Origin of the sequence: Curvibacter lanceolatus ATCC 14669, assembly GCF_000381265.1 — a bacterium.
Classification (GTDB): Bacteria; Pseudomonadota; Gammaproteobacteria; order Burkholderiales; family Burkholderiaceae_C; genus Curvibacter; species Curvibacter lanceolatus.
The window spans coordinates 1-47,802 of the sequence record NZ_KB906287.1 but is presented as its reverse complement, the minus strand read 5'-3'; the positions used below and the strand labels follow the sequence as shown (position 1 = coordinate 47,802).

General features: G+C 66.9%; 40 protein-coding genes and 1 pseudogene. 19 read left to right on the top strand and 22 right to left on the bottom strand.

What is annotated here, in order from left to right; genetic code table 11:
* Positions 1-153 precede the first annotated feature (153 nt).
* The 5 genes from flhD to F624_RS0130260 all read right to left on the bottom strand — a co-directional run bounded on the left by flhD (position 154) and on the right by F624_RS0130260 (position 5,732).
* Positions 154-483, bottom strand: a complete 330-nt coding sequence (flhD, locus tag F624_RS0130280; RefSeq protein WP_019574875.1) for a flagellar transcriptional regulator FlhD — start codon at positions 481-483, stop codon at positions 154-156.
* A gap of 276 nt (positions 484-759) precedes the next feature.
* Positions 760-1,617 (bottom strand): sulfurtransferase, encoded by an 858-nt coding sequence (locus F624_RS0130275; protein ID WP_019578129.1) that lies wholly within the window; start codon positions 1,615-1,617, stop codon positions 760-762.
* 71 nt (positions 1,618-1,688) lie between these two features.
* Positions 1,689-3,215, bottom strand: a complete 1,527-nt coding sequence (locus F624_RS33750; protein WP_019578128.1) for a leucine-rich repeat domain-containing protein — start codon at positions 3,213-3,215, stop codon at positions 1,689-1,691.
* Positions 3,216-3,559: 344 nt separating this feature from the next.
* Positions 3,560-4,471: a DMT family transporter gene (locus F624_RS0130265; protein WP_019578127.1), complete on the bottom strand. Its 912-nt coding sequence runs from the start codon at positions 4,469-4,471 to the stop codon at positions 3,560-3,562.
* Between the two features lie 124 nt (positions 4,472-4,595).
* A complete protein-coding gene (locus F624_RS0130260; RefSeq protein WP_031256790.1) occupies positions 4,596-5,732 on the bottom strand; it encodes an aromatic ring-hydroxylating oxygenase subunit alpha in 1,137 nt (378 codons plus the stop codon).
* Between the two features lie 476 nt (positions 5,733-6,208).
* On the opposite strand from F624_RS0130260, the gene F624_RS0130255 reads away from it, so the two are divergent.
* The 3 genes from F624_RS0130255 to F624_RS0130245 all read left to right on the top strand — a co-directional run bounded on the left by F624_RS0130255 (position 6,209) and on the right by F624_RS0130245 (position 10,331).
* Positions 6,209-7,096: a polyprenyl synthetase family protein gene (locus tag F624_RS0130255; RefSeq protein WP_019578125.1), complete on the top strand. Its 888-nt coding sequence runs from the start codon at positions 6,209-6,211 to the stop codon at positions 7,094-7,096.
* 72 nt (positions 7,097-7,168) lie between these two features.
* Positions 7,169-9,046 carry a 1-deoxy-D-xylulose-5-phosphate synthase gene (dxs, locus tag F624_RS0130250; protein ID WP_019578124.1) on the top strand — a complete coding sequence of 626 codons (1,878 nt, stop codon included), beginning with the start codon at positions 7,169-7,171 and terminating at the stop codon, positions 9,044-9,046.
* A 205-nt stretch (positions 9,047-9,251) separates the two neighbouring features.
* Complete coding sequence (locus F624_RS0130245) at positions 9,252-10,331, top strand: TRAP transporter substrate-binding protein (RefSeq protein WP_019578123.1); 1,080 nt, start codon at positions 9,252-9,254, stop codon at positions 10,329-10,331.
* Between the two features lie 83 nt (positions 10,332-10,414).
* On the opposite strand, the gene F624_RS0130240 is transcribed toward F624_RS0130245, so the two are convergent.
* From F624_RS0130240 to F624_RS0130230, 3 genes are read right to left on the bottom strand one after another with little or no spacing between them, the layout of a single operon-like run.
* A complete protein-coding gene (locus F624_RS0130240; RefSeq protein WP_019578122.1) occupies positions 10,415-10,948 on the bottom strand; it encodes a hypothetical protein in 534 nt (177 codons plus the stop codon).
* Positions 10,949-11,006: 58 nt separating this feature from the next.
* Positions 11,007-12,521: a TRAP transporter large permease gene (locus F624_RS0130235; RefSeq protein WP_019578121.1), complete on the bottom strand. Its 1,515-nt coding sequence runs from the start codon at positions 12,519-12,521 to the stop codon at positions 11,007-11,009.
* Between the two features lie 57 nt (positions 12,522-12,578).
* A complete protein-coding gene (locus F624_RS0130230) occupies positions 12,579-13,118 on the bottom strand; it encodes a TRAP transporter small permease subunit (RefSeq protein WP_031256788.1) in 540 nt (179 codons plus the stop codon).
* A 248-nt stretch (positions 13,119-13,366) separates the two neighbouring features.
* Between F624_RS0130230 and F624_RS0130225 the strand changes: the two genes are divergently transcribed.
* Together F624_RS0130225 and F624_RS0130220 are read left to right on the top strand one after the other, a co-directional pair.
* Entirely contained in the window at positions 13,367-14,605 is a 1,239-nt protein-coding gene (locus tag F624_RS0130225; RefSeq protein ID WP_019578119.1) for a putative Na+/H+ antiporter, read from the top strand.
* Between the two features lie 28 nt (positions 14,606-14,633).
* On the top strand, positions 14,634-15,887 hold the full coding sequence (locus F624_RS0130220) for an SUMF1/EgtB/PvdO family nonheme iron enzyme (protein WP_019578118.1): 1,254 nt from the start codon (positions 14,634-14,636) through the stop codon (positions 15,885-15,887).
* Positions 15,888-15,909: 22 nt separating this feature from the next.
* On the opposite strand, the gene F624_RS0130215 is transcribed toward F624_RS0130220, so the two are convergent.
* Together F624_RS0130215 and modB are read right to left on the bottom strand one after the other, a co-directional pair.
* A complete protein-coding gene (locus tag F624_RS0130215; protein WP_169426732.1) occupies positions 15,910-16,617 on the bottom strand; it encodes an ATP-binding cassette domain-containing protein in 708 nt (235 codons plus the stop codon).
* A 43-nt stretch (positions 16,618-16,660) separates the two neighbouring features.
* Positions 16,661-17,326 (bottom strand): molybdate ABC transporter permease subunit, encoded by a 666-nt coding sequence (gene modB, locus F624_RS0130210; RefSeq protein ID WP_019578116.1) that lies wholly within the window; start codon positions 17,324-17,326, stop codon positions 16,661-16,663.
* A gap of 122 nt (positions 17,327-17,448) precedes the next feature.
* Between modB and F624_RS0130205 the strand changes: the two genes are divergently transcribed.
* Positions 17,449-18,255, top strand: a complete 807-nt coding sequence (locus F624_RS0130205; protein WP_019578115.1) for a TOBE domain-containing protein — start codon at positions 17,449-17,451, stop codon at positions 18,253-18,255.
* 10 nt (positions 18,256-18,265) lie between these two features.
* Here the strand turns inward: F624_RS0130205 and F624_RS0130200 are convergent, their stop codons facing one another.
* Positions 18,266-19,447 carry a helix-turn-helix domain-containing protein gene (locus F624_RS0130200; protein WP_019578114.1) on the bottom strand — a complete coding sequence of 394 codons (1,182 nt, stop codon included), beginning with the start codon at positions 19,445-19,447 and terminating at the stop codon, positions 18,266-18,268.
* A gap of 236 nt (positions 19,448-19,683) precedes the next feature.
* Between F624_RS0130200 and F624_RS0130195 the strand changes: the two genes are divergently transcribed.
* The 7 genes from F624_RS0130195 to F624_RS0130165 all read left to right on the top strand — a co-directional run bounded on the left by F624_RS0130195 (position 19,684) and on the right by F624_RS0130165 (position 27,384).
* Positions 19,684-20,157 carry a (2Fe-2S)-binding protein gene (locus F624_RS0130195; RefSeq protein ID WP_019578113.1) on the top strand — a complete coding sequence of 158 codons (474 nt, stop codon included), beginning with the start codon at positions 19,684-19,686 and terminating at the stop codon, positions 20,155-20,157.
* 92 nt (positions 20,158-20,249) lie between these two features.
* The gene (locus F624_RS0130190) at positions 20,250-22,625 is read left to right on the top strand and encodes a xanthine dehydrogenase family protein molybdopterin-binding subunit (RefSeq protein WP_019578112.1); all 2,376 of its coding nucleotides are present in this window, start codon (positions 20,250-20,252) and stop codon (positions 22,623-22,625) included.
* 44 nt (positions 22,626-22,669) lie between these two features.
* A complete protein-coding gene (locus F624_RS0130185; protein WP_019578111.1) occupies positions 22,670-23,464 on the top strand; it encodes an FAD binding domain-containing protein in 795 nt (264 codons plus the stop codon).
* Between the two features lie 27 nt (positions 23,465-23,491).
* Complete coding sequence (locus F624_RS0130180) at positions 23,492-24,394, top strand: AAA family ATPase (RefSeq protein WP_019578110.1); 903 nt, start codon at positions 23,492-23,494, stop codon at positions 24,392-24,394.
* A 12-nt stretch (positions 24,395-24,406) separates the two neighbouring features.
* Positions 24,407-25,597 (top strand): vWA domain-containing protein, encoded by a 1,191-nt coding sequence (locus tag F624_RS0130175; protein WP_019578109.1) that lies wholly within the window; start codon positions 24,407-24,409, stop codon positions 25,595-25,597.
* Positions 25,598-25,646: 49 nt separating this feature from the next.
* Positions 25,647-26,240 (top strand): SRPBCC family protein, encoded by a 594-nt coding sequence (locus tag F624_RS0130170; protein ID WP_019578108.1) that lies wholly within the window; start codon positions 25,647-25,649, stop codon positions 26,238-26,240.
* 52 nt (positions 26,241-26,292) lie between these two features.
* A complete protein-coding gene (locus tag F624_RS0130165; RefSeq protein ID WP_019578107.1) occupies positions 26,293-27,384 on the top strand; it encodes an XdhC family protein in 1,092 nt (363 codons plus the stop codon).
* Positions 27,385-27,482: 98 nt separating this feature from the next.
* Here F624_RS0130165 and F624_RS0130160 read toward each other — a convergent pair whose 3' ends face one another.
* Entirely contained in the window at positions 27,483-27,707 is a 225-nt protein-coding gene (locus F624_RS0130160; protein WP_019578106.1) for a hypothetical protein, read from the bottom strand.
* A gap of 467 nt (positions 27,708-28,174) precedes the next feature.
* Between F624_RS0130160 and F624_RS0130150 the strand changes: the two genes are divergently transcribed.
* From F624_RS0130150 to F624_RS0130140, 3 genes are all read left to right on the top strand, one after another.
* On the top strand, positions 28,175-30,097 hold the full coding sequence (locus F624_RS0130150; RefSeq protein WP_019578104.1) for a PrkA family serine protein kinase: 1,923 nt from the start codon (positions 28,175-28,177) through the stop codon (positions 30,095-30,097).
* 78 nt (positions 30,098-30,175) lie between these two features.
* Entirely contained in the window at positions 30,176-31,450 is a 1,275-nt protein-coding gene (locus F624_RS0130145) for a YeaH/YhbH family protein (RefSeq protein WP_019578103.1), read from the top strand.
* Entirely contained in the window at positions 31,447-32,982 is a 1,536-nt protein-coding gene (locus F624_RS0130140; RefSeq protein ID WP_019578102.1) for a SpoVR family protein, read from the top strand. The genes F624_RS0130145 and F624_RS0130140 overlap by 4 nt, the downstream gene beginning before the upstream one ends.
* Positions 32,983-33,013: 31 nt before the next feature.
* On the opposite strand, the gene F624_RS0130135 is transcribed toward F624_RS0130140, so the two are convergent.
* The 5 genes from F624_RS0130135 to F624_RS0130115 form a co-directional block, all read right to left on the bottom strand.
* Positions 33,014-33,892, bottom strand: a complete 879-nt coding sequence (locus F624_RS0130135) for a LytR/AlgR family response regulator transcription factor (protein ID WP_019578101.1) — start codon at positions 33,890-33,892, stop codon at positions 33,014-33,016.
* Positions 33,885-35,003: a sensor histidine kinase gene (locus F624_RS0130130; RefSeq protein WP_019578100.1), complete on the bottom strand. Its 1,119-nt coding sequence runs from the start codon at positions 35,001-35,003 to the stop codon at positions 33,885-33,887. Before F624_RS0130130 ends, F624_RS0130135 begins: the two co-directional genes overlap by 8 nt.
* Positions 35,000-36,061: an alpha/beta hydrolase family protein gene (locus tag F624_RS0130125; protein WP_019578099.1), complete on the bottom strand. Its 1,062-nt coding sequence runs from the start codon at positions 36,059-36,061 to the stop codon at positions 35,000-35,002. Before F624_RS0130125 ends, F624_RS0130130 begins: the two co-directional genes overlap by 4 nt.
* Positions 36,062-36,074: 13 nt before the next feature.
* Positions 36,075-36,383, bottom strand: a complete 309-nt coding sequence (locus F624_RS0130120) for a 2TM domain-containing protein (protein ID WP_019578098.1) — start codon at positions 36,381-36,383, stop codon at positions 36,075-36,077.
* Positions 36,384-36,510: 127 nt separating this feature from the next.
* Positions 36,511-37,044, bottom strand: a complete 534-nt coding sequence (locus tag F624_RS0130115) for a DUF6622 family protein (RefSeq protein ID WP_019578097.1) — start codon at positions 37,042-37,044, stop codon at positions 36,511-36,513.
* A gap of 1,647 nt (positions 37,045-38,691) precedes the next feature.
* Here F624_RS0130115 and F624_RS0130100 point away from each other — a divergent pair.
* Both F624_RS0130100 and F624_RS34500 read left to right on the top strand, forming a co-directional pair.
* Positions 38,692-39,795 (top strand): hypothetical protein, encoded by a 1,104-nt coding sequence (locus tag F624_RS0130100; protein WP_157443703.1) that lies wholly within the window; start codon positions 38,692-38,694, stop codon positions 39,793-39,795.
* The gene (locus tag F624_RS34500; protein WP_169426730.1) at positions 39,755-40,606 is read left to right on the top strand and encodes an Ig-like domain-containing protein; all 852 of its coding nucleotides are present in this window, start codon (positions 39,755-39,757) and stop codon (positions 40,604-40,606) included. The genes F624_RS0130100 and F624_RS34500 overlap by 41 nt, the downstream gene beginning before the upstream one ends.
* Here F624_RS34500 and F624_RS0130090 read toward each other — a convergent pair.
* Positions 40,518-41,915, bottom strand: coding sequence for a diguanylate cyclase (locus tag F624_RS0130090; RefSeq protein ID WP_019578092.1), 1,398 nt, complete (start codon positions 41,913-41,915; stop codon positions 40,518-40,520). The genes F624_RS34500 and F624_RS0130090 overlap by 89 nt on opposite strands.
* A gap of 160 nt (positions 41,916-42,075) precedes the next feature.
* Here F624_RS0130090 and F624_RS0130085 point away from each other — a divergent pair, with 160 nt between their 5' ends.
* Positions 42,076-42,900 (top strand): undecaprenyl-diphosphate phosphatase, encoded by an 825-nt coding sequence (locus F624_RS0130085; protein WP_031256779.1) that lies wholly within the window; start codon positions 42,076-42,078, stop codon positions 42,898-42,900.
* A gap of 373 nt (positions 42,901-43,273) precedes the next feature.
* Here F624_RS0130085 and F624_RS0130080 read toward each other — a convergent pair whose 3' ends face one another.
* From F624_RS0130080 to F624_RS0130065, 4 genes and pseudogenes are all read right to left on the bottom strand, one after another.
* Positions 43,274-44,110, bottom strand: coding sequence for an alpha/beta hydrolase (locus F624_RS0130080; RefSeq protein WP_019578090.1), 837 nt, complete (start codon positions 44,108-44,110; stop codon positions 43,274-43,276).
* A gap of 29 nt (positions 44,111-44,139) precedes the next feature.
* Entirely contained in the window at positions 44,140-44,967 is an 828-nt protein-coding gene (locus F624_RS0130075) for a proteasome-type protease (RefSeq protein WP_019578089.1), read from the bottom strand.
* Positions 44,964-46,496: pseudogene (gene mutS, locus F624_RS0130070) on the bottom strand (DNA mismatch repair protein MutS); the annotation flags it as partial. The pseudogene mutS and the gene F624_RS0130075, both read right to left, overlap by 4 nt.
* Positions 46,497-46,534: 38 nt before the next feature.
* Positions 46,535-47,721, bottom strand: a protein-coding gene (locus F624_RS0130065; RefSeq protein WP_425387338.1) for an IS3 family transposase whose coding sequence is annotated in 2 segments (ribosomal slippage) — positions 46,535-47,466 and positions 47,466-47,721 — 1,188 coding nt in all. Because the reading frame shifts where the segments join, the coding sequence is not laid out codon by codon here.
* Between the last annotated feature and the right edge of the window lie 81 nt (positions 47,722-47,802).

Below are 47,802 nucleotides of genomic sequence, written 5' to 3'. Positions count from 1 at the left end.
GCGCTCGATCTGGCGGGACTCGTTGAGCACGCTCTTGGCGGGGGCCTTGGCGGCAGCGGCAGGGGCAGCGGCGGTGCTGGGCTCGGCGGCGGTGGCGAAAGAGGTGCTCATGAGGGTCTCCGGGGGCAAGGTCGGTCGGAAGCTGCAGGCTGCTTACAGGATTTCTGCGAGGCGGCCAGCCATGAGGATGTTGGCGTGCAGCTTGTTGGTGGCTTCGTTGCCGACCTTTTGCTGGGTGTTGTGGTTGGTGAGCAGGCTCCAGACGAGTTCGTCGTCGACGCGGAAGCGTGCCAGCAAGGTGTTGCGCGAGGCGAGCTTCATGACCTGGGAGGGGGAGAGTGCGGAGAGGATGTCGGCGGACTCTTCGTTGAGGCCGAGGCGGAAGATGGCTTCGGCCTTGTCCAGGCGGATGAGGGACTGGGCCAGCATCAGGTAGGTGAGGTTGGCTTCGCGGATCTCGGCAAGCATTTGTTCGCTGGTCATGGTCAAACTCCTTTGTACGGAGCCGCTGTCGCTGCCTCATGCAGGGTTTCGCGATCCGTTGAAATGGATTGTGAAGATCCCGTAAAAGAAAATTAAGTCAGGTAACGGATGTGTGCTTTGTCTGGTTTTTTACCGGGCTTGTCAGGTTTTTTCTGACATGGCATGCAGGGACAGCGGGCCCCGCCATTGGAGCGGACCTGCTGCGAGGCGATGCCAAAAAAAACCGGCCACAAGGGCCGGTTTTCCAAGGATTGCCAAAAATAAATCGATCTTTTTTCAGCCTTTGGCCATGGGGCGTTGCAAATCGCTGCACCACTCGCTCCAGCTGCCGGCAAAAAGGCCGGTGGAGCCCAGGCCCGCGACCTCCATGGCCAGCAGGTTGGGCAGGGCGGTGACGCCGCTGCCGCAGTGGTGCACCACGGTGGCCGGGGCGCGCCCGGCCAGCAGGCCTTCGAAGGCCGTGCGCAACTCGGCGGCCGGCTTGAAGCGCCCTTCGGGCGTGAGGTTGTCGGTGAAGGGGCGGTTCAGGGCGCCCGGGATGTGGCCCGCCACCGGGTCCAGGGGCTCGACCTCGCCCTTGAAGCGCGGTGTGGCGCGAGCGTCGATCAAGGTCTGCTCGGGGTGCCCCAGGGCCTGCAGCACCTCGGCGGCGGTGACCAGGCGGCGCAGGGGCGCGCGCAGCACGAAGTTGCCAGCAGGCAGGGCTGCAGCCGGGCCTGCCTCGACGGCGCCGCCCTGGGCCTGCCAGGCCGCCAGACCGCCATCGAGCACGGCCACGGCGCCGTGGCCGGCCCATTGAAGCATCCACCACAGGCGGGCGGCGTAGCTGTTGTTGCTGCGGTCGTACACGACCACCTGCATGTTCTGGTTCAGGCCCACCCCGGCCAGCCAGGCGGCAAAGTGCTCGCGCGTGGGCAGGGGGTGGCGCCCACCCGACGCGGTGGGGCTGGCATCGTGCACGCTCAGGTGCAGGTCCAGGTCGGCGTGCAGCGCACCCGGGATGTGGGCCTGGGCGAATTGGGCCCGGCCGGCCTCGGGCTGGGCCAAGTCAAAACTGCAATCGAACACCAGCAGGGGCTGGCCTTGGGCTTGCAACTGTTGGAGCTGTGCGGCGGAAATGAGGGTGGAGTGCATGGCAGCTGAGGCGGACCTGGAACGCAATGAGGCTGTGATCGTATAGCGAAAAGCCTTGCGTCACAGACGCTTCAGGCCGGAGGCCAGCTGGGTCGCGGGCGGAAGCGGCGTGTGTTTTCGCTGGGTGGCGGCGCCTGGCTGTTGAGCCAGCTGTCCTGTGCGCTGGGCGGGCCCTCCGCGCTGTCCTCGGTGTCGGGCGCGGGGCGCTCCTGGCTGAGCCAGCTCAGGCGCCAGATCAGGCCCATGGTGACCAGGGCCAGCAGGGCGCTGAGGGCCATGATCCATTCGCTCCAGGGTGGCAGCACGCTGGGCTCGGACCAGGGCTTGCTGGTGGCGCCTCCACGGCGTGGCGCCTGGGTGGCCGGGCAGTCTGTGCGTGGATGGAGTGGCTGGGTCTGATCGGTCAGGGGGGCGGGCTTGCAGCGCGTGTCGGCCTTGAGAGCGGCTGCGGTCGTGCGACCGGGGGCCGAGCTGCGTCGCAGTTTGCCGGGTTCGGTCCCTGTCGCGCTGGCGGGCGCCGTGGACCCGGCGGCGGGCTCGTCGCAGCCGCGCCAGTCGGGTTCGGGTTCGGGTTCGATGGACTCGGCGGCTTTGTCTGCCTGGTTGGCGTCCTGCAGGTGGTTGGGACAGAGGCTGGCCTGGACCAACTGGCCTGGGCGTTCGGGCAGCGGGCCGCTGAGTTGGTTGCCCTCGACCTGCAGGCGTTTGAGTTGGTGCAGCGCAGACAGGTCGGGCAGGGGGCCTGTGAAGAGGTTGTAGGCCAGGTTCAGTTGGCTCAGCTGGGGCAGGTCCAGCACCCGTGGCAAGGGCCCCGACAACTGGTTGTGGTTGAGGGCCAGCACCGACAAGGCCGGCAGGTTGCGCAAAGGCGGTAGCGGGCCCGAGAGTTGATTGCCGGTGGCGCTCAGGGTGTGGAGCTGGAGCAGCCCGGATGGGTTGGGCAGCGGGCCCTGGAAGCGATTCCAGTCGGCCAGGAAGGTGGTGAGCTGGCTCAGCGGACTCAGCTCGGGCAGGGGGCCGTTGAACTGGTTGAAGCTGAGGTCAAGCGCCTGCAGGGCGCCGAGCGGGCTCAGGGCCGGCAGCGAGCCGCTGAGCTGGTTGTGATTGAGGCGCAGGTTCTGCAACGCAGGCAGGCCCGACAGGTCGGACAAAGGGCCTGTCAGCAGGTTGTTGCTCAGCACCAGGCTTTGCAGTCTGGGCAGGCGCAAAGGGCTGGGCAATTGGCCGCTGAACTGGTTGAAGCTCAGGTTCAGTTGGGTCAGGGCCGGCAGGGCGTTGAGGGGCGGCAAGCGCCCGCTCAGGCCCAGGTTGCCGCGCAGGTCCAGGGACTCCAGGGTGTCGAGGGCGGTGAAGGAGTCGGGCAGGGCCCCTTGCAGCCGGTTGCCCGGCAGGTGCAGGCCGATCACCGCCTGGCCGTCTGCGCTGCAGCTCACGCCCTGCCAGCGCTGCTGGCAGGGGTCGCCTTGCAACCAGTGGGCAGCCTGGCGCCAGAGTGGCCCCTGGGTCGCCTGGTAGAGATCGATCAATGCCTGCTTCTGCTGCACAGGCAGTGTGGCCTGGGCGGCGCTGCAGCCCCAGACCAGCAGGCCATATACCATCTGGCGCGCTGGGCGCCGTGACGGCTGTGCTGGCCTGTGCTGTGTGGGGAGGGGCGTGGCGGGGGCGCGATGTCCGGCCTCCGGCGTCAGGCCGGCCAGGCCTCTGCGCAGGGAGGGGGTCGGGTCTGGCGCGCCGCTGGCAGTGCGGCAGGTCTTGGGCCTTGGGTTCATGTCCGAGAGGTATGCGGCTTGGAGGCCTTCTGGGCATCGGGGGTGAACAAGGTAGCGCCAAAAATCGACTTTTTAGATGTAAGTGCTGTAAGTGGTTTGTGTGCCGTGAAAGTTAGGTACGGATTTGTTGTTACCCCGGCCCATGAGCTGGGGCGGGGCACCGGCCATCGGGTTCAGTGTTCTTCTGCGGGTGCGTTCGGAGCGGCTTTGCCGCGCAGCACGGTGGCGCCGATGCCGCTGCCCACGATGAGCGCCATGCCGGCCCAGGCCACCAGGGGCAGGTGGTCGCCAAACAGCAGCACGCTGTAGATGCCGGCGAACACGATGCCGGAGTACTGCAGGTTGGCCACCACCAGCGTGCCGCGCTGGTTGCGTGCCGTGGCGTAGGCGCGGGTCATGCACAGCTGGCCCAGCGAGGCCAGCACCCCGATGGGCAGCAGCCACAGCGCGCTCGGAAAGCTCAGGGGCGAGGCCCCGGCCACGCCCATGCCCAGGCCGCCGGCCAGCGCCGAGCCGACGGCGAAATAGAACACGGTGCGGGTTTCGGGCTCGCCGATGCGCGACAGCGCCATGACCTGCATGTAGGCAAAGGCGGCACACATGCCCGACAGCAGGCCGATCAGGGCGGCAAACATCTGGTCACCCTGCAGCGAGGGCCGCAGCATCATGACCACGCCGGCAAAGCCGGCCAGCACGGTGAGCACCAGAGGGCCTTGCAGCATGGGGCGCGATTCAGTGGCTGATGGGCGCCAGGACATCAAGGCACCACCGACCAGAAAGGCCGCCACCCAGACGCTGCTCATGTAGTTGAGGGTCATGGCCGTGGCCAGGGGCAGGTGCCCGATGGCATAGAACCAGGCCCCCAGCGAGGTCACGCCGACCAGGCTGCGCCAGGCGTGCATCAAGGGGTAGCGGGTGCGCAGGCTGATGCCGCTGTAGCGGGCCAGGGCCCACATGAAGAAGATGCCCAGCAGACCCCGGTAGAACACCAGTTCGGCGGCGTTGAACTGACTGGATGCGATCTTGACGCACACCCCCATGGAGGCAAAAAAGAAGGCCGCCACCACCATCCACATCGCCTGCATCGGGTTCACTTTCGAGAGTTGTCTGGGCGCGGGCCCGGTGGGCCATTGCTCAAAACGCACGATGTTACGAAAAAAAAGCGACCCGTGGGTCGCTTGTGTGTCAATGCAGGGCCTGGGCACTGCGTCAGTAGCGTGCACCTTGTGCGCCCATGGTCTTGCGATACCACTCGTGGAAGTGCTGCATGCCGTCTTCCATCGGGCTTTGATAAGGGCCGACTTCGTTGTCGCCACGGGCCAGCAGGGCACTGCGGCCGGCGTCCATGCGCTCGCCGATCTCGTCGTCCTCGATGCAGGTCTCCATGTAGGCGGCCTGCTGGGCCTCGACGAAATCGCGCTCGAAGGCGGTGATCTCTTCGGGGTAGTAGAACTCCACCATGTTGAGCGTCTTCTGCGGGCTCACGGGGTGCAGGGTGGACACGGTCAGCACGTGCGGATACCACTCGACCATGATGTGCGGGTAGTAGGTCAGCCAGATGGCGCCACGCTCGGGCAGCTTGCCTTCGCGGTACTTCAGCAGCACCTCGTGCCAGCGTTGGTACACGCTGGAGCCGGGGCGGTTGAAGCCGCCCGACACGCCCACGGTCTGCACCGAGTAATGCTCCTTGAACTCCCACTGCAGGTCGTCGCAGGTGACGAACTGGCCCAGGCCCGGGTGGAAGGGGCCGACGTGGTAGTCCTCGAGGTAGACCTCGATGAAGGTCTTCCAGTTGTAGTTGCACTCGTGCAGTTCGACGCGGTCGAGCGCGAAGCCCGTGAAGTCGAGCTCGGCGCGGGGACCCATGTGGGCCAGATCGGCCTCGATGTCGCGGCCGTTGTCTTCAAACAGCAGGCCGTTCCACTCGCGCAACTTGTAGTTGTTGAGGTTCAGGCAGGGATCGTGCGCAAAGTGGGGGGCGCCCAGCAGTTCGCCGCTGGCCTTGTAGGTCCATCGGTGCAGCGGGCACACGATGTTGCCGCCGCCACTGCCCGGGGCGGTGTCGTGCAGCGAGCCGCGGTCCTTGAGCATGATGGCCTGGCGGTGCCGGCACACGTTGGAGACCAGCTCGATGCCGGTCGGGGTGTGCACCAGCGCACGGCCGCCCTTCTCTTGCGGCAGGGCATGGTAGTCGCCCACATTGGGCACGCTCAGACGGTGCCCCACATAACGGGGCCCGCGCTGGAAGATGATGTCCATCTCGCGCTGGAACAGCGCATCGTCAAAATAGCTTGAAACTGGTAGTTGGCTTGCGGCCTGCTGCAGTTGAAGACTTAAATCAGACATGGGTGACCTGACCTAAAGACTCCCCACAGGGAGGTAAAAGCGCGCCGGGGCATTTGGCCAGGGGCCAGGCCACGGGCTGAAGCGCGGTGGTGGGAACCGGCGTTGCCGGCGAGGGGAACCGCGGATTGTACCCTGGGGGTGCTTGATTCGCCAATGCCGCCCCTGCGGCGTTCCGCTTTCCTGACCCAGCGCAAAAGCGGGTACCCTGATTGACCCATTCACCGCTGTGACGCGGCCTGCACCGCCATGGCGTGCACCCGCGGTCCTGTCGGTCCGGACACCGCCTAGAATTCAGGGTTTGCCTGTTAATGCTCTCTGACATGCCTCCAGCCTTTCTACAGACGGTCCTGCCTGTGTTGCCTTTGCATCGTTCGTCGGCGTTCGTGGGCGTGCGGCCTTGGTTTGAACAAGGCCAGGGCCAGAGCGGCGATGAATACAAACCGGGGGGGGCAGGCATGACTGCTGCGATATCGACGATGGAATGGGATGTTCGGGCCTGGAGCCAGGCACATCTGGCGCGGGTTGAACAGGCCTTGAGCGATTGGGTGGGGCAGGATGCGCCGGCCAATCTGGGCGATGCCATGCGCTATGCCGTGCTCGATGGTGGCAAGCGCCTGCGGCCCTTGCTGGTGCTGGCCGCCCAGGAGGCCGTGCAAGGCTTGCCGGCCGCCGGTCTGCGGGCCGCGTGTTCGGTGGAACTGATCCACGCCTATTCATTGGTGCACGACGACATGCCGTGCATGGACAACGATGTGCTGCGCCGCGGCAAGCCCACGGTCCACGTTCAGTACGGCGAGGCCGGTGCCTTGTTGGCGGGTGATGCCCTGCAGGCGCTGGCCTTTGAATTGCTGACCCCGGACGACGGCAGCGTGCCCGATGCCATGCAGGCCGTGTTGTGCCGTTTGCTCGCCCGGGCGGCGGGCAGCGAGGGCATGGCCGGCGGGCAGGCGATTGACCTGGCCAGCGTGGGCAAAGCCCTGGACGAGGCCAGCCTGCGCCGCATGCATCGCCTCAAGACCGGGGCTTTGCTGCAGGGCAGTGTGCTGATGGGGGCCGCATGCGGCCCTTGTCCGAAGCCTGCACTGCAGGCCTTGCATCGCTATGGTGCGGCCATGGGGCTGGCGTTCCAGGTGGTGGACGACATCCTCGATGTGGTGGCCGATTCGGCCACGCTGGGCAAGACGGCCGGCAAGGACGCGGCGCAGGACAAGCCCACCTATGTCTCGCTGCTGGGCCTGGAGCGTTCGCGTGCCTACGCGGCCGAGTTGCTGCACGATGCGCTGGACGCCCTGGCAGACAGCGGTCTGCCCGATACGCAGGCGCTGGCGGCGCTGGCCAACATGGTGGTGAACCGTTCCAACTGAATCAACACGAGCTGCCCCATCGGCCCTGATGATGGACGCCCGGGCAACTCGACCAACAAATAGCAATCCGCGATGCAATCCACGAGCTACCCCCTGCTGCAGAAGGTGAACGATCCGGCCGATCTCCGGCGGCTGACGCGCAGCGAGCTCAAGCAGCTCAGCGATGAGCTGCGGGCCTATGTGATCGACAGCGTGTCCAAGACGGGCGGGCACCTCAGCTCCAACCTGGGCACGGTCGAACTCACGGTGGCCTTGCACGCGGTGTTCAACACCCCGCAAGACCGGCTGGTGTGGGATGTGGGCCATCAGACCTACCCGCACAAGATCCTGACCGGGCGCCGTGATCGCATGGCCTCGCTGCGCCAACTGGGGGGCTTGTCGGGCTTTCCGCAGCGCGCCGAGAGCGAGTACGACACCTTTGGCACGGCGCACTCGTCGACCAGCATCTCGGCGGCGCTGGGCATGGCGATTGCCGCTCGGCAAAAGGGCGAGGACCGGCATGCCGTGGCCATCATCGGTGATGGTGCCATGAGTGCGGGCATGGCCTTTGAGGCCCTGAACAACGCCGGTGTGCAGCACGACTGCAAGCTGCTGGTGATCCTGAACGACAACGACATGTCGATCAGCCCGCCCGTGGGGGCCCTCAACCGCTACCTGGCCCAGCTCATGAGCGGGCAGTTCTATGCGGCCGCCAAAGAGGTGGGCAAATCGGTGCTCAAGCCGCTGCCCCCCTTGTTCGAACTGGCCAAGCGCCTCGAAGAACAGGCCAAGGGCATGGTGGTGCCCGCCACCCTGTTCGAGAAGTTCGGCTTCAACTACGTGGGCCCCATCGATGGCCACGACCTGGACTCGCTGATCCCCACGCTGGAGAACCTGCGTCACCTGCGCGGCCCGCAGTTCCTGCACGTGGTCACCAAGAAGGGGCAGGGCTACAAGCTGGCTGAGGCCGACCCGGTGGCCTACCATGGCCCAGGCAAGTTCGACCCGGCCGTGGGCCTGCAAAAGCCCAGCACGCCCGGCAAGACGACCTTCACCCAGGTCTTCGGCCAGTGGCTGTGCGACATGGCCGCGGCCGACACCCGCCTGGTGGGCATCACGCCCGCCATGCGCGAGGGCTCGGGCATGGTCGAGTTCGAGAAGCGCTTCCCGGGCCGTTACCACGACGTGGGCATTGCCGAGCAGCATGCCGTCACCTTCGCCGCCGGTCTGGCCTGCGAGGGCCTGAAGCCTGTGGTGGCGATCTACTCCACCTTTTTGCAGCGGGCCTATGACCAGTTGATCCACGACGTGGCCCTGCAGAACCTGCCCGTGGTGTTCGCGCTGGACCGCGCGGGCCTGGTCGGGGCCGATGGGGCCACCCATGCGGGGGCGTACGACATCCCCTTCCTGCGCTGCGTTCCCCAGGTCAGCGTGGCCTGCCCAGCCGACGAGGCCGAGTGCCGTCAACTGCTGACCACGGCCTATCAACAGAACCACCCGGTGGCGGTGCGCTACCCGCGTGGCGCCGGCGTGGGCACGGTGCCCGCCAGTGATCTGCAGCCGCTGCCTTTCGGCAAGGGCGAGCTGCGCCGTCAGGGGCAGCGCATCGCCATCCTGGCCTTTGGCACCATGCTCTACCCCGCGCTCGAAGCGGCCGAAGCCCTGGATGCCACCGTGGTCAACATGCGCTGGGCCAAGCCCCTGGACATCGAGTTGCTGCTGCAGGTGGCGCACAGCCACGAGGCCCTGGTGACCGTGGAAGAAGGGGCCGTCATGGGCGGGGCCGGTTCGGCCGTGCTGGAGGCGCTGCAGGCGGCCGGCGTGGTGCGTCCGGTGTTGCAATTGGGCTTGCGCGATGAGTTCATCGAGCACGGCGACCCGGCCAAGCTGCTCAGCCTGCAGGGGCTGGACGCGGCGGGCATCCGACAGGCCATTGAGCGTCGCTACGTGCTGCCGCCCGATCAGAACTGATCCGATCGCCTGCAGGGTGGGGGTGCGGTGTCTCACAAATCCTTGCAAAACCCTGAAGCCTTGCGCAAGCGGGCGCCGATCGCAGGGTAAACCCGTGCCAGGGGGGCGTGGGCGCTTTCTACAATCCAGACTCCTCATTGCAGGACCGACTGTCGCTTGCGGCAGTGGCCTGCGGGTTTTTCACACAGTTCGGAGTCAAAACCAAATGGATCGTCGTTCAATCCTCAAAAACGCAGGCATCGCAGGCGTTCTGGCCGCTGGTGCCGCCCCCGCCGTGCATGCCCAGGCGGCCGTGCGCTGGCGCCTGGCCTCCAGCTTCCCCAAGTCGCTGGACACGATCTATGGCGCCGCCGAAGTGTTCGCCAAGAAGGTCAAGGAACTGTCGGGTGGCAAGTTCGAGATCTCGGTGCATGCCGGTGGTGAGCTGATGCCCCCGCTGGGCGTGGTCGATGGCGTGCAGCAGGGTTCGGTCGAGATGTGCCACACCGTGCCGTACTACTACTTCGGCAAGAACGAAGCCTTCGCGATCGGTGCCGCCATCCCCTTCGGCATGAACTCGCGTCAAATGACCTCGTGGATGATGCACGGCAACGGCCGCAAGCTCATGAACGAGTTCTACGCCAAGTACAACATCGTGAGCTTCGCTGGCGGCAACACCGGTGCCCAGATGGGCGGCTGGTTCCGCAAGGAGATCAAGACCCCCGCCGACATCAAGGGCCTGAAGTTCCGCATCGGTGGCTTTGCCGGCCGTGTGATCGAACGCATGGGTGGCGTGCCCCAGAACATCCCTGGCGGTGAGATCTACCAGGCCCTCGAAAAAGGCACCATCGACGCCGCCGAGTGGGTGGGCCCGTACGATGACCAGAAGCTGGGCTTCAACAAGGTGGCCCCTTATTACTACTACCCCGGCTGGTGGGAAGGCGGCCCCGAGGTCGATTTCTTCATCAACAACAAGGCCCTGGACACCCTGTCGGCCGAAAACAAGGCCATCATCGAAGCCGCCTCGGCCTATGCCCACGTCGACATGCAGGCCAAGTACGACGCCCTGAACCCGACCGCGCTCAAGCAGCTGGTGGGGGCCAAGACCAAGGTCGTGTCCTTCCCCAAGGAAGTGCTGCAGGCCTCGTTCGACACCTCGATGGCCATCTACGCCGAACTCGAGGCCAAGAACCCCGACTGGAAGAAGATCTACTCCGACTACCGTGCTTTCCAGAAGGACCAGATCCTCTGGTTCCGCTTCGCCGAAGCGCGCTTCGACAGCTTCATGCAGACCGCCAAGCTGTAAGGCGCCAGGGGCCGGCCCAGCCGGCACCCTGCTTGCAGAACGCACCCTTCAGGTGCGTTTTTTTTTGAGGCTCACATGGAGGCTCACATGCGGCGGAACTCGGCCAATTCACGCAGCAGGCGTTCGAACTCGGTGCGCAGCTCAGGCGAGGCTGCGTAGAACACCGCAAACTTGCCACCCAGCGTGCGCACATAGAGCCGGGGGGCGATCAGCCACTCCAGCCCGCGCACGCGGATCAGCTTGCCATAGGCCAGGTCGGCCAGCGGCATCACCTTGTCGCCCACCCAGCGCTGGCGCAACTCGGTGCTGTCGAGCCGGGTGCGGCTGACCACGATGAACCAGGCCGTGCAGCTGATCATGGCCTGGGCCGCCAGAAACCACAGGCCAGCCGAACGGCTGTGCAGCACCGGCTGGTCCTGCCACCACAGCTGGGCCAGCCAGAGCCCGCAACCCACGGTGACCAACAAGGCCAGGGCCTTGACCAGACGCGGGAAGGCCGGCCCCTCGACCGAGCCTCCTGCGGGTTCGAAACAAAAGGGCGGGGGCCCCATGCGGGGCAGCTCGGGCGGCGTGTCTGTGGCGGGCAGGGGCTGGGATTGAGGCGTCAGATCGCTCATGCGTCGGTCCAAGAAAAAGCCCCTGACGGGCAGGGGCTGTGGTGAGAGGCGTCGGAGCTTACTTGCTTTCGGCCGGCTTGTCGGTCGAGGGCTTGAACAGCTCCTCAAGCTTCTTCTGCTCGGCATCGGCATCTTCGGCCGAGGGGTCTTCGGCCTCGGGCGGCGGGGCGTCGATCTGCACCTTGTTGACGTCGATCACGGCCTCTTTGGGGATGAACATCGTGACGGTCTGCGGCACGAAGATCACCACGGCCACCAGGATCAGCTGCATCACCACCCAGGGGATCGAGCCCATGTAGATGTCGGCCGACTTGATGGGCGCCTTGATGCGACCTTCCTTGAACAGCGTGTCGGCAATGCCGCGCAGGTAGAACAGCGCAAAGCCGAAGGGCGGGTGCATGAAGCTGGTCTGCATGTTCACGCACAGCAGCACGCCAAACCACACCAGGTCGATGCCGAGCTTGTCGGCCACCGGGCCCAGCATGGGCAGGATGATGAAGGCGATCTCAAAGAAGTCGAGGAAGAAGGCCAGGAAGAAGATGAACACGTTCACGGCAATCAGGAAGCCGGTCTGGCCGCCGGGCAGGCCGCTGAGCATGTGCTCGACCCACTTGGCGCCGTCCACGCCCTGGAACACCATCGAGAAGACGCGTGCGCCGATCAGGATGAACACCACCATGGCCGTGAGGCGCATGGTGCCTTGCATGGCCTCCCAGATCAGGCCACGGCTCAGGCGCTTGTGCATGGCGGCCAGCACCATGGCCCCCACCACGCCCATGGCGCCGGCTTCGGTCGGTGTGGCGATGGCGGTGTCGATGCCGGGCAGGCCGCCCATCGAACCCAGCACGGCGAAGATCAGCACGGCCGAGGGGATGATGCCGCGCAGGCACTTGGCCCACAGCGCCCAGCCCACCAGGGTGCGAGCCGACTTGGGCACGCCCGGAATGTGCGAAGGCTTGATCACGCCCAGCGCAAAGGTGTAGCCGGCAAAGATCAGCACCTGCAGGATGGAGGGGCCCCAGGCGCCCTTGTACATGTCGCCCACCGAGCGGCCGAGCTGGTCGGCCATCACGATCAGCACCAGCGACGGCGGCACCAACTGGGTGATGGTGCCCGAGGCGGCCAGCACCCCGGTGGCGTAGCGCATGTTGTAGCCATAGCGGATCATCACCGGCAGCGAGATCAGCGCCATGGCGATCACCTGGCCGGCCACGGTGCCGGTGATGGCACCCAGGATGAAGCCGACGATGATCACCGAGTAGCCCAGCCCGCCCTTGACGGGGCCGAACAGCTGGCCCATCGAGTCGAGCATGTCTTCGGCCAGGCCGCACTTCTCGAGCAACGCGCCCATGAAGGTGAAGAAGGGAATCGCCAGCAAGAGGTCGTTCGACAGGATGCCGAACATGTTGAGCGGCAGGTTCGACAGGTAGCTGGCCGGGAACCAACCCTGGCTGATCGCGAAGAAGCCTGAGGCCAGGCCCAGAGCGGCCAGTGAGAACGCGACCGGGAACCCGATCAGCATCACCAGCACCAGCCCTCCGAACATGAAGGGCGCGAAGTTTTCCATCTGCATTTTTATGAGTCCTGAAATCCGGTGGTTGAGGGTGGGGGTGTCAGCACGGGGCTGGCATCACTGCACCGGCTTTTCGTAACGGGTGTCGAGTTCGAGGTGGCCGGTCAGGTAGGCCACACGCTTGATCACCTCGGACAGGCCCTGCAGAAACATCAGGCCGAAACCTGTGGGCAGCAGCAGCATGGCGGGCCAGCGGATCAGGCCCCCCGCGTTGCCCGACACCTCGCCCGTCAGGTACATCTTCATGAACAGCGGCCAGCTCAGGTAGGCCAGCAGGCCCATCACCGGCAGCAGGAACACCACCAGGCCGAACAGGTCGACCACCACCGGGCCCTTGCCGCGCAGCTTGCCGTACAGGATGTCGACACGCACGTGTTCGTTGAACTTGAGCACGGCGGGCGCGCCCAGCATCACGGTGGCGGCAAACAGGTACCACTGGATTTCGAGCCAGCCGTTCGAGCTGATGTCAAAACCATAGCGGATGAAGGCATTGCCGGCCGAGATCATGGCGGCGGACAACACGGTCCAGGCGGCCACCTGCGACATGCGCACGCTGATCCAGTCCACCAGCGCAGAGAGTTTGAGTAAGATTGACACGCGGTGTCTCCAGTGATTTTTTGAGCTGTATACCCCAGCACCCGGTGGGGCGGGTGCACCAAGTCTGCAACCTTGGCGGGTGGGCAATGGTAGCGCCAGCTCACTGAAAAAACCCTGACTACCTGAGGCCGGGTTTCCCCCAGGATCGACGGGGCCTGCCTCGGCCTGTGCCCGCACCCATCACCGCCCCGACTGCCGTCAGGGGCCCGCAGCAAGGAGTATTTTTGTCGCCTGATCCCATTCACCTGATGGCCGCCGCGGTGTTCGCCATCGCGCTGGTCCATACCTTTGCTGCCAGCGCCATCGAGCACCTGGCCCACCGCTACCCGCGCCACGCCGGTTTGCTGCACCTGCTGGGCGAGGTCGAGGTGGTGTTCGGCTTCTGGGCCTTCGTGCTGTTGGGCTTGATGGCCTTGGTGCAGGGCCCGGCCAGCGCCGTGACCTATGCCGAGTCGCGCCAGTACACCGAGCCCCTGTTCGTGTTCGCGGTCATGGTGGTGGCCGCCTCGCGCCCGGTGCTGGAGGCGGTGACCTCGGTGCTGCAGGCCCTCTGTGGCGTGCTGCCGCTGCGCCGCCCGGTGGCCCAGGCCTGGCTGGTGCTGGCCGGGGTGCCCCTGCTGGGCTCCCTGATCACCGAGCCTGCGGCCATGACGATTGCGGCGCTCACCCTGGCCGGCACGGTGTTCCGCCCCGAGGTGCCGGTGCGGCACAAGTACGCGGCGCTGGGGGTGTTGTTCGTCAATGTCTCCATCGGCGGCACCCTTACCTCGTATGCGGCGCCTCCGGTGCTGATGGTGGCGGGCGCCTGGCAGTGGGATTCGGCCTTCATGCTGAGCCATTTTGGCTGGAAGGCCGCCGTGGCCGTGCTGATCAACGCCACGGTGCTGGTGGCTTTCATCAAGGGCTCGCTGCAGGAGCCCGAGGCGCCCCGCACGCCGCGCGACCTCAGCGTGCCCGTGCCCTGGGTGGTGACGGCGGTGCACCTGGGCTTTCTGGCCGCGGTGGTGTTGATGGCCCACCATCCCGTGATCTTCATGGGTTTGTTCATGATGTTCCTGGGCTACACCCAGGCCTACAGCCGCTTTCAGTCGCCCCTGATCATCAAGGAGGGCTTGCTGGTGGGCTTCTTCCTGGCCGGTCTGGTGGTGCTGGGGGGCTTGCAGCAATGGTGGTTGCAGCCCCTGGTCTCGGGCCTGTCGCCCACGGCGCTGTTTGTCGGCGCCACGGCCCTGACCGCCATCACCGACAACGCCGCACTCACCTACCTGGGCTCGCTGATCGAGGGCATTTCCGACAGCGCCAAGTACATGCTGGTGGCCGGTGCCGTCACCGGTGGCGGCCTCACCGTGATTGCCAATGCCCCCAATCCGGCGGGGGTGGCCTTGCTGCGCAGCGGCTTCCCCGATGGTGCCATCAGCGCCGGCGGCTTGCTGCTGGGGGCGCTGGCACCGACCTTGGTGGCGGCCCTGGCGTTCTTTTTCCTCTGAACCTGTGGCCTGAGCTGCCACCCCGGCCATGCCTCACCCCACTCTGAACCCTTCGGCCGCCATCGATTCGCCCCAGCTCTGGTCGGCCGGGCCTTCGCTGCTGTCACTGGCCCTGATGGATGCCCGCAACCACACGCTGGCCTTGCTGGCGCGTTTTGAAGAGGCCGAGGACAGTGGTCACTGGCGCTGGCAGCCCGGGCCGGGGCAGGAGCCCCCGCTGTGGCTGGCCGGGCATGTGGGCTGGTTTGCCGAATACTGGGTGGGGCGCAACACCCGGCGTGCCCTGGGGCCGACGTGTCCGCCCGATCCGCTGCGCCTGCCTTCGCTGGATCCGGCCGCCGACCGCTTGTGGGACCCGCGCTGGCGCAGCCCCGTGCAGCGGGCGGCCGAAGCCTTGCCCCAGCGCGCCACGGTGCGCGCCTGGCTGTTGAACACCCTGGAGGCGACGCTCGAACTGCTGGACCGGCTGCCTGAAGACGATGCCTCGCTGTACTTCTTTCGCCTGGCCCTGTTCCATGAAGACCTGATCGGCGAGCGCCTGATCCGCCTGGCCCAGGCCCAGGGCGTGCCGCTGGATCTGCCCGAACCCCCGGTGCTGGCGGCGCGCGACCCGCTGCTGATCCCGGCCACCCGCTGGACGCTGCCCCAGCGCAGCGGCGGCTTCCACCCCGAGGGCGAGCCCGGCCAGCTCAGCGTGGCCGTGCCCGAGTTCGAGATCGATGCCCAGGCGGTCAGCTGGGCTCAGTACATCGAATTTGTCGACGATGGCGGCTACGACCATGCTGAGCACTGGCAGCCCGAGGGCTGGTCCTGGCTGCAGGGGCAGGCGGGCCGCTCGGCCCCCCGCCATGTGGAGCACATGGGGGTGGCGCGTCAGGGCAGCAGTGGCGCGGTGTTGCAAAACCGCTTCGGTCGCCGGGTGCGGCTGGCCGCGGCCCACCCCGTGGTGCATGTGAGCTGGTGGGAGGCCGACGCCTGGTGCCGCTGGGCCGGCCGGCGCCTGCCCGACGAGGTCGAATGGGATCTGGCCGCCCACACGGCCGCCCGCCGTGGCTGGCGCTGGGGCGAGGTGCACGAGTGGACCGCCACCCGTCTGCGCCCCTGGCCGGGTGCCCAGCCGGGCCCCTGGAGCGACTACGCCTGGCCGCTGATGGAGCAGGCCCGGGTGCAGCGCGGGCATTCGCTGGCCAGCCGGGCCCGCCTGCGCGACCCGGGCTGGCGCTGGTGCGGCCTGCCGCATGAAGACGACGCTTTTGTAGGCTTTCGTTCCTGCGCGATCTGAGTGAGGTTGCTGGCGATCGGGTTCAGGCCAGGCGCACGGCGGCCGGCTGCTCGGCCACGCTTTCAGGCCGGGCCGCTTCACCGGGCCGCAGCCGGATCACGGTCTGGGCCAGCTGGGCCACATCTTGCGGGTCGTGCGTGACCAGCAGCACCGGGATGCGGATCTGCTCCAGCAGGCTTTGCAGCTCATCGCGCAGGCGCCCGCGCAGCTCGGTGTCCAGGGCCGACAGCGGCTCGTCCAGCAGCAGCAGGCGCGGCTGCGCCGCCAGGGCCCGGGCCAGGGCCACCCGCTGGCGTTGCCCGCCCGACAGGTGCCGGGGCCAGGCCTGGGCCAGCTCCTCCAGCTGAAAGCGGGCCAGCATCTCCTTGACCCGGTCTTCGGCCTGGGGGCTGCGCGGCTGGCCGGGCCGGCGCACGCCAAAGGCCACGTTCTGGCGCACCGTCATGTGCGGAAACAGCGCGTAGTCCTGGAACACATAGCCCACGCCGCGCTCGCGCGCGCTCAGGCGCAGCCCGCGCTGGCTGTCCTGCAGCACCTGGCCTTGCACCTGCACATGGCCCGGCGCCTCGATCAGCCCCGCCACGGCCTGCAGTGTCATCGACTTGCCCACGCCCGAGGGCCCGAGCAAGGCCGTGCGCAGGCTGGGCGATGAAAACGCCACCCCCAGCGAGAAGTGCCGGCCCGGGGCATGGGCCTGCAGATGCAGCTGGATGTCCAGCACGGGCGGCAGGGCAGGGGAGGTCTGGGGTGTCGGCATGGGGGGTGTCATGGGCTCAGTGCCGGGTCTGCAGCAGCCGACCGGAGCCGACCAGCACCAGCACGCAGACGGCGGAAATCACGCCTGTGAGCCACAGCGCCTGGGCGTCGTTGCCGGCCTGCACGGCGTCGTAGACCGCGATCGACAGGGTCTGGGTCTTGCCCGGCAGGTTGCCGGCGATCATCAGCGTGGCGCCAAACTCGCCCATGGCCCGGGCAAAGGTGAGCATCAGGCCGGCGGTGATGCCGCGCAGCGCCATGGGCAGGCTGATGCGCCAGAACACCTCCAGCTCGCCGGCGCCCAGGGTGCGGGCCGCCTGGGCCAGGCGTGGGTCGGTCTCCTCGAAGGCGGCGCGGGCGCCCTTGTAGATCAGGGGCAGTGACACCACCGCCGCGGCCAGCACGGCACCCTGCCAGGTGAACATCAGGTTGATGCCCAGCCATTGGTCCAGGTAGCGCCCCAGCAGCCCGTTGCGACCCACCAGCACGATCAGGTAGTAGCCCAGCACGGTGGGGGGCAGCACCATGGGCAGCATCAGCAGGGCGTCCAGCAGGGCATGGCCGACAAAGCGGCGCCTCGCCATCCACCAGGCCAGGCCCACGCCCAGCAGGCCACTGGCCAGCGTGGCCAGGCAGGCCACCTTCAGGGTCAGCCAGAGCGGGATCAGGGTCGATTCGGGCATGGGCAAAGTGGTTTGCGCTATTCCGCGCTTGAATAGCGCATTTCGTGCCAGTTTAGCGTCCGCCGTGGATGCTTGCCGAAGTGGTTAGAGTTCAGGGCATGGTCGCCAGCTCCGAGACACCGATGCCCCCGCCCTCAGTCCCCACCCCCGCCCCGGTCCTGCACTGGTCGGAGGCGCTGGGCCACAGCCCCAGTGACAAACGCCTGGAGATCCTGCGTGGCATTGCGGCCGGCGGCAGCATCTCGCAGGCCGCGCGCGATGCCGGTGTCAGCTACAAGGCGGCCTGGCAGGCGATCGACACCCTGAGCAACCTGGCCGGCGCCGAACTGGTGCAGCGGGCCGTGGGCGGCGCCGGCGGCGGTGGGGCCGTGATCACCCCGCAGGGCGCCTGGCTGCTGCGCGTGGCCGACGCCCTGGCCGTGGCCCGGCAGCAGGTGCTGGCCGATCTGGCCGGTGCGGGCGCGGCGGCGGGCATGGCCCCCACGGCGACGGCGTCGCCCGCGCTGGGCCTGCGCACCAGCATGCGCAACCAGTGGCCTGCCACCGTGACGGCGCTGCGGCGCCAGGGCGCGGTGGTGCTGGCGCAGTTGAGCCTGGCCGGGTCGGATCGGCTGCTGGCCTCGCTGACCCGCGAGAGTGCCGAGCTGCTGGGCCTGCGCCAGGGCTTGCCGGTGCTGGCGCTGTGCAAGGCCACGGCAGTGCGCATCCTGCCCTGGGGTCCTGGTGAGGATCTGCCCGAGTCGGTGTCGAGCGTGGCGGGCCGGGTGGCCCGCACCGCCCGCGCGGGCGAGCTGCAGGAGGTGGTGCTGACCACGGAGGGCGGGCTGCAATGGGTGGGCCTGACCCCCCCGGGCGGGGCGCTGCGCCGCGGTGCCCCGGCCCGCGCCGTGGTCGACCCGGCTGCCGTGGTGCTGGGTTCGGTGGACTGAGCGAGCTCGGTCAGTCGCCGGCCGGTCGGGTTTTCTGGCCCAGCTTGCGGTACACGGTGGCCCGGCTGATGCCCAGGCGCTGGGCGGCTTCGGCCACATTGCCGCGGGCTTCGTCCACGGCCTGCCGGATCAGGGCGGTTTCCAGATCGCGCAGCGGTCGGGCTGGCGCTGTGTTGCCCTCGTGGCGGGCTGGGGGGGCTGCACGGGGCGTGACGCTGCGCAGCCGGGCCAGGGCCTGCAGGCGCAGCCCGGACCACAGCGGCACATCCAGCGGCGGCGCCTGGCGCCGCGCGTGGTCCACCAGCATGCCCCAGGGCAGGGCAAACAGGTCGTCGGCGTGCAGGCGCGAGCCGGGCCGCAGCAGCGGGCGCGGCAGCATCTGGCGGCCGGACGGGTTGCAGGCCAGCACCGTGCCTTCGGCGTCCAGGCACAACAGGCCTTCGGCATCCGCCGCCGGGCCCTCGGGCATCGGGGCACCGGGCCAGTTCAGGCGCAGCAGGATGTACCAGGGCGACTGCAGCACCAGGGCGTTTTCGATGTGGCGTGCCGCCCGCGTGACCAGGTGGCGCAGTTCGGGGCGCTCGGGCACCTCCACCCCGGTCAGGTCCAGCATGCCCACGCATTGGCCCTCGGGGCCGATCAGGGGGGCGCCGGCGCAGCTGTACACCGCATTCTGGTCAAAGAAGTGCTCCCCCTGGTGCAGCCACACGGGTTGCAACTCATTGAGTGCCGCACCGATGGCCGTGGTGCCCACATGGCGCTCGGACAGGTCCACCCCCACGCGGGCAATCGTGGTGGCCGCCGGTTGCTGGGGGTCGATGGGGCCATGCACGTCCACCACCACGCCCTGGGCATTGGTCAGCAGGCTGAAATAGCGGGTGCCGGCGATGGCGCGCGACAGTTGGGCCAGTACCGGGCGAGCGGCCTGGATCAGGACTCGGTTGCCCTCGGCCAACTGGCGCTGCGTGCCGGCGCTGACCGGGCCGAACTCCACGCTGTGGTGCGGCCGCAGGCCGTCTGCCAGGCAACGCTGCCAGGAGCGCGTGATCCAGGGCTCGATGGGGGCGTGCCCCAGGCTCTGGCGCGGGCTCGCGTCGCCATCCAGCCAGACCTGGCGGGCCTGCCGGATCAGGGCCTGGCGGTCGTGGGAGGGGGGGGCCGCACGCAGGGTCGGGGTGTCAGTCGCTGGCATGGGCCTTGGGGCGGTGGCTGGGTGACTGGGGTGGGTGGGCTCGGCGATTGGCCCCCGTTTCTGCGGAGGCAAGTGGGCGAGCGGTGATTTTTAGACATCCAACGGTCATGTCTGTCTCAAATTGAGAATATCCGACTCGTGCCGTCGGCATCCTAGGGTTTTGCCTAGACAGCCTGGCCCGAGGGCGCGAAAAGATGCCTGCTGTTCCAAGCCTCTACTTTTCAAGGAGATGGTCCATGCAGGTTGAACTCAAGGTGAATGGCCGTGCGGCCCGGGCGGATGTGGCGCCCAATACCCTGTTGGTGCAGTTGCTGCGCGAGCAACTCACCCTCACCGGCACCCACGTCGGGTGCGACACCAGCCAGTGCGGTGCCTGCACCGTGCTGCTCGACGGCCGGGCCGTCAAGTCGTGCACCGTGCTGGCCGCCCAGGCCCAGGGCGCCGAAGTCACCACCATCGAAGGCCTGGCCCAGGCCGACGGCACGCTGCACCCGATGCAGGCCGCATTCAAAGAGTGCCATGGGCTGCAGTGCGGCTTCTGCACCCCGGGCATGGTGATGAGCGCGGTCGACCTCTGCCAGCACCACCCGAAGGCCGGTGAAAGCGAGATCCGCGAGTTGCTGGAAGGCAATCTGTGTCGCTGCACCGGCTACCAGAACATCGTCAAGGCCGTGGTGCAGGGCCGCGAGGCCATGGCGGCCGGCGGCTGAGGCTTCCTGGCGAGCCGGTACAGCGCAGCAATCCTCTGCCCGCGCCGGGTGGCGACGGGCGCTTCGATTTCCGAACAGCAGGAGACAAAGACATGGGTGCCTCAGACTTTGCCAACCTTCCGCACATCGGCGCCTCGGTGCGCCGCAAGGAAGACTACCGTTTTCTGACCGGGGCCGGCCAATACACCGATGACGTGGTGCTGGCGGCCCAGTCCCACGCGGTGTTCGTGCGCTCGCCGCATGCGCACGCCCGCATCAATGCCATCGACATCGCGGCCGCCCAGGCCGCGCCGGGCGTGCTGGGCGTGTTCACCGGGGCCGATGTGGCGGCAGCGGGCATCAACGGCCTGCCCTGCGGCTGGCTCATCACCAGCACCGATGGCCAGCCCATGAAAGAGCCGCCGCACCCCATCCTGGCCCAGGGCAAGGTGCGGTATGTGGGCGACCACGTGGCCATGGTGGTGGCCGAGACCCTGCAGCAGGCACGCGATGCCGCCGAGCTGGTGAATGTCGATTACGAGGTGCTGGACGCGGTGGTGCAGGTGGCTGACGCGGCCAAGGGCCCGGCGCTGCACGACAATGCGCCCGACAACCACTGCTTCAAGTGGGCCATCGGCGACAAGGCCGCGGTGGACGCCGCCTTTGCCGGTGCCGCCCACGTGACCCGGCTGGACCTGGTGAACAACCGCCTGGTGCCCAACGCCATGGAACCCCGCGCCGCCATCGGCTCGTACAGCCGGGCCAACGACGAGTACACCCTGTACGTGTCCAACCAGAACCCGCACGTCGAGCGCCTGCTCATGACCGCCTTCGTGATGGGGCTGCCCGAGCACAAGGTGCGGGTGATCGCCCCCGATGTGGGCGGCGGCTTCGGCTCCAAGATCTACCTGTACGCCGAAGATGTGTGCCTGACCTGGGCGTCCAAGAAGCTCAACCGCAACATCAAGTGGGTGGCCGACCGCAGCGAGGCCTTTTTGTCGGATGCCCATGGCCGCGACCACGTGAGCCATGCCGAGATGGCGATGGACGCCAACGGCCGCTTTCTGGCCATGCGCGTGCACACCGACGCCAACCTGGGCGCCTACCTGAGCACCTTTGCCAGCGCCGTGCCCACCATCCTCTATGCCACCTTGCTGGCGGGGCAGTACACCACGCCGCAGGTCCATGTGGAGGTGGACGCCTGGTTCACCAACACAGCGCCGGTCGATGCCTACCGGGGGGCCGGTCGGCCCGAGGCCACCTACCTGCTGGAGCGCCTGGTCACCCGCTGCGCCTGGGAGCTGGGCCTGAGCCAGGCCGAGATCCGGCGGCGCAACTTCATCACCAGCTTCCCGTATCAAACCCCGGTGGCGCTGCAGTACGACATCGGCGACTACCCGGCCTGCCTGGCCCAGGCCGAGCAACTGGCCGACGCCGCCGGCTTCGAGGCCCGCAAGACGGCCAGCGCCGCCAAGGGCCTGCTGCGCGGCATCGGCTACAGCAGCTACATCGAGGCCTGCGGCATTGCCCCGTCCAACATCGCCGGGGCGCTGGGGGCGCGGGCCGGCCTGTTCGAGTGCGGCGAGGTGCGGGTGCACCCCACGGGCAGCGTCACCGTGTTCACCGGCTCGCACAGCCACGGCCAGGGCCACGAGACCACCTTTGCCCAGGTGGTGGCCGCCCGCCTGGGCCTCACGCCGGATCAGGTCGACGTGGTGCACGGCGACACCGGCCGCGTGCCCTTCGGCATGGGCACCTATGGCTCGCGCTCGATCTCGGTCGGCGGCGCGGCCATCATGAAGGCGCTGGACAAGATCGAGACCAAGGCCAAGAAGATCGCGGCCCACCTGCTGGAGGCCAGCGATGTCGACATCGACTTTGCCAACGGTGAGTTCACCGTGCGCGGCACCGACAAGAAGGTGACCTTCGGCCAGGTGGCGCTGACCGCCTACGTGCCGCACAACTACCCCTTGGACAAGCTGGAGCCCGGCCTCAACGAAACCGCCTTCTACGACCCCACCAACTTCACCTTCCCGGCCGGCACCTACATCTGCGAGGTCGAGGTGGACCCGGCCACCGGCAGCGTGCGGGTGGACCGCTTTGCGGCGGTGGACGATTTCGGCACCATCATCAATCCCATGATCGTCGAAGGCCAGGTGCATGGCGGCCTGGTGCAAGGCATCGGCCAGGCGCTGATCGAGAACTGCGTGTACGACCGCGAGACCGGGCAGTTGCTGACGGGCAGCTTCATGGACTACGCCATGCCGCGGGCCGATGACTTCCCCGAGTTCAAGCTCGGCCATGTCTGCACCCCCTGTACACACAACCCGCTGGGCACCAAGGGCTGCGGCGAGGCCGGCGCCATCGGCTCGCCGCCGGCCGTGATCAATGCCGTGCTCGATGCCCTCAAGCCGCTGGGCGTCCATGACATCGACATGCCGGCCTCACCGGCCCGGGTCTGGGCCGCCATCCAGGCCGCGCGCGCCTGAAGCCGGCCCCAGCAAAAGAATCGCCGAACAAGGAGAATCGCCCCATGTATGCCTTCACTTTTGAAGCCCCCGCCACCGTGGCCGACGCCGCGGCCCTGGCCCAGGCCGGTGGCAAGCTGCTGGCCGGTGGCCAGACCCTGCTGCCGTCGATGAAGCTGCGCCTGTCGGCGCCTGAGCAGGTGGTCGACCTGAACCGCATCCCCTCGCTGGCCGGCATCCGGCGCGAAGGCCAGGCCTTTGTGATCGGCGCCATGACGCGCCATGCCGATGTGGCGGCCAACGCCGAGCTGCAGGCCGCCATCCCCGCGCTGGCCAATCTGGCGGCCCACATCGGTGACCGCCAGGTGCGGGCCCGGGGCACGCTGGGCGGCTCGGTGGCCAACAACGACCCCGCGGCCTGCTACCCCAGTGCCCTGCTGGCGCTGGGCGCGACCGTGATCACCGACCGGCGCGAGATCGCCGCCGACGACTTCTTTCTGGGCATGTACACCACCGCCCTGGAAGACGGCGAGATCATCACGGGGGTGCGTTTCCCCATTCCTCAGCGTACCGCCTACCTGAAGTTCAAGCAGGCGGCGTCGCGCTTCTCGCTGGTCGGGGTGTTTGTGGCCCAGACCTCGGGCGGGGTGCGGGTGGCGGTGACGGGTGCGGCCAGCGCGGTGTTCCGCCATGCCGGCCTGGAGGCCGCGCTCAACCAGAGCTTCACCCCCGAGGCGGCCGCTCGAGTGGCCATTGCGGCCGACGAGCTCAACAGCGACATCCACGCCAGCGCGGCCTACCGGGCCAACCTGATCAGCGTGCAGACCCAGCGCGCCGTGGCCCAGGCCCTGGCGGCCTGAGCTTTTGACCCAAGGAGACCCCACCCGGTGCTGGCATCCATTGACGCGCTTCAACAAGCCCTGGCCGGGGTCGGCTACCTGGCCGACCGGCGCCTGGCCACGGCCGTTTTCCTGGCCCTGAAACTGCAGCGTCCCCTGTTGCTCGAGGGCGAGCCCGGGGTGGGCAAGACCGAACTGGCCAAAGCCTTGTCCCAGGTGCTGCAGCGGCAGCTGATCCGCCTGCAGTGCTACGACGGCCTGGAGCAGCGCGAGGCCCTGTACGAGTGGAACTACGCCGCGCAGTTGCTGCACCTGCGGGTGGCCGAGGGCCGCTCCCAGGGCCTGGGGGAGGGCGATGACGCCGAGCGCGAGGTCTACCAGGGCCGCTACCTGATCCGGCGCCCGCTGCTGCAGGCACTGCAGGCCCCGGCCCCCGGGGCGGTGTTGCTGATCGACGAGGTGGACCGGGCCGACGAGCCCTTCGAGGCCTTTTTGCTCGAGTACCTGGGCGAGTACCAGGTCAGCATCCCCGAGCTGGGCACCATCAGCGCGGCCTGCAAACCCGTCACCCTGCTCACCAGCAACCGCACACGCGACCTCAACGATGCGGTCAAGCGCCGCTGCCTGTACCACTGGCTGGACTACCCCGACCGTGAGCGCGAGCTGGCCATCGTGCGGGCCCAGGTGCCCCAGGCCAGCACGGCGCTGGCCGAGCAGGTGGCCAGTTTTGTGGCGCGCTTGCGCAGCGCGCCCTTTGCCAATGCCTTCCAGCGCGCGCCGGGCATTGCCGAAAGCGTGGAATGGGCCAAGGCCCTGGTAGCGCTGGACACGCTGGCCATCGACCCCGAGCTGGCGTCCGATACCGCTGGCATCCTGTTCAAGCAGCGCGAAGACGTGGCCGCCCTGACCCATGAGCTGGCCACCGAATTGCTCAAGCCCGACGAGGCTTGAGGTGGGTGGACCATGACCCCCCGCCTGGGTGATGCGCGCAGCGGCAAGCTGGCCGACAACATCACCGGCTTCGGCCGCACCTTGCGCCGGGCCGGTGTGCCGCTGGATGCCTCACGCATGGCGCTGGCGCTGCAGGCGGCGCAATGGGTCGACCTGGGGCGGCGCGATGACCTGTGCGCCGCGCTCGAGACCGTGCTGGTGAGCCGAGAGGCTGACCGGGCCGTGTTCCGCGAGCTGTTCGACGCCTATTTCCGCGACCCCGACATGGCCCGCCGACTGCTGGCCCAGATGTTGCCCACCGCCCAGGGGCGGGCCGAGCCCTCGCGCCGGCGCCCCCGGGTGAACGAGGCCCTGTCGCCGCCCAAGGCCGCCGCCCAGGCCGGCGCCCCCAAAGCCCCCGACGACAAGATCGAGCTCGATGCCGCCATGACCGCCAGCGAGGCCGAGCGCCTGCGCCAGGCCGACTTCAACGGCCTGTCGGCCTCCGAATACCAGCTGGTGGAGCGGCTGGCGCGGCGCATCGCCCTGCCGGTGCCGGTGTTCGAGTCGCGCCGCACACGGGCGGGCTTGGGCGGCGCACGCATCCACTGGCCGGGGGTCATGCAGCAGGCGGCCCGCACCGGTGGTGAGCTGCTGCACCTGCCGCGCCTGCGCCGGCGCGAGCAGCCCTTGCCGCTGCTGGTGCTGGTGGATGTGTCGGGCTCGATGGAGCGTTATGCCCGGCTGCTGCTTGCTTTTTTGCATGCCGCCACGGCCAGCCTGCCGCGGCGTGATGTGTTCGCCTTCGGCACTGGCCTGACCGACCTCACGCCAGCCTTCCGCCTGGCCGACACCGATGCCATGCTGGCCCAGGCCAGTGCCCGCATCAGCGACTTTGCCGGCGGCACCCGGCTGGGCGATTCGCTGGCCCAGTTGCGGCTGCGCCATGCGCGGCGCCTGCTGGGCCGGCGCACCCTGGTGCTGCTGATCAGCGACGGGCTGGACACCGGCGAGCCGGCCGCACTGGGGCGCGAACTGGCCTGGCTGCGGCGCCACAGTGCCCGCCTGCTGTGGCTCAACCCCTTGCTGCGCTTCGAAGGATACGCCCCGCTGGCGCGTGGGGCCATCGAGCTGCATGCCCAGGCGCACGGCATGCTGGCGGTCCACAATCTGAGCCGGCTGGAGGATCTGGCCGGCAGCATCGCGGCGGTGCTGCGGCGCTGAGCGCCGCAGGCGGCCCCTTTTCTGACCCCAAAACACGGAGGAACCCATCATGGACATGCAAGGAAGCCGCTCCCTGGCCATCACCCAACAGCAGGCCTGGGATGCGCTCAACGACCCGGAGGTGCTCAAGCTGTGCATCCCGGGTTGCGACAAGGTCGAGCCCACCGGCGAGAACCAGTACGCCGTCGGCATGGCCGTCAAGATCGGCCCGGTGTCGGCCAAGTTCAGCGGCAAGATCACGCTCAGCGACATCGTGCCGCCGCAAAGCTACGCCATCGGTTTTGACGGGCAGGGGGGCGTGGCGGGCTTTGGCAAGGGCAAGGCCCAGGTCAGCCTGCAGCCCACCGAAGGGGGGTGCGAGCTGAGCTACACGGTCAACGCCCAAGTGGGCGGCAAGATCGCCCAATTGGGCCAGCGCCTCATCGATGGCGCGGCCAAGGGCATGGCCGAAGACTTCTTCAAGCGCTTTGACGACGAGATGCAGCGCCGCTACCCCGCCCCCGAAGCGCTTGTGGCTGAGGCGCCTGCCGAGCCGGCGCCAAGCGATGCGGCCGCTCCGGTGGCGAGCCAGGGCGGGGTGCCGGTCTGGGTCTGGTGGGCGGGTGCCGTGCTGCTGGCGGCCCTGGTGCTCTGGCTGCGTTGATGGAATCTGGAAGGCGGGTGAGCCCCCGGGCCCCCTGGAAAGCGAGACCGAGATGGAAAACCTGGATGTGATGGTGCTGCGCAAGCTGCGCGAATGGCGGCTGCAAGGGCTGCGGGCCATGCTGGTCACCGTGGTGCGGACCTGGGGCTCCTCGCCACGGCCGGTGGGCTCCATCATGGCCTTGAGCGAGCAGGGGCTGGTGGTCGGGTCGGTGTCGGGTGGTTGCATCGAAGACGACCTGATCGACCGCCACACCCGGGCCTATGCCCAGAGCCCGCAGCCAGAGGGGGCCAGCCGCCATGAGCACACGATTCCCAGCGGCCCGCCGGCCTTTGTGAAGTACGGCATCAGCGCCGACGAGGCGCACCGCTTTGGCCTGCCCTGCGGCGGCACGCTGGAGCTGATGCTCGAATTCGACCCCGATGCGGCCAGCCTGGGCCAACTGATCGAGGCGCTGGAGCACGGCCAGTTGATGCAGCGCCGGGTGCGCCTGGCCGACGGCGTGGTGAGCCTGCTGGCCGCCGATGCGCCCGCCGAGCTGACCGTGGCCGACGGGGTGCTGAGCAACACCTTCGGCCCCGAGTACCGCATGCTGCTGATCGGGGCCGGTCAGCTCACCGAGTACCTGGCCACCATGGCCTTGTTCAGCGGCTTTGCCGTCACGGTGTGTGACCCGCGCGAGGAGTACCGCAGCACCTGGCGCGTGCCCGGGGCACGGGTGGTGAGTGACATGCCCGACGACGTGGTGCGGGCCTTTGCGCCCGACCGGCGCAGCTGCGTGGTGGCGCTCACGCACGACCCCAAGCTGGATGACCTGGCGCTGCTGGAGGCCTTGGACAGCGAGGCCTTTTACGTGGGGGGCATCGGCTCGCGCCGCAACAATGAGGCCCGGCGCGCCCGCATGATCGAGCACTTTGACCAGACCGAGGCCAGTCTGGCGCGTCTGCGCGGGCCGATCGGCATCTACATCGGCAGCAAGACGCCGCCCGAGATCGCTGTCAGTGTGATGGCCGAGATCCTGGCCGTGAAGAATGGTGTCACCCTGCCACGCGACATGGCGGTGGCCCAGGCCAAGAACGAACGCGAGAAACCCCACAACGACCCGGGGGCCCAGGTGTGCGGCCTGCCGCGCCGGGCCGCCTGAGGGCGCCGGTTCAGCGTCGACAGCCCGACCCACCGCCTCGGTGGCGGCGTTTCATGCCCCATGGCGCAGCACCTGCGCGGGCGGCTGACCGGCTTCGTTCAGCCGTAGTTGGCAATCCACTCCAGGCCCTGGGCATAGGCGGCTTCAACCGCTGCCTCGGCTGTGGTGTAGTCGCCGCGACGCACCGCGATCTCACGCGGGCGCGTCGGCCAGACCTGTTTGGTGATGACCAGCAAGGGAACGTACTCGCCGTTGTCCAGCACTTTGGCGCTGCACTTCAACTCGTAGTTCTGATGCTGGCAAATCTTCGTCGCTTGCGTCATCGATGCCATCCTGCTCCGAAAGATAGCAGTATGCACCGCCTGTGTGACGCTGGGCGGGTGGCTCGCCAAATCCTGTCCCGGGCAGAGCCCCCTTCGGTGATCTGCTTCACAGAGGCTGTGTCGTCAGAGTGACGCTTCAAGAGCCACTGGTAGCAAAGTCATTGACACCTGCTTGCGCTGCAATACAAACTGAAACCAATCCAGCGGCCCGGAGTCCAAGCAGGCACAGCCATCTTGCTGCTGGTGGCAAAGGAGTGACGCCATGCGTAGTTGCTGTCCTGACCCGATGTCGATGAAGCCCCTCATGCGGTCTGCCCAAGGGCCGCACTCATGGCGGGCCTGGAGCCCGTCTGACACACCGGCGCTCTGCGGTGCCTGTTGCCGCCCGCCACCCCGCTGTCATCCCCCCCTGCCTGACGGCCGTTGAATCCCTAGCTTGTCCTTTCCATTCTCCATGGAGGTGTGCCATGTCATTGCTGGCCCGATACCAAAGTGCTTACCTGGCGGCGCAAGAGGAAGAGATGTCTCTTCAGGATTACCTGGAGCTGTGCAAGGCCGACAAAATGGCCTACGCCAGCGTGGCCGAACGCATGCTGGTGGCCATCGGTGAGCCTGAACTGGTGGACACACGGCTGGACCCGCGTCTGTCGCGCATCTTTGCCAACAAGATGCTGCGCATCTACCCGGCCTTCAAGGAGTTCTATGGCATGGAGGAGGTGATCGAGCATGTGGTCTCGTACTTCCGGCATGCGGCCCAGGGCCTGGAGGAGAAAAAGCAGATCCTCTACCTGCTCGGCCCGGTGGGTGGCGGCAAATCCTCGCTGGCTGAGCGGCTCAAGCTGCTGATCGAGAAGGTGCCTTTCTACGCCATCAAGGATTCGCCGGTGCATGAGTCGCCGCTGTCGCTGTTCAACGTGAACGAAGATGGCCACATCCTGGAGCAGGACTACGGCATCGGCCGGCGCTACCTGGGCGGCATCATGAGCCCCTGGGCCGTGAAGCGGCTGCGTGAGTACGGCGGCGACATCAGCCGCTTCCGGGTGGTGAAGATGCGGCCCTCGGTGCTGTCGCAGATCGCGGTGTCCAAGACCGAACCGGGCGACGAGAACAACCAGGACATCTCCTCCCTGGTGGGCAAGGTGGACATCCGCAAGCTCGAGCACTATTCGCAGAACGACCCCGACGCCTACTCCTACTCGGGCGGCCTGTGCCTGGCCAACCGCGGGGTGCTGGAGTTCGTGGAGATGTTCAAGGCGCCGATCAAGGTGCTGCACCCGCTGCTCACCGCCACCCAGGAGCAGAACTACAAAGGCACCGAAGGCTTTGGCGCCATCCCCTTCGATGGTCTGGTGTTGGCCCACTCGAACGAGGCCGAGTGGACCACCTTCAAGACCAACCGCAACAACGAGGCCTTTCTCGACCGCATCTACATCGTCAAGGTGCCGTACTGCCTGCGTGTCACTGACGAGATGCACATCTACGAGAAGCTGCTGGCCAACTCCTCGCTCACGCAGGCACCCTGCGCGCCCGACACGCTGCGCATGATGGCCCAGTTCTCGGTGCTGTCGCGCCTGAAGGACCCGGAGAACTCCAGCATCTACAGCAAGATGCGTGTCTACGACGGCGAGAACCTCAAGGACACCGACCCCAAGGCCAAGAGCTTCCCCGAGTACCGCGACTTTGCGGGGGTGGACGAGGGCATGACCGGGCTGTCGACGCGCTTTGCCTTCAAGATCCTGTCGCGCGTCTTCAACTTCGACCACCGCGAGCTGGCCGCCAACCCGGTGCACCTGATGTATGTGCTGGAGCAGCAGATCGAGGCTGAGCAGTTCCCCACCGAGGTCGAGGAGCGGTATCGCCGCCACCTCAAGGAGTTCCTCAGCCCGCGCTATGCCGAGTTCATCGGCAAGGAGATCCAGACCGCCTACCTGGAGAGCTATTCCGAGTACGGTCAGAACATCTTCGACCGCTATGTGACCTACGCCGATTTCTGGATCCAGGACCAGGAGTTCCGCGACCCCAACACCGGCGAGATCCTGGACCGCGGGGCCCTGAACGACGAGCTGGAGAAGATCGAGAAGCCGGCCGGCATCAGCAACCCCAAGGACTTCCGCAACGAGGTGGTCAACTTCGTGCTGCGCGCCCGCGCCAAGCACGACGGGCACAACCCCTCGTGGACCAGCTACGAGAAGCTGCGCGCGGTGATCGAGAAGAAGATGTTCTCCAACACCGAAGACCTGCTGCCGGTGATCTCGTTCAACGCCAAGGCCAGTGCCGAGGACCAGAAGAAGCACCAGAACTTTGTCGATCGCATGATCGACAAGGGCTACACCGAAAAGCAGGTGCGCCTGCTGTGCGACTGGTACATGCGTGTGCGCAAGTCTTCGTGAACCCAGGGTGGGCGGCCGAGAGGCCAAGAGGCCAAATGGCCAAATGGCCTGTAGGCCCACCCTTGCCGGAGAGTCCTCATGACGGTTCGAATCGTTGACCGCAGGCTGGACAGCCGGAACAAGAGTTCCGTCAACCGCAGCCGCTTTCTGCGCCGCTTCAAGACCCAGGTGCGGCGTGCCGTGTCGGACGCGATCGCCAAACGCAGCATCCGGGATCTGGACAGCGGCGAGAAGATCGGTGTGCCGGGGCAGGACATCGGCGAGCCCCAGTTTCACCATGGCCGGGGCGGCGTGCGCGAATCGGTGCACCCCGGCAACGACCGCTTCAGCCACGGCGACCAGATGGACCGCCCGCCCAGCGGTGGCGGGCAGGGCAGCGGCCGAGGCCAGGCCAGCCCCGATGGGCAGGGCGTGGACGAGTTCCTCTTCACCCTGAGCCGCGACGAGTTCTTCGACCTGTTCTTTGATGAGCTGGAGCTGCCCCGCATGGTCAAGCGGCAGCTGGCGCGCATCAACGACTACAAGCTGGTGCGCGCCGGCTACACCCAGAGCGGCGTGCCCACCAACATCCACCTGCTGCGCACCCTGCGCAGCAGCGCTGCGCGGCGGGTGGCTGCGGCCGCCCCCTACAACAGCCGCCTGCGTGAGCTCGAAGAAGCGCTGGCCCTGGCCCTGGCCCAGAACCCGCCAGACGAGGCGGTGCTGCAGCAGTTGCGCAGCGAGATCGAGTCGCTGCGGCTGCGCCGCCGTGCCGCCCCCTTCATCGACCCGATCGACCTGCGCTACAGCAACCGCATCCGCGTGCCCGAGCCGTCCACCCAGGCGGTGATGTTCTGCCTGATGGATGTGTCGGGCTCGATGGACGAGGCGCGCAAGCAGATGGCCAAGCGCTTTTTCATGCTGCTGTACCTGTTTCTGAACCGCAGCTACGAGCGCATCGAGGTGGTGTTCATCCGCCACCACACCGCAGCGCAGGAGGTGGACGAAGAGGCCTTCTTCCATTCGCGCGACACCGGCGGCACCATTGTGTCGAGCGCGCTCAAGCTGATGACCGAGATCCAGCAGGCCCGCTACTCGGGCAGCCAGTGGAACATCTACGTGGCCCAGGCTTCGGATGGCGACAACTGGGGCGGTGACTCGGAGGTGTGTCGCGATTGGGTCGAACAGCACATCCTGCCCGTGGTGCAGTTCCATGCCTATGTGGAGATCACCGACGGCGAACCCCAGAACCTGTGGGAGGAGTACGAAAAGCTGGCCCGGGCCCACCTCGGGCATTTCGCGCTGCAGCGCATCCGCACGCCGGCCGACATCTACCCGGTGTTCCGCGAACTTTTCAGAAAGCGCCTGACATGAGCCGCCTGCGCAAATCCCACCCCTCGCCCAACCCTCCGCTGCTGGCCCAGGGCAGCGACTGGACCTTCGAGGAACTGGACCGCTGCGATGCCGAGATCGGTCGCGTGGCGCGCGATTTTGGGCTGGACGGCTACCGCCACCAGCTCGAGATCATCACGGCCGAGCAGATGATGGACGCCTATGCCGCCATCGGCATGCCGGTGTATTACCACCATTGGTCTTTCGGCAAGCACTTTCTCGAAACCGAGAACCGCTACAAGCGCGGCCAGATGGGCCTGGCCTACGAGATCGTCATCAACTCCGACCCGTGCATCGCCTACCTGATGGAGGAGAACTCCCTGGCCATGCAGGCCCTGGTGATTGCCCATGCGGCCTACGGGCACAACTCCTTCTTCAAGGGCAACCACCTGTTCCGGCAGTGGACCAGCGCCGACAGCATCGTCGACTACCTGGTGTTTGCCCGCAACTACATCACCGAATGCGAAGAGCGCCATGGGCTCGATGAGGTCGAACGCCTGCTCGACGCCTGCCACGCGCTGAGCAACCTGGGCGTGGATCGCTACCGGCGTGCTGGCTCGCTGTCGCTGGACAAGGAGCGTGCCCGACAGCAGGAGCGTGAGCAGTACCTGCAAAGCCAGGTCAACGACCTGTGGCGCACCCTGCCGCCGCGCCCGCTGGAAACCGCCATCACCCCCGAGCCGCGCTTTCCGGCCGAGCCCGAGGAGAACCTGCTGTACTTCATCGAAAAGCACGCGCCGCTCTTGGAGCCCTGGCAGCGCGAGATCGTGCGCATCGTGCGCAAGATCAGCCAGTACTTCTACCCGCAGCGCCAAACCCAGGTGATGAACGAAGGCTGGGCCACCTTCTGGCACTACACCCTGCTCAACACCTTGTACGACCAGGGCCGGCTGGGCGATGGCTTCATGCTCGAATTTCTGCAGTCGCACACCAATGTGGTCCACCAGCCGGCCTACAACAGCCCCTGGTATTCGGGCATCAATCCCTATGCGCTGGGCTTTGCCATGTGGCGCGACATCCGCCGCATCTGCGAGTCACCCACCCGCGAAGACCGCGAGTGGTTTCCGGACATCGCGGGCAAGCCCTGGCGCGAGACCTTTGACTTTGCCATGCGCGAGTTCAAGGACGAGAGCTTTGTGGCGCAGTTCCTGTCGCCCCGGCTGATGCGCGAGCTGCGCCTGTTCGCCGTGCTCGACGACGACCGCTGCACCAAGCTCGCGGTCAGCGCCATCCACGACGAGCCCGGCTACCGCGAACTGCGGCGCAAGCTGGCCGACCAGTACAACCTGGGCAGCCAGGAGCCCAACATCCAGGTCTGGAACGTGGACCGGCGTGGCGACCGCACGCTGACCCTGCGCTACTTCCCCTACCAGCGCCGCCCCTTGTCAGAACAGACCCCCGTGCTGCTGCGCCACCTGGCCACGCTGTGGGGCTTCAAGGTGCGCCTGGAGCAGCAGGCGGCCGACGGGCATGTCACCCTGCTGGGCGAACATGTGATGGAGCGCCGGCGCTAGGGCGCGAGTCTTGGGGGGGCAGGCCGGGCCTCTACATGGCCTTGAACAGGTGGGCATACAGCCGGCTCACCCCCAGCCGCTCGGCGCGCCCGCGCAGGCTGATGCGCAGCTTGCCGGCCTCGTCGCGCGTCACGGTGTCGATGGCGCTGGCGCGCACCAGGGTGCCGCGGTGGATTTGCCAGAACACCTGGGTATCGAGCTGGGCGATCAACTCTTTGAGCGGGGTGCGGATCAGGTATTCCTCGGTGGCGGTCAGCACGCGCACGTACTTGTCGGCGGCTTCGAAATACACCACCTCTTCGATGGGCACCAGGCGAATGCTGCTGCCCCCGCTCAGGCTGGCCTGGATCACCTTGAGACCCCCGGCTGAGGGTGCAGGGGCCTGCACGGCGCCGGTGGCGGGCTCTGCCCCGTGTTGGCCGATCTGGGCCGCCAGCAGCTGGCGCAACTGGGCCAGGGCGGGCTCGAGCAGGTCGGCCGGCACGGCCTGTGGCTGGGGGGCGCTGGGTTGCCGGCCCGCCAGCACCTGCTGAACCCGTTGCACGGTCTTGAGCAGGCGCGCGCCCTGCACCGGCTTGAGCACGTAGTCCACCGCCTGGGCCTCGAAAGCCTGCACCGCGTATTGGTCGTAAGCCGTCACGAACACCAGCGCCGGGAAGGGCGGCGCGCCGGCCCCGGTGGGCCATTGCTCGGCCAGCTCGGCCGCGGCCTCGATGCCGCTCTGCCCAGGCATGCGGATGTCCAGAAACAACACATCAGGGCGCAGCTGCAGCGCCTGGCGCACGGCGCTCAGGCCGTCACCCACGGTGGCCAGCAGGCGCAATTCGGGCCACTGGCGTTGCAACTCGGTCTGCAGGGCCAGGGCCAGCAGCGGTTCGTCTTCGGCGATCAGGGCGGTGATATCAGGCATGTTCCGGGGTGTCGTCAAGTCGGTGGGCGGCGTTGCTTTCGGGCAGGGCCTGCAGGGCATAGCGCAGCTGCACCACGGTGCCGCCGCCCGGGCCATGTTGCAGGCTCAGGCTGGCCTGCGGGCCGTACAGGGTGCGCAGGCGCTCGCGCACCTGGGTCAGGCCAAAGCCCCGGCCCAGGTCGGGTGTCTGGCGCTGGGCTGCTGCATCGCTGCGCAGGCCCACGCCAGTGTCGCTGACCGTGATCTGCAGCAGGGCAGGGGCCCCGTCAGCGCCCGGCAGGCTTTGGGCTTGCACGGTGATGTGGCCTCCCTCCACCTTGGGCTCCAGGCCGTGGCGGATGCTGTTTTCCACCAGCGGCTGCAGCAACAGCGGGGGCACGCTGGCCTGGCGCAGCGCATCGGGCAGCGCCAGGGTGTAACTCAGGCGGGGGCCCATGCGCACCTCCATCAGGGCCAGGTAGTCGCGCAGGCGGTCAAATTCGGCCTGCAGCCCGTGCTCGGTGGCGCGCGACGCGCTCAGCGTGGCGCGCAGGTAGGCGATCAGGTGGTCCAGCATGTGCTGGGCCCGCGCCGGGTCAATGCCCACCAGCACCCGCAGATTGGCCAGGGTGTTGAACAGCATGTGGGGCTCGAGCTGGGTCAGCAGCAGGCGCAGCTGGGCCTCGGTGGCCTGGCTTTCGGCCGCCTTCATGCGGCGCTGCAGGGTCATGCTCTTGCCCTGCAGGTAGAAGTAGCTGCTGATCACCACCCCGGCCACCACGGTGACGATCACTGAGCCGCGCAGGTCGCCGGACGCTGCGGAGTGCCAGGTCGACCAGCCAAACCAGTAGTCCGAGAGCAAGGTGCCCCCGGTGTAACCCGTGACCATGCCAAAAGCCACCAGGGCCGGCCCGCGCCAGCCGCGTGGCCAGGAGGTCATCGGGTCCATGCCCACCACAAAGCGCCCCATGTCGGTGATGAACCAGGTGCACAGGCCGATGCTCAGCGAATAGACCAGCGGCACCTCGTACGGGCGCTCAGGGTGAAACAGGTACTGCAGCGCCGAGATCACCAGGCAAAAGGCCAGCACCTGCACCAGGTGCCGTGTGGTGTGCAGCAGATCAGGCTTCATGGCAGCAGGTGGCGGTTGAAGAAGTCCACGATCTTGTCAAAGGTGGCCGGCACCTCGCTGGCGCGGTGGAAGCCGGGCGGGTCCATCAGGTAGCGGTCGACTTCGGCCGCCCGTTCGTTGGACCAGGGCGACAGCACGGCACCGTGCCCGCCTTCGGGCAGGTCGGCCACCAGCTCGCAGCGGGGGCCGCAGGCCTCGCGCACCCGGTCGATGTGAAAGCGCGGCACCAGCCATTCGTCCCGGCGCGCCTCGACCAGACCCAGCGCGGGCGGATGGGGCAGGCTGGGGTGGCTGATCGAGTCCATGTCGATGGCGGCCGCCATGGGCACGGCGGCCACCACGGCCTGCACCCGGGCATCGGTGTGCGATTCGGCCTCGGTGTCGTGGCCGTAACGCAGGTTCACATACCAGCGCGCCAGCGTGATCTTGACGCCGTCCCAGCCATTGCGGTGCACCAGGCCACCGGTGCAGGCCACGGCATCCTCATCGGCGTGCTGGTCGCAATGCTGGGCGAAGCGGGCTGGTGACCAGCGCGCACCGGCCAGCGTCAGCGCCGTGATGCCCCCCGCAGACATCCCATAGACACCGACGCGCTGGGCGTCAAACAGTGGTTTGAAGCGCGGGTCAGCTTCGATGCGATCAATGGCCTCAGAGACTTCCTGGGGGCGAATTTTCCAGCTGGGCGGGCCCACGCGGCGGTGATCGTGCCAGTTGTCACCCCGGTGTTCGGGCAGGGCCACCACATAGCCCGCCTTCACCAGTGTTGCCGCCAGATCGGACTGCGGCCAGGGCGAACCGCCTGACCCGTGCGACAGCACCACCAGCCGGTGGTTGCCCGCCACCGGGGGCGCCTGCCAGGCCACGTCAAGGGTGAAGCTGCCACGTTTGAGGGGCGCGCTGGCGGCCTGGGCTGGGTAGAACACGGTCACCGGGCCGTCGTCGCCCTGGCCCGGCAGCACGTCCAGCCCGACCGAGGCCAGCGCCCAGGGGCTCAGGAAGAAGGCGGTGGCGGCCAGGCCACGGGGGATGAGTTGTGAGATGAGTTGTTTCAGGCGCATGTCGGGGCTCCGCTCAGGGTTGGGGTGGGGTGTCTTGCTTGAACTCGCGGCGCAGGCGCTCGCGCTCGCGTTCGACCAGCCTTTCGCGCAGGCCGCTGCCCGAGCCCAGCACAAACACCGACACCCCGTGCAGCAACACCCCCAGACCCCAACCGGCCGCCGGGAAGATGGACCACCGGTGCATGCCGAACTGGGTCGACAGGATGAACAGCGCAGCGTTCACCACCAGGTAGACCCCCAGGTGGATGAACCAGCCCATCTTGGCGCCGGCACGGCGCTGGGCCAGGCGTTCCAGGTCATCGGGGGTGCGGTCAGGTCTCATGGTCAATGGGCGTGCAGCACGCCGGGTTGGGGTGGATCAGGGCAGCCCTTGCATTGTCGATCAAGGCTGAGCCCCAGGTGGGGCTCAGCCGGTCTGGATGCGGCGATCAGGCAGCTCGGTGCGGCCTTCAGGCCACCGGGCTGCTGGCATCCCATTGCCGGGCTGCCTGGTCGGTGCGCAGGGCCAGGGCCCAGAGGCGCCCGACACGGCCCATGAACAGACCGCTGAAGCCCCCGTACACGGCGCTGCACACGAGTGGAAAGCCGGCCTCCTGCACCCAGCCGGCGTGCACGGCCAAGGCCACCCCCACCACGTACTTGGTCATGAACAGGCCCAGCATCGTGGCCAGCGGCACCCAGCTGCCGGGCACCGTGAAGCGTTGCTGATCCGGGTCGTAGCGGGTGCCGGCCGGCAGGGCCTGGCGCTGCACCCACCAGCCAGTGCTGCTGGCGGCCAGCAGCCAGCACATCAGCGTGAGGGGCTGCGTGGGCCAGGCGCTGAGCACGCCGTACAGCGAAAACGCTGTCAGCCCCAGCGCGGGCAGCAGCACGCGCTTGAGCCCCATTTGCCGGCTCAGGGTCTGGCGCAGGCCCAGCCACAGCAGGGCGACGAACAGGGCGAACACCCAGCGCGGGGTGTTTTGAAGGATTTGCAAAAACATGGAATGGCTCCGTTGAGTTCAAGGGGAGGGGCTTGGAGCTGCACTGTGCCCCCCGATGGGTCGAACTGAAAACCACTTGAGACGAAACGCCAGAGGCCTGTCGCGAACTGCTTGCTGGGGGCGCGAGATGGCTGTCGATCAGGTGTTTCGTCGACACAAGTTCACGTTCGTCCTGTGAGGTCATGCCTTTCTGAGGCTGCAAATTCCATCCGAAAAATTAATAAAAACGATAAATGGATGCATCATTTTGTATTTTCTGGTGTTTGGCGTAATAAATGATCAGAAATGATTTTTTGGTGCGAGGTTGGCCATTTTGATGACCTATCGTACGGGCCTGTGAAACGCGGCTGTTTGCTGCATTGGGCGCGCGTTTTGGGCTCTTCTGGCTTGTCTTTCAGCCAATTTTGAGGCTGACATGACGCGGGATGAGGTCTGAGAACGCAGGGGTGGGCAAGTGACGGTAGGGATGGCTCCATGGCGAGGCACTCTCTTCGGCTTATCACATCAATCGTTAAAGACTGCCGTTTCCATCAATAAAATTGACTTTGAATCCTTAAATGATTGATGTGATTTTTGCTGCGTTGGGCATCAGGAACGTGCCTCGACTTCTGCGTGCGGCTTTGGGTATGGGGGGGCGGCGCCTGGCCGCCGTCCTGCTGAGCCTGGCGTGGGTGCTCGGTCTGGGCGGGGTCTCGGCGCAGGCTGCTGTGAACCTGGAGATCAGCGTGGGCGCGGGCACCTCTTCCACCTTCGGCGTGCCCAGTACGAACGCCACTCTGAGCATCGTCCTCAAGAACACCGGGACGACAGCGGCCAACTTTTCGTCGAGCGTGGCCAACTTCACCCTCCAATTGCCGCCTCACATGGGGATATCTGCCCGTGGGAATTCGAGCAACATCATTTGCTATTACTTGTCTGGCAACGCCGCCACCACGGGCTTGGTGGTCAGTTGTTCTCCAAGCATCGCGTCGCTGGCGGCAGGTGCTCAGGTGGGATTCACCACCTATGCGTTCGCTGACGCTGGGGCCATTGGTGTGGCTGGTACTGTGCGGGCCGCCGTGGATGCCACGGGGGGCAATGCCTGGGTGAATGCCTCCAGCTGCACCAGCACGGGCGTGCCCAGTTCGGGCTGCTTCGTCGGCCCTTTGAGCGCGGCTTACTCGGCCGGTGGGGCCATCATGGCCATGCGCGTGGGGGCACCTTCCACCACCGTGGTCGGCCAAGCTGCGCAGTTCAGTCTGGACATGTTTCCTTACCTGCTGGCGGGCGGCACCACGTCGGTCACCGTCAATTCCTTCCTGATCTTCTATTTTCAGTTGCCGCCGTATTACACCCTCGGCAGCGTGGTCCCCAAGGCAGGGCGCCCCAATTCCTCGCTCGGACACACCTGCAGCTTGTCCGGCGGTAGCCTCGCCACCGGCTTGTCGTACAGTTGTTACAACAACAACAACGCTTCCAACGTGACCTTGAGCAACGCCACCCCCAGCGGTGCCGCGGGCTGGCTGGTCACCGCCACCCCGTCCCGCTTCGCGGGGGGGCAGATGCGGGCCTCGACCACCCCGATCCCTGGCGGGGTATACGCCGACGGTGGCTACGGGGGGGGCTGGAAATTACGCCGACCCCCAAACCTGTGCTGTCGACGATGTGGTGCTGGGCTGCGGCTTTGGCGCCAGCGTGCCCGGGGGGCCGAACCTGGGCCTGGCGCTGTCCAACCCGGGAACCCTGAGTGTGGGGGCGACCACGCCCTACAGCCTGACCCTGACCAACCGCGGCACGGTGGCCACGGGCAGCACCTTGGTGGTGTACAGCCAGTTGCCCGCCAATGTGCAGTACAGCGCGGTCAGCCCCGACACATCGGGTTCGGTCACGGCCAGTGCGGTGTCTTGTTCGGCCGGCGGCACCGTCAGCGCAGGGCAACTGCTGACCTGCACCGTGACCCTGCCCACGGGAGGGTTGGATGCCAATCAAAGCACGGCCCTGAGCCTCAGTGTGACCCCGCTGGCCGCCGCGTCAGGGGCGTCCACCACCCACCGGGCTGCAGTGGATCCCTCGGGCAACAACGCGGCGCAAACGCCCAGCACCTGCACGGGCACAGACTCGCCCAACGCCGGCTGCGCCGTGGCGTCAGCCATCACCGTGGGCACTGGGGTGTCGCTCCAACTGTCCAAGTCGAATCCTCCGTCGCTCGTCACAGGCACTGCCGCCGCCTACGGCCTGGTGGTCAGCAACGTTGGTACCGGCGCCACAGGAACCAGTCTGGTGCTGTATGACCAATTGCCGGCCAATTTTGTCTACACCAGCGCCAGCAACGCCACCCCGGCGGGGGGCACGGCATTCAGCGCGGTCAGTTGCGCCAACTACTCGGGCAGCCTGGCCGCTGGCTGGCTGGTGCGTTGCACCTTGACCTTGCCCACGGGGGGCCTGGCCGCGGGCAGCAGCGCGGGCATCACCTTCAATGCCACGCCGCAGGCGGCCGCCAGTGGCGTCAGTTCGGCCAACCTGGCCTCGATCGATCCGACGGGGGCCAATGCGGTGCAAGCACCGTCGAGCTGCACCGGCAACGGCACGCCCAGCCAGGGTTGCGCCGTGGCGCCGGCCCTGGTGCCCAATGGGGCGGCGGCAGCGCAGTCCCGGGTGACCATCGGGCCCGCAGGGCCCTTGGCGGCTGATGGGGCCGCGGCCTACACGATCACCGCCACGGCGTACAACGGTGCAGGCGCCTTCCTACACCATCACCGCCACTGCCTATGACAGCAACGGCAACCTGAACACCTGGCAGCCGCAGACCTTTGCGTTCTCCTGGCGCGAAGGGGGCGTGACCCGGACCCTGGGCAATCGGGCGTTGAAGCAGGCGGTGAGCGCCCGCTCGGCAAGCCAATGGACGGCCATGAGTGCGGATACTTGCACCACCGCCACCAGTGGCGCTGAGGCTGGCCGTTGTTCGGTCACGCTGAAGTCGACCCAGGCGGGCTGGTTCACGGTGCTCAGCCAGGTCGGCGGTGTGCCGGTGGGCAACCCCTCGGGAGGTCAGGTGGCGGCGCAGTTTGTGGCTGGGCCGGCGGTGGCGGCCAACTCGCTGATCACCATCAGCCCGGGCACCCGGCAGGCCGATGGTGTGGACACCCACACCGTGACCATCACAGCGCGGGATGCCTTCGACAACGTGCAGGGCGATGTGTCGACGCTGTTCACCTTCAGCCCGCCGGCGGCCGGGGCCAGCCTCAGTGCCACCCGCTGCAGCACGGCCACCACGGGGGCCGATGCGGGCAGTTGCTCGGTGACGCTGAAGGCCACGACGCCGGGCAACTACACCGTGGGCGGCAGCCTGGGTGGGCAGCCTGCGGGCAACCCGGTGCAGGGGCAGTTTGTGCCGCCTGCGGCTGGTGCGGTCACTGCAGTGCCGACCCTGGGCGAGTGGGCCTGTGTGGGGCTGGTGCTGTGCCTGGGTTGCTTGGGTGCGGCCAGCGGGCGCTTCAATCGTCGGCCTGCTCGGCAGCCAGCCAGACCCGGTTGCGACCGTTGTTCTTGGCCAGGTACATGGCCTGGTCGGCGCGGCGGATGAGGTATTGGGGGTCAGGGTGGTGGTCGTACAGCGCCACGCCGATGCTCACGGTGAGCTCGATGCGCCGACCCTGGCCGATCTGGAATTCGTGGTCGGCAAAACGCTGACGCAGGTTCTCGGCAATGCGCAGGCTGGACTCGGCGTCCACTTCGACCAGCATCACCAGCATTTCCTCTCCGCCGTAGCGGAACACGAAATCGCCGTTGCGCACGCCATTGAGCAGCAAGGCCGCGGCCTGTTGCAACACCAGGTCGCCGGCGTCGTGCCCGTGCTCGTCGTTGACCTGCTTGAAGTGGTCCACATCGAGCAGCAGCAGCGCAAAACGTTTGCCCTGGCTGTTGGAGAGGGCGATCTCACGGTTCAGCACGGAGGGCAGAAAACGCCGGTTCAGCAGGCGGGTCAGTGCGTCGCGGCCGTTTTCCACCTCCAGTTGATGCTCGAACAGGCCCGACAGAAAGAACTTCAGGTTGTCCAGTTCCTGTTGCAGGGCCAGCACCAGGCTGGCGGCCTGGTCCGCCGGGAGCTCGGCCTGGGCCAGCCGAGGCAGCACGGTGGCGTCGACGCGCTCGATGCACTCGCGGATCTGCTCCATTTCGGGGGCGCCCTCGAACAGCGTGGCCGCCTTGTGGTGGAACCACAGGCCGAACTCCGAGCTGCCCAGGCGGGGCAGCACGCCTGGCCGAGGCACCCGGTGCAGGGAGAACATCAGTTCCTGACCCCATTCGAGCAACACCGAGCGTTGTCGCTCGCGCTCGACCGACATGTTCTGGCCCAAAGAAAACAGGCGATACGCCTCGTCGTTGCGGGCGCCGCGCTGGGAGTTGCGCAAAAAGGCCTCGGTCATCAGCTCCAGCGCCATGTCCAGCAGTTCGCTGATGTAGGCGATGGCCTGGCGATGCAGCGGGTCATCGTGGCCGCAGGCCGCGTCCAACTGCTCGAACAAGGCTTGCTTGAGCACCCGGGCACCGCGCGCCACCAGATGGATGGGCAATTGGATGCGGGCGTGCACCTCGCCCACGTGGCGTTGCAGTGCCACGATGGCCGCCGGATCGCTCGTGGGGTGGGCCAGCACCTCGCAGATCCATCGCTCCATCGAGGCCTGCAGGCGCCGGTGCACGATGTCGTGGTTCAGGAAGCGGGCGGCCTGGGGATGCCCCAGCATGCTGTTGTAGAAAAGTTGGGCGAGTGGGGCGCAATGCGCCCGTGCCAAGCCGGCGACCAGCTCGCGGCAGGCCTGCGGGGCTGCTTGCACGGCGTTCGCCCATTCCTGCTCGGGAAGATCGGTCATGGGGCTGAGGAGGGCGTGCATGGTTGGATGCGACCTGCATCACGTCGGAAGGCAAGAGGCAGGTCGCCAAGCCGCCTTGTTTGTAACGGTGTGCAAGTATAAGCAGGTGCTGTGGGGGCACTGCCCGTGGATTCATGCTGCACTGCGGCGATAATTTCAGACTGCACTGAAAGGGAAATTCGTGGATATCGTTTTGCTGGCCAAGGCGGCCGTCATGGGGGTGGTGGAAGGGTTGACCGAATTTCTGCCAATCTCGTCGACCGGGCATTTGATTCTGGCCGGGGCCCTGTTGGGCATGGATGACGACAAGGCCAAGGTGTTCGACATCGCGATCCAGACCGGGGCCATCTTTGCCGTGGTGATGGTGTACTGGCAAAAAATACGTGACACGGTGGCCGCTTTGCCCGTGTCCATGCGGGCCCGGCTGTTCGCTTTCAATGTGCTGGTGGGCTTCTTGCCCGCCGTGGTGCTGGGCCTGCTGTTCGGCAAGTTCATCAAGGCCCATCTGTTCACACCCGAGGTGGTGGCCAGCACCTTCATCCTGGGCGGGTTGGTGATTCTGTGGGCCGAGCGGCGTCCGCAAAGCGATGCCCATGTGCAGAACGTCGACAGCATGACCGCCATCGACGCCCTCAAGGTGGGCCTGGTGCAATGCCTGGCCATGGTGCCGGGCACCAGCCGGAGCGGCGCCACCATCATCGGCGGCATGCTGCTGGGCCTGAGCCGCAAGGCCGCCACCGATTTCTCTTTCTTCCTGGCCATCCCGACGCTGATCGGGGCGGGCGTGTACAGCCTGTACAAAGAGCGGGCGCTGCTGTCCATGGCCGACCTGCCCCTGTTCGGCGTGGGCTTGCTGTTCTCGTTTGTGAGTGCCTGGCTGTGCGTGCGCTGGTTGCTGCGCTACATCAGCACCCACAGCTTCGTGGCCTTTGCCTGGTACCGCATCGCCTTTGGCATCGTGGTGCTGGCCACCGCGTGGAGCGGTTTGGTGCATTGGGCGGCATAGGAAGTAGGCCCCCACGGTCGTGCACTGCGTGTCACTCCCTGCCCCCCGAGGGGGCCGCAGGCCGCCTTGGGGCGGCCCGGCGCCGGCCTGACCTCTTCGTTTGAGGCTGGCTGAATTCAGAAGGGGGCCTGACGCCCCCCCTCACTTCGTGTCACTCCCGCGTGCGGCCGCGAGACGCGGACGCTCTTCGCCCTGTCCAGCCCTGCGCAGGCAGGCCTGGAGCCGCAGGGCTCAGCCCCCCGAGGGGGCCGCAACCCGCCTTCGTTGCAGGTCTGTTGGAGTCGCAAGGGGGCCTTGCGGTCCCCGCGTTCACTCACTTCGTTTCGGTTTTTGGGTCCCGAGGGCCGTCAGGTGTCGGCCTGACCTGTTTGTTTCAGGCCTTGGCGGTTTCGAGGTTGCGCAGGCTGGCCTCGATGGCGGCGGCGGTGGCCAGGGGTTTTTCCATGGGGAACAGGTGGCTGCCGTCGAGCATCATGATGCGGCCTTTGACCACTTTGTCGGTCATGGTCATGCCCACCTGTTGCATCTCTTGCGAGGCCAGGCCGCCGATGAAGGCGGCGGGGCAGCGCAGGGGGTGGCGGGCCAGCAGGCCATCGAGGTTGTGCGGCAGGGTGTTGTAGATGGCGGTTTCCACGTCGCGGTCAAAGCACAGCACGCGGCGCGGGCCTTGCGGGCCGTCTTCGTCGCGGGTGCCGTGGGTGATGTAGTCCTGCAGCACCTGCGGGTCCCAGCGGGCAAAGGCCTTCTTGTGCTCGAAGTGGGCCAGGGCTTCTTCAGCGCTGGCCCAGGCGTTGCGCCGGCGCCGGCTGATCTTTCCGGGCGACACCGAACCCACCAGCTGGGTCTGCTTGATCACGCCCAGCGCGTTGGCACGCCAGCCGCCCAGCAGCGGCGAGTCGATCAGCAGCACGCCCTTCACGCCATGGCCTCCCAGTTTGGGGTGCCGGGCCGCCGCCATCACGCTCAGAAAGCCGCCCAGCGAGTGGCCGACCAGAAAGGCCGGTTCACCGGCCTTGGTGATTTCACGCTCGGCAAAGTCGGCCAGTTGCTGCACCAGGTGCGGCCAGTTGCTGGTGACGGGGTAGCGCTCGTCGTGCCCGAACTGCTCCAGGGCCTTGACCTTGAAGCCGCGTTGCCGCAGCTGCTTGAACAAGACCTGGTAGGTGCCGGCGGGAAAGCTGTTGGCGTGCGAGAAGATGATCAGTGACATGGATTCCGTGGTGCCAACGGGTGGCGGTTTCAGATCAGCTTTTCTTGCGGGGTGGCGATCTTGTGCAGTGGCTTGCTGCGCGGGCTGTGCACCATCAGCGGCACCTCGGTCTGGCCATCGCCCCACATCGGGTCTTCGATGCTGTCGAACACTTCGCGCAGCTTCTGGCCCCAACTGCCATGCACCATGCGGAAGTAGGGGTTGTTCTCGTCGATGCAAATGACCTTCTCGGTCTTGAACTGGTGGGCTTCGTACACCACCAGGTCCAGCGGCAGGCCCACCGACAGGTTCGATTTGAGGGTCGAATCCATCGACACCAGGGCGCACTTGGCGGCTTCGTCCAGCGGCGTGGTCGGGGTGATGACGCGGTCCAGCACGGGCTTGCCGTATTTGGATTCACCGATCTGGAAGTAGGGCGTCTCAGGGGTGGCTTCGATGAAGTTGCCCGCCGAGTAGACCTGGAACAGGCGCATGCCTTCGCCCTTGATCTGCCCCCCGAAGATCATCGACACGTTGAACTCGACGCCAGCCTGGCGCAGCGAGGCCGCGTCGCGCTCATACACCCGGCGCACCGCAGAGCCCAGCACACGGCAGGCGTCGAACATGCTTTTGGCGTTCCAGATGGTGATGGGATCGCCGCCTTCGTGGTCCTTGAGCTGCTCGACCTGCAGGATCTCGCGGATGGACTGCGAGATGCTCAGGTTGCCCGCCGACAGCAGCACCATGAAGCGGTCGTCCGGCTTTTCGTAGACGATCATCTTGCGGAAGGTGCTGATCTGGTCGAGACCGGCGTTGGTGCGCGAATCGGACAGGAACACCAGGCCCGCATTGAGTTTGATGGCGACGCAATAAGTCATTGGGAAGACGCTAGTTTTTTCAGGGAGTAGATCAGGTCCAGCGCTTCGCGCGGACTGAGGGTGTCGGGGTCGATCTCGGCAAACCTGGATTCTAAGGCGCTGGGTGCGATGGACTCGGTCGCTGGTGGCGGCGCAAACAGGTCCACCTGGGCCTGCGATTCGCTGGCCCGCAGCTCCAGCGCCTCCAGTGCATGGCGCGCATGGTGCAGCACGGCCACCGGCATGCCGGCCAGGCGGGCCACCTGGATGCCGTAGCTGCGGCTGGCCGGTCCGTTCTGGATCTCGTGCAGAAACACGATGTCCGAGCCCGACTCGGTGGCGCTCACGTGCACGTTCACCGCCTGGTGGTGCTTGGCCGGAAACTCGGTCAGCTCGAAGTAGTGGGTTGCAAACAGCGTGAAGGCCTGGGTGCGGTCATGCAGTTGGGTGGCGATGCCCGAGGCCAGGGCCAGGCCGTCGAAGGTCGAGGTGCCGCGGCCGATCTCGTCCATCAGCACCAGGCTGTGGGGCGTGGCGCTGTGCAGGATCTGGGCGGCTTCGGTCATCTCCAGCATGAAGGTCGATTGGGCGTTGGCCAGGTCGTCGGCGGCGCCGATCCGGGTGTGGATGGCGTCGATGGGCCCGAGGCGGCAGGCCTCGGCGGGTACATGGCTGCCCATGCTGGCCAGAAGCACGATCAGTGCCACCTGCCGCATGTAGGTCGATTTACCGCCCATGTTGGGGCCGGTGATGATCTGCATGCGCTGGCGAAAGCCCAGCCGGGTGTCGTTGGCAATGAAGCTGCCGCCCGAAGTCTCGGCCAGCCGGGCCTCGACCACCGGGTGGCGGCCCCGGGTGATGTCGATGCAGGGCTCCTTGGCAAACACCGGGGCGTTCCAGCCCAGCGTCAGCGCGCGCTCGGTCAGCGTGCACAGCACGTCCAGCGTGGCCATGGCGCGGGCCACGCGGCTGAGCGCCGGCACATGGGCCTGCAAGGCGTCCAGCACCTGCTCGTACAGCCATTTCTCGCGCGCCAGGGCGCGCTCCTGCGCCGACAGGGCCTTGTCTTCGAAGGCCTTGAGTTCGGGCGTGATGAAGCGTTCGGCGTTCTTCAGTGTCTGGCGCCGGCGGTAGTCGGCCGGCACCTTGTCGAGCTGACCCTGCGTGACTTCGATGTAGAAGCCGTGCACCTTGTTGTATTGCACGCGCAGGTTGGCAATGCCCGTGCGCTCGCGCTCGCGCACCTCCAGCTCGACCAGAAAGCTGTCAGCGTGGTTCTGGATGTGGCGCAGCTCGTCGAGTTCGGCGTCAAAGCCTTCGGCGATCACGCCGCCGTCGCGCACCAGGGCCGCGGGCTCGGGCAGGATGGCGCGTTGCAGCAGGGCGGCGCATTCGGGCGGGGCCTGCAGCTCGGTGGCCACCTGGGCCAGGGTGCCCTCGGGCCATTGGCCGATGCGGGTCAGGCCCTCGGCCTTGATCAGCGACACCTGCAGGGCCACCAGCTCGCGCGGGCGCACCTGGCGCAGGGCGATGCGCGCGGTGATGCGCTCTGAGGTTGCCCCTGAAAATCGGAGTGCATAACCGGTCTTCAAGCGGCAGATTTGTGCTGCGCCGCCAACCAGCGATTTTCGTACTGCATGGGGCTCATGTAGCCCAACGTCGAATGTAGCCGGGAATGGTTGTAGAACCCGATCCACTCCAAAATCACCTGCCTTGCTTGGGCTCTGGTCGCGAACTTTCGACCATGAACACACGCCGTTTTCAAATGGCCCCACAGACTCTCAGTTGGGGCGTTGTCCCAGCAATTTCCCTTGCGACTCATCGAGCTGACAATGCCCCACTCCTTGAGTGTGGCCTGGAAGCTATCGCTGCAATATTGACTGCCCCTGTCGCTGTGAAAGATCAGGCCCTTGGCAGGTCGGCGACGCCAGCAGGCCATCAGCAATGCATCTTTGACCAGGCTCGTTTGCATGTGCGTTTGAAGGCTCCAGCCCACCACCTGACGGCTGTGCAGGTCCAGCACTGCCGCCAGGTACAACCACCCCTCGCCCGTGGCGATATACGTGATGTCTCCGCTCCATAAGCGATTTGGGGTCTGTGGATTGAACTGGCGTTGAACCAGGTCGGCCGCCACTGGCAACCGATGTTTGCTGTCGGTTGTGACAACAAATTTGCGCTTCGTCCTGGCTCGGATGCCGTGTCGGTGCATCAGCTTGCGCACCCGGTCTTTGCCGACCCTGATGCCTCTGGCCAACAACTCCTTGTGCATGCGTGGCCAGCCGTATTCGCCGTTGACCTGGGCATGGATGGCTCGCATGTGGGCGAGTAAGGCCTCGTCGCTGTGAAATCGCGTGGGCCCACCGTGGCCTCTCTTGCCAGCCCTGTCCCAGCTGAAATACCCACTGGGACTGACCTGCAAAACCTCACACATCAGCGTGATCGGCCAGCGTTGCTTCATCGAGTGAATCCAGGCGTACTTTGCAGCACATCCTGTGCAAAGTACGCCGCCGCTTTTTTTGCAATATCGCGCTCCATCTTCAGGCGAGCAACTTCAGCCTTCAACCGTGCAATCTCGGCCTGTTCGGGGCTCACCACCGCGGCAGGTTTGCCATCTGTCGACACCCCAAGCTGCCCTTTTGCGTCCGCCCGAACCCAGTTGGTCAAGCTAGCGCTGGGCATGCCCAGGGTCTTGGCCACCACTGCAGCAGGCCGTCCTGCCTTGACCTGCCTGACGGCTTCTTGCTTGAACTCCAAGGTGTACTTGGCTCTGCTCATCACTCCAGCGTTCATCTCTTCTCTCCTTTCCCGGCATTCTCCGGGCTGAGCTATGAACTCCGAAATTCGAGGGCAACCTCA

Bases quoted from the DNA above. Each gene is read 5' to 3' on its own strand.
- F624_RS0130240 (WP_019578122.1), bottom strand. From the start codon at position 10,948: ATGAGCGATCTGACGCCTCAATCCCAGCCCCTGCCCGCCACAGACACG.
- F624_RS0130090 (WP_019578092.1), bottom strand. From the start codon at position 41,915: ATGCACGCCCTCCTCAGCCCCATGACCGATCTTCCCGAGCAGGAATGG.
- F624_RS0130165 (WP_019578107.1), top strand. From the start codon at position 26,293: ATGGAAAACCTGGATGTGATGGTGCTGCGCAAGCTGCGCGAATGGCGG.
- F624_RS0130220 (WP_019578118.1), top strand. From the start codon at position 14,634: ATGCCTCACCCCACTCTGAACCCTTCGGCCGCCATCGATTCGCCCCAG.
- F624_RS0130255 (WP_019578125.1), top strand. From the start codon at position 6,209: ATGGAATGGGATGTTCGGGCCTGGAGCCAGGCACATCTGGCGCGGGTT.
- F624_RS0130190 (WP_019578112.1), top strand. From the start codon at position 20,250: ATGGGTGCCTCAGACTTTGCCAACCTTCCGCACATCGGCGCCTCGGTG.
- F624_RS0130080 (WP_019578090.1), bottom strand. From the start codon at position 44,110: ATGTCACTGATCATCTTCTCGCACGCCAACAGCTTTCCCGCCGGCACC.
- F624_RS0130125 (WP_019578099.1), bottom strand. From the start codon at position 36,061: ATGCGCCTGAAACAACTCATCTCACAACTCATCCCCCGTGGCCTGGCC.
- F624_RS0130140 (WP_019578102.1), top strand. From the start codon at position 31,447: ATGAGCCGCCTGCGCAAATCCCACCCCTCGCCCAACCCTCCGCTGCTG.
- F624_RS0130185 (WP_019578111.1), top strand. From the start codon at position 22,670: ATGTATGCCTTCACTTTTGAAGCCCCCGCCACCGTGGCCGACGCCGCG.
- F624_RS0130160 (WP_019578106.1), bottom strand. From the start codon at position 27,707: ATGACGCAAGCGACGAAGATTTGCCAGCATCAGAACTACGAGTTGAAG.
- modB (WP_019578116.1), bottom strand. From the start codon at position 17,326: ATGCCCGAATCGACCCTGATCCCGCTCTGGCTGACCCTGAAGGTGGCC.
- F624_RS0130175 (WP_019578109.1), top strand. From the start codon at position 24,407: ATGACCCCCCGCCTGGGTGATGCGCGCAGCGGCAAGCTGGCCGACAAC.
- F624_RS0130170 (WP_019578108.1), top strand. From the start codon at position 25,647: ATGGACATGCAAGGAAGCCGCTCCCTGGCCATCACCCAACAGCAGGCC.
- F624_RS0130200 (WP_019578114.1), bottom strand. From the start codon at position 19,447: ATGCCAGCGACTGACACCCCGACCCTGCGTGCGGCCCCCCCCTCCCAC.
- F624_RS0130115 (WP_019578097.1), bottom strand. From the start codon at position 37,044: ATGTTTTTGCAAATCCTTCAAAACACCCCGCGCTGGGTGTTCGCCCTG.
- F624_RS0130275 (WP_019578129.1), bottom strand. From the start codon at position 1,617: ATGCACTCCACCCTCATTTCCGCCGCACAGCTCCAACAGTTGCAAGCC.
- F624_RS0130120 (WP_019578098.1), bottom strand. From the start codon at position 36,383: ATGAGACCTGACCGCACCCCCGATGACCTGGAACGCCTGGCCCAGCGC.
- F624_RS33750 (WP_019578128.1), bottom strand. From the start codon at position 3,215: ATGGTATATGGCCTGCTGGTCTGGGGCTGCAGCGCCGCCCAGGCCACA.
- dxs (WP_019578124.1), top strand. From the start codon at position 7,169: ATGCAATCCACGAGCTACCCCCTGCTGCAGAAGGTGAACGATCCGGCC.
- F624_RS0130130 (WP_019578100.1), bottom strand. From the start codon at position 35,003: ATGAAGCCTGATCTGCTGCACACCACACGGCACCTGGTGCAGGTGCTG.
- F624_RS0130150 (WP_019578104.1), top strand. From the start codon at position 28,175: ATGTCATTGCTGGCCCGATACCAAAGTGCTTACCTGGCGGCGCAAGAG.
- F624_RS0130205 (WP_019578115.1), top strand. From the start codon at position 17,449: ATGCCCCCGCCCTCAGTCCCCACCCCCGCCCCGGTCCTGCACTGGTCG.
- F624_RS0130075 (WP_019578089.1), bottom strand. From the start codon at position 44,967: ATGACTTATTGCGTCGCCATCAAACTCAATGCGGGCCTGGTGTTCCTG.
- F624_RS0130260 (WP_031256790.1), bottom strand. From the start codon at position 5,732: ATGTCTGATTTAAGTCTTCAACTGCAGCAGGCCGCAAGCCAACTACCA.
- F624_RS0130195 (WP_019578113.1), top strand. From the start codon at position 19,684: ATGCAGGTTGAACTCAAGGTGAATGGCCGTGCGGCCCGGGCGGATGTG.
- F624_RS0130135 (WP_019578101.1), bottom strand. From the start codon at position 33,892: ATGCCTGATATCACCGCCCTGATCGCCGAAGACGAACCGCTGCTGGCC.
- F624_RS0130145 (WP_019578103.1), top strand. From the start codon at position 30,176: ATGACGGTTCGAATCGTTGACCGCAGGCTGGACAGCCGGAACAAGAGT.
- flhD (WP_019574875.1), bottom strand. From the start codon at position 483: ATGACCAGCGAACAAATGCTTGCCGAGATCCGCGAAGCCAACCTCACC.
- F624_RS0130245 (WP_019578123.1), top strand. From the start codon at position 9,252: ATGGATCGTCGTTCAATCCTCAAAAACGCAGGCATCGCAGGCGTTCTG.
- F624_RS0130225 (WP_019578119.1), top strand. From the start codon at position 13,367: ATGGCCGCCGCGGTGTTCGCCATCGCGCTGGTCCATACCTTTGCTGCC.
- F624_RS0130265 (WP_019578127.1), bottom strand. From the start codon at position 4,471: ATGCAGGCGATGTGGATGGTGGTGGCGGCCTTCTTTTTTGCCTCCATG.
- F624_RS0130235 (WP_019578121.1), bottom strand. From the start codon at position 12,521: ATGCAGATGGAAAACTTCGCGCCCTTCATGTTCGGAGGGCTGGTGCTG.